The 55,482-nt window shown below is 74.1% G+C and carries 51 protein-coding genes (1 of these 51 only partly in view); 25 read left to right on the top strand and 26 right to left on the bottom strand.

What is annotated here, in order from left to right; genetic code table 11:
• Positions 1 to 712 carry the 3' portion of an FtsX-like permease family protein gene (locus ACFV0O_RS11710; RefSeq protein WP_380339651.1) on the top strand. Its footprint begins 629 nt before the window's first position, so the window shows 712 of its 1,341 coding nt (coding positions 630–1,341); its start codon lies off the left edge, out of view; it ends in the stop codon at positions 710 to 712.
• A gap of 52 nt (positions 713 to 764) precedes the next feature.
• Complete coding sequence (locus ACFV0O_RS11705) at positions 765 to 1,748, top strand: DUF4097 family beta strand repeat-containing protein (protein WP_380339648.1); 984 nt, start codon at positions 765 to 767, stop codon at positions 1,746 to 1,748.
• Positions 1,749 to 2,164: 416 nt separating this feature from the next.
• Here ACFV0O_RS11705 and ACFV0O_RS11700 read toward each other — a convergent pair whose 3' ends face one another.
• Positions 2,165 to 2,935, bottom strand: a complete 771-nt coding sequence (locus ACFV0O_RS11700; protein WP_380339647.1) for a class I SAM-dependent methyltransferase — start codon at positions 2,933 to 2,935, stop codon at positions 2,165 to 2,167.
• A gap of 7 nt (positions 2,936 to 2,942) precedes the next feature.
• Positions 2,943 to 3,455 carry a hypothetical protein gene (locus ACFV0O_RS11695; protein ID WP_380339644.1) on the bottom strand — a complete coding sequence of 171 codons (513 nt, stop codon included), beginning with the start codon at positions 3,453 to 3,455 and terminating at the stop codon, positions 2,943 to 2,945.
• A gap of 105 nt (positions 3,456 to 3,560) precedes the next feature.
• Here ACFV0O_RS11695 and ACFV0O_RS11690 point away from each other — a divergent pair, with 105 nt between their 5' ends.
• On the top strand, positions 3,561 to 4,358 hold the full coding sequence (locus ACFV0O_RS11690) for a class I SAM-dependent methyltransferase (RefSeq protein WP_380339641.1): 798 nt from the start codon (positions 3,561 to 3,563) through the stop codon (positions 4,356 to 4,358).
• A gap of 171 nt (positions 4,359 to 4,529) precedes the next feature.
• On the opposite strand, the gene ACFV0O_RS11685 is transcribed toward ACFV0O_RS11690, so the two are convergent.
• The 4 genes from ACFV0O_RS11685 to ACFV0O_RS11670 all read right to left on the bottom strand — a co-directional run bounded on the left by ACFV0O_RS11685 (position 4,530) and on the right by ACFV0O_RS11670 (position 8,233).
• Entirely contained in the window at positions 4,530 to 5,759 is a 1,230-nt protein-coding gene (locus ACFV0O_RS11685) for a glycosyltransferase (protein ID WP_380339638.1), read from the bottom strand.
• Positions 5,756 to 6,550 carry a MerR family transcriptional regulator gene (locus tag ACFV0O_RS11680; RefSeq protein WP_380339636.1) on the bottom strand — a complete coding sequence of 265 codons (795 nt, stop codon included), beginning with the start codon at positions 6,548 to 6,550 and terminating at the stop codon, positions 5,756 to 5,758. The genes ACFV0O_RS11685 and ACFV0O_RS11680 overlap by 4 nt, the downstream gene beginning before the upstream one ends.
• Positions 6,551 to 6,680: 130 nt before the next feature.
• Positions 6,681 to 7,787 (bottom strand): DUF6745 domain-containing protein, encoded by a 1,107-nt coding sequence (locus ACFV0O_RS11675; protein WP_380339633.1) that lies wholly within the window; start codon positions 7,785 to 7,787, stop codon positions 6,681 to 6,683.
• 119 nt (positions 7,788 to 7,906) lie between these two features.
• A complete protein-coding gene (locus ACFV0O_RS11670) occupies positions 7,907 to 8,233 on the bottom strand; it encodes a hypothetical protein (RefSeq protein WP_380339630.1) in 327 nt (108 codons plus the stop codon).
• A 200-nt stretch (positions 8,234 to 8,433) separates the two neighbouring features.
• On the opposite strand from ACFV0O_RS11670, the gene ACFV0O_RS11665 reads away from it, so the two are divergent.
• From ACFV0O_RS11665 to ACFV0O_RS11630, 8 genes are all read left to right on the top strand, one after another.
• Positions 8,434 to 9,411, top strand: a complete 978-nt coding sequence (locus tag ACFV0O_RS11665) for an STM4015 family protein (protein WP_380339627.1) — start codon at positions 8,434 to 8,436, stop codon at positions 9,409 to 9,411.
• Positions 9,412 to 9,474: 63 nt separating this feature from the next.
• The gene (locus ACFV0O_RS11660) at positions 9,475 to 10,410 is read left to right on the top strand and encodes an STM4015 family protein (RefSeq protein WP_380339624.1); all 936 of its coding nucleotides are present in this window, start codon (positions 9,475 to 9,477) and stop codon (positions 10,408 to 10,410) included.
• A 14-nt stretch (positions 10,411 to 10,424) separates the two neighbouring features.
• On the top strand, positions 10,425 to 11,549 hold the full coding sequence (locus ACFV0O_RS11655; protein ID WP_380339621.1) for an STM4014 family protein: 1,125 nt from the start codon (positions 10,425 to 10,427) through the stop codon (positions 11,547 to 11,549).
• 53 nt (positions 11,550 to 11,602) lie between these two features.
• Positions 11,603 to 12,484, top strand: coding sequence for an STM4013/SEN3800 family hydrolase (locus tag ACFV0O_RS11650; RefSeq protein ID WP_380339906.1), 882 nt, complete (start codon positions 11,603 to 11,605; stop codon positions 12,482 to 12,484).
• Entirely contained in the window at positions 12,481 to 13,815 is a 1,335-nt protein-coding gene (locus ACFV0O_RS11645) for an STM4012 family radical SAM protein (protein WP_380339618.1), read from the top strand. Before ACFV0O_RS11650 ends, ACFV0O_RS11645 begins: the two co-directional genes overlap by 4 nt.
• Positions 13,812 to 14,801, top strand: coding sequence for an STM4011 family radical SAM protein (locus tag ACFV0O_RS11640; RefSeq protein ID WP_380339615.1), 990 nt, complete (start codon positions 13,812 to 13,814; stop codon positions 14,799 to 14,801). Before ACFV0O_RS11645 ends, ACFV0O_RS11640 begins: the two co-directional genes overlap by 4 nt.
• Before the next feature lie 338 nt (positions 14,802 to 15,139).
• The gene (locus ACFV0O_RS11635; RefSeq protein WP_380339612.1) at positions 15,140 to 15,469 is read left to right on the top strand and encodes a hypothetical protein; all 330 of its coding nucleotides are present in this window, start codon (positions 15,140 to 15,142) and stop codon (positions 15,467 to 15,469) included.
• A gap of 440 nt (positions 15,470 to 15,909) precedes the next feature.
• The gene (locus ACFV0O_RS11630) at positions 15,910 to 16,290 is read left to right on the top strand and encodes a VOC family protein (RefSeq protein WP_380339609.1); all 381 of its coding nucleotides are present in this window, start codon (positions 15,910 to 15,912) and stop codon (positions 16,288 to 16,290) included.
• A 232-nt stretch (positions 16,291 to 16,522) separates the two neighbouring features.
• Here the strand turns inward: ACFV0O_RS11630 and ACFV0O_RS11625 are convergent, their stop codons facing one another.
• Together ACFV0O_RS11625 and ACFV0O_RS11620 are read right to left on the bottom strand one after the other, a co-directional pair.
• A complete protein-coding gene (locus ACFV0O_RS11625; RefSeq protein ID WP_380339904.1) occupies positions 16,523 to 19,192 on the bottom strand; it encodes a glycosyl hydrolase in 2,670 nt (889 codons plus the stop codon).
• A 327-nt stretch (positions 19,193 to 19,519) separates the two neighbouring features.
• Positions 19,520 to 20,239: a rhomboid-like protein gene (locus ACFV0O_RS11620; protein WP_380339607.1), complete on the bottom strand. Its 720-nt coding sequence runs from the start codon at positions 20,237 to 20,239 to the stop codon at positions 19,520 to 19,522.
• 286 nt (positions 20,240 to 20,525) lie between these two features.
• On the opposite strand from ACFV0O_RS11620, the gene ACFV0O_RS11615 reads away from it, so the two are divergent.
• Together ACFV0O_RS11615 and argG are read left to right on the top strand one after the other, a co-directional pair.
• A complete protein-coding gene (locus ACFV0O_RS11615) occupies positions 20,526 to 21,185 on the top strand; it encodes a rhomboid-like protein (protein WP_380339604.1) in 660 nt (219 codons plus the stop codon).
• A 491-nt stretch (positions 21,186 to 21,676) separates the two neighbouring features.
• On the top strand, positions 21,677 to 23,089 hold the full coding sequence (gene argG, locus ACFV0O_RS11610) for an argininosuccinate synthase (protein ID WP_360257360.1): 1,413 nt from the start codon (positions 21,677 to 21,679) through the stop codon (positions 23,087 to 23,089).
• Positions 23,090 to 24,084: 995 nt separating this feature from the next.
• On the opposite strand, the gene ACFV0O_RS11605 is transcribed toward argG, so the two are convergent.
• From ACFV0O_RS11605 to ACFV0O_RS11595, 3 genes are all read right to left on the bottom strand, one after another.
• Positions 24,085 to 24,513 (bottom strand): hypothetical protein, encoded by a 429-nt coding sequence (locus ACFV0O_RS11605; protein ID WP_380339601.1) that lies wholly within the window; start codon positions 24,511 to 24,513, stop codon positions 24,085 to 24,087.
• A 640-nt stretch (positions 24,514 to 25,153) separates the two neighbouring features.
• Positions 25,154 to 25,726: an RNA polymerase sigma factor gene (locus tag ACFV0O_RS11600; RefSeq protein WP_380339598.1), complete on the bottom strand. Its 573-nt coding sequence runs from the start codon at positions 25,724 to 25,726 to the stop codon at positions 25,154 to 25,156.
• 422 nt (positions 25,727 to 26,148) lie between these two features.
• A complete protein-coding gene (locus tag ACFV0O_RS11595; protein WP_380339596.1) occupies positions 26,149 to 26,622 on the bottom strand; it encodes a MarR family winged helix-turn-helix transcriptional regulator in 474 nt (157 codons plus the stop codon).
• 159 nt (positions 26,623 to 26,781) lie between these two features.
• Here ACFV0O_RS11595 and ACFV0O_RS11590 point away from each other — a divergent pair, with 159 nt between their 5' ends.
• Positions 26,782 to 27,192 carry an organic hydroperoxide resistance protein gene (locus tag ACFV0O_RS11590; protein WP_380339593.1) on the top strand — a complete coding sequence of 137 codons (411 nt, stop codon included), beginning with the start codon at positions 26,782 to 26,784 and terminating at the stop codon, positions 27,190 to 27,192.
• Positions 27,193 to 27,354: 162 nt separating this feature from the next.
• Here ACFV0O_RS11590 and ACFV0O_RS11585 read toward each other — a convergent pair whose 3' ends face one another.
• On the bottom strand, positions 27,355 to 27,774 hold the full coding sequence (locus ACFV0O_RS11585; protein WP_380339590.1) for an SHOCT domain-containing protein: 420 nt from the start codon (positions 27,772 to 27,774) through the stop codon (positions 27,355 to 27,357).
• A gap of 152 nt (positions 27,775 to 27,926) precedes the next feature.
• On the opposite strand from ACFV0O_RS11585, the gene ACFV0O_RS11580 reads away from it, so the two are divergent.
• Positions 27,927 to 28,316 carry a hypothetical protein gene (locus tag ACFV0O_RS11580; protein ID WP_380339588.1) on the top strand — a complete coding sequence of 130 codons (390 nt, stop codon included), beginning with the start codon at positions 27,927 to 27,929 and terminating at the stop codon, positions 28,314 to 28,316.
• A gap of 204 nt (positions 28,317 to 28,520) precedes the next feature.
• Here the strand turns inward: ACFV0O_RS11580 and ACFV0O_RS11575 are convergent, their stop codons facing one another.
• Positions 28,521 to 29,171 carry a beta-glucanase gene (locus ACFV0O_RS11575; RefSeq protein WP_380339585.1) on the bottom strand — a complete coding sequence of 217 codons (651 nt, stop codon included), beginning with the start codon at positions 29,169 to 29,171 and terminating at the stop codon, positions 28,521 to 28,523.
• Between the two features lie 263 nt (positions 29,172 to 29,434).
• A complete protein-coding gene (locus ACFV0O_RS11570) occupies positions 29,435 to 30,088 on the bottom strand; it encodes a CBS domain-containing protein (RefSeq protein ID WP_380339582.1) in 654 nt (217 codons plus the stop codon).
• Positions 30,089 to 31,890: 1,802 nt separating this feature from the next.
• Between ACFV0O_RS11570 and ACFV0O_RS11565 the strand changes: the two genes are divergently transcribed.
• Entirely contained in the window at positions 31,891 to 32,049 is a 159-nt protein-coding gene (locus ACFV0O_RS11565) for a hypothetical protein (protein WP_380339579.1), read from the top strand.
• Positions 32,050 to 32,121: 72 nt separating this feature from the next.
• Complete coding sequence (locus tag ACFV0O_RS11560) at positions 32,122 to 33,108, top strand: hypothetical protein (RefSeq protein WP_380339576.1); 987 nt, start codon at positions 32,122 to 32,124, stop codon at positions 33,106 to 33,108.
• Between the two features lie 160 nt (positions 33,109 to 33,268).
• Here ACFV0O_RS11560 and ACFV0O_RS11555 read toward each other — a convergent pair whose 3' ends face one another.
• The gene (locus ACFV0O_RS11555) at positions 33,269 to 34,486 is read right to left on the bottom strand and encodes an FAD-dependent monooxygenase (RefSeq protein WP_380339573.1); all 1,218 of its coding nucleotides are present in this window, start codon (positions 34,484 to 34,486) and stop codon (positions 33,269 to 33,271) included.
• A gap of 207 nt (positions 34,487 to 34,693) precedes the next feature.
• Here ACFV0O_RS11555 and ACFV0O_RS11550 point away from each other — a divergent pair, with 207 nt between their 5' ends.
• Together ACFV0O_RS11550 and ACFV0O_RS11545 are read left to right on the top strand one after the other, a co-directional pair.
• A complete protein-coding gene (locus ACFV0O_RS11550; protein WP_380339570.1) occupies positions 34,694 to 35,440 on the top strand; it encodes a TetR/AcrR family transcriptional regulator in 747 nt (248 codons plus the stop codon).
• Positions 35,441 to 35,554: 114 nt separating this feature from the next.
• Positions 35,555 to 36,355 (top strand): HEAT repeat domain-containing protein, encoded by an 801-nt coding sequence (locus tag ACFV0O_RS11545; RefSeq protein ID WP_380339567.1) that lies wholly within the window; start codon positions 35,555 to 35,557, stop codon positions 36,353 to 36,355.
• Positions 36,356 to 36,427: 72 nt separating this feature from the next.
• On the opposite strand, the gene ACFV0O_RS11540 is transcribed toward ACFV0O_RS11545, so the two are convergent.
• Positions 36,428 to 36,793, bottom strand: coding sequence for a hypothetical protein (locus tag ACFV0O_RS11540; RefSeq protein ID WP_380339564.1), 366 nt, complete (start codon positions 36,791 to 36,793; stop codon positions 36,428 to 36,430).
• 268 nt (positions 36,794 to 37,061) lie between these two features.
• Here ACFV0O_RS11540 and ACFV0O_RS11535 point away from each other — a divergent pair, with 268 nt between their 5' ends.
• The gene (locus ACFV0O_RS11535; RefSeq protein WP_360257397.1) at positions 37,062 to 37,331 is read left to right on the top strand and encodes a GlsB/YeaQ/YmgE family stress response membrane protein; all 270 of its coding nucleotides are present in this window, start codon (positions 37,062 to 37,064) and stop codon (positions 37,329 to 37,331) included.
• 143 nt (positions 37,332 to 37,474) lie between these two features.
• Here ACFV0O_RS11535 and ACFV0O_RS11530 read toward each other — a convergent pair whose 3' ends face one another.
• On the bottom strand, positions 37,475 to 39,376 hold the full coding sequence (locus ACFV0O_RS11530) for an amino acid transporter (RefSeq protein ID WP_380339561.1): 1,902 nt from the start codon (positions 39,374 to 39,376) through the stop codon (positions 37,475 to 37,477).
• A gap of 392 nt (positions 39,377 to 39,768) precedes the next feature.
• Here ACFV0O_RS11530 and ACFV0O_RS11525 point away from each other — a divergent pair, with 392 nt between their 5' ends.
• From ACFV0O_RS11525 to ACFV0O_RS11515, 3 genes are all read left to right on the top strand, one after another.
• Positions 39,769 to 41,346: a N,N-dimethylformamidase beta subunit family domain-containing protein gene (locus ACFV0O_RS11525; RefSeq protein WP_380339559.1), complete on the top strand. Its 1,578-nt coding sequence runs from the start codon at positions 39,769 to 39,771 to the stop codon at positions 41,344 to 41,346.
• A 241-nt stretch (positions 41,347 to 41,587) separates the two neighbouring features.
• Positions 41,588 to 42,322 (top strand): polyprenol monophosphomannose synthase, encoded by a 735-nt coding sequence (locus ACFV0O_RS11520; RefSeq protein WP_380339556.1) that lies wholly within the window; start codon positions 41,588 to 41,590, stop codon positions 42,320 to 42,322.
• 121 nt (positions 42,323 to 42,443) lie between these two features.
• Positions 42,444 to 43,718, top strand: a complete 1,275-nt coding sequence (locus ACFV0O_RS11515) for an aromatic acid exporter family protein (RefSeq protein WP_380339553.1) — start codon at positions 42,444 to 42,446, stop codon at positions 43,716 to 43,718.
• A gap of 163 nt (positions 43,719 to 43,881) precedes the next feature.
• Here ACFV0O_RS11515 and ACFV0O_RS11510 read toward each other — a convergent pair whose 3' ends face one another.
• The 6 genes from ACFV0O_RS11510 to ACFV0O_RS11485 form a co-directional block, all read right to left on the bottom strand.
• The gene (locus ACFV0O_RS11510; protein WP_380339550.1) at positions 43,882 to 44,331 is read right to left on the bottom strand and encodes an SRPBCC family protein; all 450 of its coding nucleotides are present in this window, start codon (positions 44,329 to 44,331) and stop codon (positions 43,882 to 43,884) included.
• A gap of 4 nt (positions 44,332 to 44,335) precedes the next feature.
• Positions 44,336 to 44,809 (bottom strand): VOC family protein, encoded by a 474-nt coding sequence (locus ACFV0O_RS11505; protein ID WP_380339547.1) that lies wholly within the window; start codon positions 44,807 to 44,809, stop codon positions 44,336 to 44,338.
• A gap of 89 nt (positions 44,810 to 44,898) precedes the next feature.
• Positions 44,899 to 46,896 (bottom strand): phosphocholine-specific phospholipase C, encoded by a 1,998-nt coding sequence (locus ACFV0O_RS11500; protein ID WP_380339545.1) that lies wholly within the window; start codon positions 46,894 to 46,896, stop codon positions 44,899 to 44,901.
• A gap of 29 nt (positions 46,897 to 46,925) precedes the next feature.
• Positions 46,926 to 48,362 (bottom strand): endonuclease/exonuclease/phosphatase family protein, encoded by a 1,437-nt coding sequence (locus ACFV0O_RS11495; protein ID WP_380339542.1) that lies wholly within the window; start codon positions 48,360 to 48,362, stop codon positions 46,926 to 46,928.
• Between the two features lie 421 nt (positions 48,363 to 48,783).
• Positions 48,784 to 49,050 carry a metal-sensitive transcriptional regulator gene (locus ACFV0O_RS11490; protein WP_360257415.1) on the bottom strand — a complete coding sequence of 89 codons (267 nt, stop codon included), beginning with the start codon at positions 49,048 to 49,050 and terminating at the stop codon, positions 48,784 to 48,786.
• Between the two features lie 105 nt (positions 49,051 to 49,155).
• Positions 49,156 to 49,512 carry a PRC-barrel domain-containing protein gene (locus ACFV0O_RS11485; RefSeq protein WP_380339538.1) on the bottom strand — a complete coding sequence of 119 codons (357 nt, stop codon included), beginning with the start codon at positions 49,510 to 49,512 and terminating at the stop codon, positions 49,156 to 49,158.
• Positions 49,513 to 49,888: 376 nt separating this feature from the next.
• Between ACFV0O_RS11485 and ACFV0O_RS11480 the strand changes: the two genes are divergently transcribed.
• On the top strand, positions 49,889 to 50,704 hold the full coding sequence (locus ACFV0O_RS11480; protein WP_380339901.1) for an SAM-dependent methyltransferase: 816 nt from the start codon (positions 49,889 to 49,891) through the stop codon (positions 50,702 to 50,704).
• Positions 50,705 to 50,994: 290 nt separating this feature from the next.
• A complete protein-coding gene (locus ACFV0O_RS11475; RefSeq protein ID WP_380339535.1) occupies positions 50,995 to 51,159 on the top strand; it encodes a hypothetical protein in 165 nt (54 codons plus the stop codon).
• Between the two features lie 1,155 nt (positions 51,160 to 52,314).
• Here the strand turns inward: ACFV0O_RS11475 and ACFV0O_RS11470 are convergent.
• From ACFV0O_RS11470 to ACFV0O_RS11460, 3 genes are all read right to left on the bottom strand, one after another.
• Positions 52,315 to 52,971 carry a hypothetical protein gene (locus ACFV0O_RS11470; protein WP_380339532.1) on the bottom strand — a complete coding sequence of 219 codons (657 nt, stop codon included), beginning with the start codon at positions 52,969 to 52,971 and terminating at the stop codon, positions 52,315 to 52,317.
• A gap of 215 nt (positions 52,972 to 53,186) precedes the next feature.
• The gene (locus ACFV0O_RS11465; protein WP_380339529.1) at positions 53,187 to 53,864 is read right to left on the bottom strand and encodes a response regulator; all 678 of its coding nucleotides are present in this window, start codon (positions 53,862 to 53,864) and stop codon (positions 53,187 to 53,189) included.
• A complete protein-coding gene (locus tag ACFV0O_RS11460) occupies positions 53,861 to 55,273 on the bottom strand; it encodes a sensor histidine kinase (RefSeq protein ID WP_380339526.1) in 1,413 nt (470 codons plus the stop codon). The genes ACFV0O_RS11465 and ACFV0O_RS11460 overlap by 4 nt, the downstream gene beginning before the upstream one ends.
• Positions 55,274 to 55,482: the final 209 nt, after the last annotated feature.

The following is a 55,482-nucleotide window of genomic DNA, read 5'->3' as shown; positions in this document are numbered from 1 at the left end:
CGGTGTGGTCGGGATGTGGGTCCCCGGCCTGGGCCTCGAACTCAAGGGCGGGCTCGCCCAGCGGACGGCCTTCGCGTTCGCCGGGAACCTCTTCCTCGTCTGCCTGCTGCTGCTGATGGGGCCGTGGGTGCTCACCCCGCTGATGAAGCTCTGGACGGCGCTGGTGCCCTCGCGCGGCGTCGCCTGGCACCTTGCCGTGCAGTCGTGCCGGGCCCGCGCGACGAGGAGCGTCACCACGGTGCTGCCCTTCGCGCTCTCCCTGTCGTTCGTCGGCCTCTTCATGGTGATGGGGAAGGTCATGCCCGGAGGCAGCGCCGGGCTGGACGACATCCTGGTCGTGCTGGGCTGGGTCTTCGTCGTGTCCTGGGTCGGGGGCCTCGCCGTGATCGCCCTCGTCGGGCGGGAGCGCGCCCGTGACTCCGCCGTCGTGACGGTGGCCGGTGCGCGGCCGGGCGTGGTCACCCGGTCGATGGTCTACGAGGGGGCGATCTACGCGGGGACGGCGATCGTCTTCGGCGTGCTGTTCGTCGCCGTGTCGAGTCTCACCATCGCCCTGGGAGCCCGGATCGACGTCGTCCGGGTCCTGGCGGGCCTCCCCTGGGCCACGCTCGGGGCGCTCGCCGCCGGGACGCTGGTCACCACCTGCCTCGCGCTGGTCCTGCAGGCGGCCCGGGTGTCGCGCACGGTCGCGGTCCGGGCGCTGCGCTCGTGAACCGGGGCGCGGGAATCCACACCACCATGTTCGTTGACGAAGGAAGAATTCGATGGAACCGACCACGCGCACGCTTCTCGCCTTCGGCGGAGCCGCGCTCCTCGGCCTCGCCGCCACGGCCTGCACCACGGACGGCGCATCGGCCGACGCGACCGTGGAATCGAAGTCCTTCGACTTCGCGGGTGGCAGCCTGACCGTCAAGTCCGGTTCCGCCGACCTCGCGCTGGTGGCCGCCGACATCGAGGGCGTTCAGGTGGAACGACGGGTCAGCGGCAGGAAGGTCGGCGGGGAGGTGGGGTCCGGCCGGCAGCTCGAAGGGGGCACGCTCACACTCCCGCTGGACTGCACGGGGATCTCGGTGGACTGCAGCGCGAAGTACACCGTGAAGGTGCCGCGCGCGGTCGCCGTCACCGCCGAGAGCGGCAAGGGGCGCATCGAGGCCACCGGCTTCACCGCCGACTTCTCGGCCAGGACCGCCGGCGGCGACGTCCGGTTGTCGGACCTCCACGGAGCCAAGCTGGCCCTGGAAGGCGGCGACGGAAGCATCGAGGGCGACGGTATCTCCGCCCGGTCCGTCAGCGTCACCTCGCGGAACGGCAACGTCGGCCTGGGCCTGGCCGCCGTGCCCGACCTGGTCGACGTGCAGAGCAGGGACGGCAACGTCGAGCTGGGCCTGCCGGAATCGAAGTACGCGGTCCGCACGGCCGCGAAGAAGGGCGACGTCACCGTGAACGTCGCGAAGGACGACGCGAGCGGCCAGTCCGTGGCCGTCCGGACCCGCAACGGCAGCATCGCCATCGGCAAGGGCGGGAGGTCCTGGCCGCCGCGCAGCAACCAGGCCGGAAGCGTTCGATCGAGCGCGAAAGTCGAACAGGAAAGAACGAATGTCAAGCAACTCCCTCTCCGGAATCAAGACACCTCGGGTACGGCGGCGTACAGCCCTGGCGCTCGCCGCTTCGATGACGGCTGCCGTGGCGATGACGGCGTGCTCCCCCAACTCCACGGACAACTCAGCCTCTCCGGCGACGGGCAGTGACCAGTAGCCCGCGAAGGGCCGCCAGCACCATCCACGCACGTCGGATACACGAACGCGACCCACGAGGAGGGAGGCGGCATTCATCTGACTGCTCGTCGGATAGGTCGGCAAAAGGTCAGCACGGGTACGAGCAGACCCTGCTCAACATGCACAGACGCGAGACTCGATCACTCTCGGCGCCCCACTCGGGTGGGGCCTCCAGCCGGACGCCAATGAGTCCTATTGTGCCGGCCGTAGTCGACCGCCCGGCAGCTGTCGGAGAGCTCCCGGCGTGGAACATCACTCCGGCTCAGAGTGCCTTTCGACCCGCCGCCCAGATGAATCGGTGCTCACAACAGCAGGGGCGACCGGCCGGACCTTCCAGGCTTCCCTCGGCTCCTCCACATCTGTACGGTGCGCGCACCGGATGAGTCGATCTACTTTCGTGCCTCGATCAGGAAGCGCGCCGAGTGGGCCACGAACGGGCCTTCGGCGCGGATCCGGGCGTCCAGTTCGCGCAGCCGGTCCCGGTGGGCGTCGACGGTGAAGCCCGGGACCATCCAGATCACCTTGCGCAGGAAGTAGACCACCGCGCCGATGTCGCGGAACTCCATCCTCAGCCGCTCGGACCGCAGGTCCACCACCTCCAGTCCGGCAGCCCGCGCCTCCTCGCTCTCGACCTCGGGCCGACGGCCCTCGCGCGCCTCCGGCTGCGGCCCGAGGAAGTACTCGACCAGCTCGAAGACGGACGCCGGACCCACGTGCTGGGCGAAGTAGCTGCCGCCGGGCCGCAGCACCCGGGCGATCTCCGCCCACCAGGCCCGCACCGGGTGCCGGCTGCTGACCAGGTCGAAGGCCCCGTCGGCGAAGGGCAGCGGAGGCTCGTCCTGGTCCGCGACCACCAGCGCGCCCAGCGGGTGCAGCAGCCGGGTGGCCCGGGCGAGGTTCGGCGGCCAGGACTCGGTCGCCGCGAGGACGGCCGGGATCCGGCCCTGCGGCCCGGCGAGCCGCAGGGCCCCGGCCAGCACCTCGCCACCGCCGGTCTGGATGTCCAGGGCCGCCGACGCCTCACCCAGGCGTCCGGACAACAGCCGCTGGTAGCCCCAGGACGGGCGTTCCTCGGTGGCCCGGCCGTCCAGCCAGGAGAAGTCCCAGCCGTCCACGGACACGGTCCCGGCCTCGGCGATCAGCTCTTCGAAGGTGCGCATGCCCGCATCATCCCGGTGGCGGTGCCGTCCGGCCACCGGATTCCTGACCGGGCGAGTGGCCGGCAAGGTCCGTGCGGCACGAGCCGGGCGGACGGCCGTCGGACTCCTGGCCGGGCCGACGGCCGTCAGGCTCCGCGCCGCGTCCGTAGCGCAGGACCAGCCCGACCCGTACCTCCAGACTCCCGGCGGCGATCAGCCCGGACACCGGCTCCGCGCCACCGCCGTCCGCCTCGAAGGCGACCAGCACACCCGGTGGTTCGCCGCACTGCCGCTCGACGAGCCGGCGTTCCTCGGGCGCGGGAGCGCGGAACACCGGGTCCTGGAAGCCTGCCGGGCAGCGCACGTGGAGCGGATCGGCGAAGACCAGCTCCAGCCCGTGGTGGTAGGAGAGGTCGTACCCGGCGGCCAGGCGCAACTCGCCCGGGCGCCAGGAGAAGACGTCCCAGTCCCACCAGGAACCCTCGGGCAGCACCACCGGCTGCTCCACCGGGCCGGCCGACCGGTCCTGCCCGGCTTCCATCCGTTCCTCCTCCTCGGCCCGTCCCCGCCCGCCCCCGGGTGGTCCCGGCGCCCGGCGCCTGCGAAAACCGCTGCACCGCGCTGACGGCCCCGCGAGGATGGTGCCATGACCACATCCCCCGTCGCCCGCTTTTACGACGACTTCGCGGCCGGCTACCACCTCATCTACGCCGACTGGGACGCCTCCGTCATCCGTCAGGGCACCGCGTTGGACGCCCTGCTCCGCGACCGGCTCGGGGACCGCGCCGCCGAGGTCCTGGACTGCGCCTGCGGCATCGGTACCCAGGCGCTCGGTCTCGCCGGCCGCGGGCACCGGGTCACCGGGACGGACCTCAGCCCGGTGGCCGCCGGCCGCGCCGCCGCGGAGGCCGTCCGGCGCGGGCTGGAACTCCCCACCGCCGCCGCCGACATGCGGCAGCTCCCCTTCCCCGACGGCAGCTTCGACGTCGTGGTCTGCGCGGACAACGCGCTGCCCCACCTGCTCACCCCGGCGGACGTCCTGGCCGCGCTCAGTGAGATGCGCCGCGTCCTGCGCCCCGGTGGTCTGCTGCTGCTCACCACCCGCCCGTACGACGAGCTGCGCCGCGGCCGGCCGTCCTCCACCGCGCCGCAGACCGCCGAGCGGGAGGGACAACGGTCCGTCGTCTTCCAGCTCTGGCAGTGGCACGAGGACGGCGAGCGGTACGACTCGGAGCTGTTCCAGTTGCTGTCCGACCACGCCGGACAGTGGCGTGTCGACGTCCACCGGTCCACCTACTGGGCCCTCACCCAGGCGCAGTCGAGTGCCTTCGCCACGGCGGCGGGCTTCATCGTGGCGGAATGGAAGGCACCCGCCGACACCGGGTTCTTCCAGCCCGTCCTGATCGCCCGTACGCCCGAACGCCCGGATGCCTTGACGGCCTGACGGCCATGCGCCCTTACGCCCTTACGCCCTGCTCGTACTCCGCCCCGACCTTCGGTCCCCAGCGTTGCCACTCACGCTCTCCGGCGCCATCACCTCCCTCGTGCCATCACCTCCCTCGTGCCGTCGCCTCCGCCGCGCACCGATTCCTCCCCGCTGCCGCAGGGCAGCGACCTACCGACCACCTCCCAACGCCGCCACCGCCTCCGCGACCCGCGCCGCACCGTCCTCCTCAGCCATCGCGCGCGCCGCCGCCCGCGCCCGCGTGCGCAGGGACCGGTCCTCCACCGCCTGCCGAACGGCCTCCGCCAGCCGGGCAGCGGTGAGATCGGCGAAGCGGAGCGGAGCGGTGGCGGCACCGATCCGGGCGAGCCGGTCGGCCCAGAAGGGCTGGTCCGCCATCACCGGGACCGGAACGCTCGGGACTCCGGCCCGGAGCGCCGCGGCCGCCGTACCGGCTCCGGCATGGTGCACGACAGCCGCCAGGCGCGGGAAGAGGTGGGCGTGGGACACCTCGCCGATGCTCAGCACGTCACTCCCCTCTCCGACCGTCCCCGCCCAACCCGCCTGCAGCACACCCCGCAGTCCCGCCTGCCGCAGCGCCTCCACGGCAAGGGCACCGAGCCGCGCGCCCTGCCCCTCCGCCATGCTGCCGAACCCGATGAACACCGGCGGCGGCCCGGCCCGCAGGAAGTCCTCGACCTCGGCCGGGAGCCGGTAGTCCGCCGCGACGTACGGCCACCAGTTGCCGACCACCCGCAGTCCCTCCCGCCAGTCCTCCGGTCGTGGCACGAGGGCGCGACTGAATCCGTGCAACACCGGCCAGCCCGCCCGCTCCACCGCTCGCCGACGCGCGCCCTGGGAGACCGCCGGAAGGCCCAGCCGGGACCGCAGCCGGCGCGCGGCCGCGGTGTGCAGGCGGTCGACGACCTGCTGGCCGAGCGCCCCCGCGGCACGGTTGCCCCAGCTCCCCAGCGAGCGACCGCCCCCGACGACCGGCGGGAACTCCCGGGTCGGCAGGGTGGGTTGGAGGTAGACCCCGAGACACGGCAGGTCCATCGCCTCGGCGAGGTGCCAGCCCAACGGCGCGGTGGTGACGCTCAGCAGCAGCACGTCGGCACCGGGCGCGGCGGCGTCGGCGAGCCCGTCACCGAGTCGGTCGATGAACTCGGCCGCCCGCGTGAGCAGTTCGGAGCGGCCGCCGCGCGAACCGGCGGGCGCGGAGGTCCCGCGAGGGTCGGCCGGGAGCGGCCGGAACTCCAGGCCACTGCCGGCCACCAGTTCGCGGAACGCCTCCGGCGCGGCGAGCGCGACGTGGTGCCCCTCGCCGCGCAGCCGCGCCCCGAGTCCGGTGTAGGGCGCGACGTCACCGTGGGAACCGGCGGTCATCAGGAGGATCCTCATCGGGTCGCCTCCCGGTCGCCCGTGCCGTGCCGCTCGGCGTTGCAGCCGATGGCGGTGCGGAGGTACCCGGCCAGCTCCGGGCGCTGCTCGGCTGCCGGTACGACGAGCGCGAAGGCACGGGCGTCCGCCTCGTAGTCGTCGGCGATCCGGCAGTGCATCTCGGGCGGGCAGGGCGTGAACCATCGGGTGATGTGCTGCCGGTGCTCCTCGGCGAGGTCCAGCACAGCCTCGTGGTCCGCCGGTAGACCCTCGTCGAAGGCCGCCAGCAGCCGGCCGCGCCAGGCGGCGGCCTCCGCCATCAACTGCCGCCAGTCCTCCTTCGAGTGGGCGGCGGCGCGGGCCAGGGCTTCCTGGTGGCTCTCCCGCTCGCCCCACTTGAGGTGGGCGTCGGCCGCGTAGCTGAGGTCGAAGACGACGTCGCCGAAGACCTCGAAGCGCTCCTCCGGGCCGAGTTCGAGCCCCGTGCGCTGGACCTCGATGGCCCGCTCGGCGACGTCGACGAGCTTCTGCAGCCGGGCGATCTGCTCGGTGAGGGCCTGCCGTCGGGCCAGCAGGTGGTCCAGGGCGTTGGCCTGCGGGTCGGCCAGGATCTCGGCGATCTCGTCGAGCGGGAACCCGAGCTCGCGGTAGAAGAGGATCTGCTGCAGCCTGGCGAGGTCCGCGCCGTTGTAGAGCCGGTAGCCGGCCGGACTGCGTTCGCTGGGCGACAGCAGCCCGGACCGGTCGTAGTGGTGCAGGGTCCGGATGGTGACCCCGGCGAATCCCGAGACCTGTCCCACCGACCAGCTCATGAGTCCCTCCCGTGTGTCCGTGTGTCCGTGCGTCCGGCCGTCCGCTGTGCTCACCGTGCGGCCTGACGTGGGGTGAGGGTCAACACGCGCAGCTCAGCGGCCTGCTCCGGGGACCGGGGACCGGGCCCGCTCAGGTCTCGCGCTGCGGGTGGTAGGCGCTCTCGGGTATGCCGAAGGTCCAGGCGACCCCGGCGCGGGCGGTGCGGGTGCTCGGAGGGACGCGCAGCCAGTAGGTGCGGTACGTGCCGTCCGGCTCGGGGGTGGAGTTGACCACCTCGACCATCACCACCGGCTCGTCGTCGGGCAGGACGATCCGCCAGAGCACACCGGTCTCGTCGCGGTGCAGGGGCTCGGCGCCGGAGTCCTCCAGGTAGCGGTCGTAGCCGTAGTGCTCCAGCAGGACGCGGCGCAGCTCGGCGTTCTCCTCGGTGCGGATCCGTTCGACGGTCACCTCGGCCAGCCCGGCCAGGAACTCCGGCGGGACGGGCATGCCGCGCCAGGCGTGCAGGGCGAAGCCGTCGGCGTACTCCAGGGCGGGCCCGTCCGCCCGGTCGAGGCGTCCGGCCTCGTCGCGGTGCAGCGCGGTGGGGCGCTCGCTGAGCAGGGCCACGTCCCGGTAGGGCCACCACCAGCCGGCCTCGCGGGCCTGTTCGGCGAGCGGCGCCACGGCGTCGGCGCCGGCCCCGGCGGCTTCCAGGGCGGCGAACCACGGCGCGTCGTGCTGACCCCGCACGGCGTCCAGCAGCGCGAGCCGGACCGTGGTGCGGCGGGAGCGGGCCTCGGCCGCGACGGCGACGTCGGCCTCGCGGTCGGCCTCGGGGGCGAGCCGGTCGAGCACGGCGTTGCGCACCCGGTCGGCGAGCGGCGTGGTGACCGGGCCGAGTTCGCCGCCGGTCAGCGCCCAGTGCGCCGCCCAACCGGTCGGGCCGACGTGCTCGACGGCCCGCCGCCGGGCCGTCTCCCAGGGCAGGGTGCGCACGGCCTCGCGCACGCTCTGCGCCCCGGCGGCCCGCAGCTCCAGCGCGGCTCCGGCCGCGGCGAGGGGCGAGTCGAACCAGCGGACCACCGCGGGCTCGGGCAGCCCGGCCGCCCGGTAGGCGGCCCGTACGGCACGTTCGGCCGCCGCCCGGTCGCCGGCCCCGGTGGCCGCGGCGGCGGCGCGCCAGCGGGCCGTCACCCCGGCGGTCCGGTCCGGCGTCCGCACGGCCGTCGGGTCGTTCTGGGTCACCGTCTCCATCGTCTGCTCCGTTCCCGGCCCGGGCTCCTCACCCGGCCGTCCGCTCTCGATCCGTTCCAGCGGCCCCCGCCCGCACCGTGCCACCGCTCCCCTGCCCGCCGGCTCCGGCGGAGCGGGCGTCAGTCCGCGACCATCCGCACCGCGCCGGGGACGTACTCGCGCTGACGGACCACCCGGTACCAGCCCTTCGGCAGCGGTATCGCCGCGTGTTCCTCGTGCACCACCCGCCCGCCCTCGGGCAGGTGGAGCCAGCCCGCGCCGAACGGCCCCGCCTCACGGCGCAGCTCACCCGGGCCGACCACGGCGTGCGCGTGCCCGGTGACCTCGCCCAGGGCGAGCACCATCCGGCCCCGCGCGTCCCGGGGCTGCACGGCCAGCTCCGCCGCCCGCGGCGGCACCGCCTCCTCCTCGACCGGCACGATCAGCACGTCACCCTGGCGGTACATCAGTCCTCCCTCGCCGTACGGCCGGGCCCGGCGGACGCCTGGGCCCACGGCTCCGCCGCGCCTCCCGCGGTCACTCTCCGGAGCCATGACCGGAACATAGGGCATGGGTCTGACAACGCGCCCCGGCTCCGACCCGGCCGCCGGTCTGTCGGTCCCTGCTGGTAGACAGTTGTTCGGCCCAGACCCCGGAGGAGCAGCGCATGACGGTCAACGAGCACATCGAGCGGTTCCACGGTCTGCCCGTCTTCGACTTCGTCGAGGCCATGGAGGAGGCCGCGGAGCGCGGCGGCGCCGACTCCCTCCGACTGCCCGACGCGGCTTCGGCCGCCTGGCGGATCAACCTCGACTACGAGTCGGAGGCGACGTTCGCGGAGCGCTGGCAGCAGTTCCTCGACACCGTCGACTCCGAGCGGGTCACCGCCGTCGTGATCGGCCAGTGGTCGCAGGAGGATCCGGACAGCTTCCGGGAGCCGATGGAGGCGGTGGTCGCCGGCGCCGACCGGCTGCCCGCCCTTCGCGCCCTCTTCGTCGGTGACATCACCTGTGAGCAGTGCGAGATCTCCTGGATCCAGCAGTGCGACATCACGCCGCTGCTGACGGCGTTCCCGGAGCTGGCCGAGCTGGTGGTGCGCGGTGCCTCGGAGGACTGGGACGGCAAGGGCGGTCTGGCGCTGCAGCCGCTGCGACACGAGGCGCTCAGGGCGCTGCGCTTCGAGTCCGGCGGCCTGCCGGGGTCGGTCGTGCGCTCGGTGGCCGGCTGCGACTTCCCCGCACTGGAGCGGCTGGAGTTCTGGCTCGGTGTCGACAACTACGGCGGCGACGCGACGATGGAGGACCTCACTCCGTTCCTGGACGGCACGCGCTTTCCGGCGCTGCGCCACCTCGGTCTGCAGAACAGCGCGTTCGAGGACGACATCGCGGCCGCCGTGGCGCACGCGCCCGTGGTCGCCCGGCTGGAGTCGCTCAGCCTCGCCATGGGGGTGCTGACGGACCAGGGCGCCACCGCCCTGCTGGAGGGCCAGCCGCTCACCCACCTGCGCTCGCTCGACCTGCACCACCACTACCTGAGCGACGAGATGCAGCAGCACCTGCGCCAGGCCCTGCCCGGGGTCGAGATCGACCTCTCCGAACCCGGCAAGCCCGACGACCGGTGGCGCTACGTCGCCGTGGCCGAGTAGCCGCCGGCCCCGCTCCCGTCCGACCACCGACCACCGACCACCGACCACCGACCAGGATCCGACATGACCGTCTCCCACCACATCGAACGCTTCCATGAGCTGCCGATCCACGAGTTCACGCCCGAGGACACCCGACCGCAGCCCGCGGCCGGCGCCGTGGCCTGGCGGCTGTCCGTCGACTACGGCTCCGAGCAGGGCTTCGGTCAGCTCTGGCAGTCCTTCCTCCGGGCCGTCGACCCCGCCGGCGTCCGCGCCGTGGTGATCGGCCCCTGGTGGCAGGACGGCTACACCTCCGTGCACGCCGTGGTCGAGGCCGTCACGGCCGAAGCCGGGCGCCTGCCCGCCCTGGAGGCGCTCTTCCTCGGCGAGGTGACCTTCGACGAGTGCGAGATCTCCTGGCTGCAGATGGACGACGTCACCCCACTGCTGACCGCCTTCCCGGAGCTGCGGTCGCTGACCGTGCGCGGCGGCATGGACCTCGCCCTGGAGCCGGTGCGGCACGACCGGCTGACCTGCCTGCGCTTCGAGTCCGGCGGCCTGCCGGCCGCCGTGGTGCGCGCGGTGGCCGGGTCCGAGCTTCCCGCGCTGGAGCGGCTGGACCTCTGGCTCGGCGTGGACGAGTACGGCGGCGACGCCACGGTCGACGACCTCGCGCCCTTCCTGGAGGGCACCCGCCTGCCGGGGCTGCGCCACCTCGGACTCGCCAACAGCGAACTCCAGGACGAGATCGCCGCCGCCCTCGCGCACGCGCCCGTGGTCGCCCGGCTGGAGTCGCTCAGCCTCGCCATGGGGGTGCTGTCCGACGAGGGTGCCACCGCCCTGCTGGAGGGCCAGCCGCTCACCCACCTGCGCTCGCTCGACCTGCACCACCACTACCTGAGCGACGAGATGCAGCAGCACCTGCGCCAGGCCCTGCCCGGGGTCGAGATCGACCTCTCCGAGCCCGAGGGCGACGACGCGGACGACGAGGACGACCGCTACGTCTCGGTCGCCGAGTAGGCGGTGGAACGACGATGACGCCGCAGCTGACCGTCCTCGGCAACCCGGGCCACCGGCGGGTGACGATGTTCGCCGCCGCCGCGCGGGCCGCCGGGCTGCCCGAACCCGCCGTCCTGCCCTGGCTGGACGTGCTGCGCGGCCGGTACCGGCTGCCCGAGGGCGCTCTGCTGCGCGTCGAGTCGCCCGGCGAGGAACCGGAGGTCGACCGGCTGCTGCGCGGCCCGGTGCTCGGCCCCGGCTACGCGCCGACCAGGGTCGAGGGCACCGCCGCCTGGTACACGGGGGTGACGGCCGCGCTGCGCAGGTTGGCGGCGCGGCCGGGCGTGCGGCTGCTGGGCGACCCGGAGGAGATCGCCGTGATGTTCGACAAGCGCCGGACACACGCGCTGCTCGCCGCAGCCGGGGTCCCGGTTCCCAGGGCGCTCGGCGGTGAGGTCACCGGCTGGGAGCAGTTGCGCGGACGCCTCTCCGAGACCGGTCTGCACCGCGTGTTCGTCAAGCCCGCACACGGTTCCTCCGCCTCCGGGGTGACGGCCCTGGAGTTCGGGCCGCGCGGGCAGCTGCAGGCGACCACCTCGGTCGAACTGGCCGACGGCCAGTTGCACAACTCGCTGCGGGTGCGCCGCTACCGCAGTGAGCGGGAGGTCGCCGCCATCGTCGACCGGCTGGCGCCGGACGGGCTGCACGTCGAGCAGTGGATCCCGAAGGCCTCGCAGTCCGGCCGCTCGGCCGACCTGCGGGTCGTGGTGGTGGCGGGCCGGGCCACCCACGCGGTGGTGCGCACCAGCACCCAGCCGATGACCAACCTGCACCTCGGCGGTGCCCGGGGCAGTGTCGAGCAGGCCCGGGAGGTCGCCGGCTCCGCCTGGCCGGCGTTGCTGGAGACGGCCGAGCGCGCCGCGGCCTGCTTCCCTGACTCACCGATGGTCGGCGTCGACGTCCTGCCCACCACCGGTTGGCGGCGTGCCCTGGTCGGCGAGGTGAACGCCTTCGGCGACCTGCTCCCCGGACTCACCGGCCTGCCGGGCGGCCCCGCCGAGGGCCTCGACACCTACGGCGCCCAGCTCGCCGCCCTCTCCACGCCCGCCCGATCGCCGCACAGGGCGACGGACCACCAGATCACGGAACCCGCTCGATGAACCACCGAACCACCACCCCCGCACCCGCACCCGCACCCGCACCCGCACCCGACATGAATACGATCGTGGGTACCCACGACCTGCTGCTCGTCACCCTCGACACGCTCCGCTTCGACGTCGCCGAGGAGTTGGCGGCCGCCGGCCGGATCCCGAACCTCGCAGCCCTGCTCCCGGACGGCCGGTGGGAGCGCCGGCACGCGCCCGGCAGCTTCACCTACGCCTCCCACCAGGCGATCCTCGCCGGCTTCCTGCCGACCCCGGCCTCCCCCGGCGGCCCGCACCCACGCCTGTTCGCCGCCCGCTTCGCCGGCTCCGAGAGCACCGCCCCGCGCACCTGGGTCTTCGACGCCCCGGACCTGCCGACCGCCCTGGGTGCCGCCGGGTACCGCACGGTGTGCATCGGCGGCGTCGGGTTCTTCAACAAGCATGGCCCACTGGGCTCGGTGCTGCCCGGCCTGTTCCAGGAGAGCCACTGGTCGGCCGGGATGGGCGTGGCGTCCCCGACCTCCTTCGAGGAGCAGGTCGCCCGGGCCGAACGGGTCGCCGCCGAACAGCCCGCCGAGCAGCCGCTGTTCGTCTTCCTGAACGTGTCGGCGCTGCACCAGCCCAACTGGTTCCACCTGCCCGGCGCGACCCGCGAGCACGGCGACTCCCGGGCCAGCCACGCCGCCGCCCTGGAGTACGTGGACGCCCACATCGGCCGGCTGTTCGCGGCGATGAGCGCCCGCCGCCCCTGCTTCGCGATCGTCTGCTCCGACCACGGCACCGCGTACGGCGAGGACGGCTACACCGGTCACCGGATCGGCCACGAGGTCGTCTGGACGGTCCCGTACGCCCACTTCACCCTCCCCGCCGGAGCGGCGGATACGGCCGCCCCCACCATCTCGGCCCCCGCCACCGCCCCCGCCCCCGCCACCACCGAGGAGCGCGCATGACGACCGCACCCCCGCGCCCCGACTCCCCGTACCAGTCGTACGTCTACGCCTACCCGCACAAGACGGCGTACCGGCCGCTGCCCGACCGCCCGCCGCTGCGCGAGCTGTGGGCCGGGGAGCCCCAGCACGCGCTCTCGCTCTACCTGCACGTCCCGTTCTGCGAGGTGCGCTGCGGCTTCTGCAACCTGTTCACCCGGATCGGCAGCCCCGCGGGCCTGACCACGGCCTACCTGGACGCCCTGGAGCGCCAGGCCGGGGCCGTCCGCGAGGCCCTGGACGCCGGTGCCCGGTTCGCGCTGGCCGCCTTCGGCGGCGGCACGCCCACCTACCTGACGGCCGGCGAACTGGAACGGCTGTGCGACATCGCCGAGCGACGGATGGGCGCCGACCTGCGGGCGGTGCCGCTCTCGGTGGAGGCCTCGCCCGCCACCTCCACCGCCGACCGGCTGGAGGTGCTGGCCGCCCGGGGCACCACCCGGCTGAGCCTGGGCGTGCAGTCCTTCGACGACACCGAGGCCCGCTCGGCCGTCCGGCCGCAGAAGCGGGCCGAGGTGGAGGCCGCCCTCGGCCGGATCCGCGCCGCCGGGTTCCCGGTGCTCAACATCGACCTCATCTACGGCATCGACGGCCAGACGGAGGCGAGCTGGCTCCGCTCCCTCGACGCCGCCCTCGCCTGGCAGCCCGAGGAGTTGTACCTCTATCCGCTGTACGTCCGCCCGCTGACCGGCCTCGCCCGGCGCGGCGAGCAGGAGGGCCCGGCCGCCTGGGACGCCCGCCGGCTCGCGCTCTACCGCTCCGGCCGCGACCACCTGCTCGCCCACGGCTACCAGCAGGTGTCGATGCGGATGTTCCGCCGCGCCGCATCCCCGCAGGCCGGGGCGAGCGAGTACGCCTGCCAGACCGACGGCATGGTCGGCCTGGGCTGCGGCGCCCGCTCCTACACCTCGCGGCTGCACTACTCCTTCGACTACGCGGTGAACGCCACCGAGGTGCGCGGCATCATCGACGACTACGTCGGCACCGCGGACTTCCACCGGGCCGAGGTGGGCCACTGGATGCGGGACGACGAGCCGCGCCGGCGCCACCTCGTGCAGTCCCTGCTGCAGGCCGAGGGCATGCCGCTGGCCGACTACCGCGCCCGGTTCGGCCGTTCGCCCGCCGAGGACTTCCCGGCCGAGCTCGCCGACCTCGCCGAGCGAGGCTGGCTCGCGACGGACGATCCGGAGCACCTGCGGCTCTCCCCGGAGGGGCTGGCGCACTCGGACGCGGCCGGCCCGATGCTGTTCTCGCCCGGGGTGCGGGCCCTGATGACGGCGTACGAGGCGAAATGACCTTCCTCGGCCTGCCGGGCGTCGCACCCCGCACCGCGCCCGCCCCCGGCACCGCGACATGCCCCGCGGCCGGGGCCGTCGACGAGGACGGCGCACGGGACCTCACCCTGCTCTACCGCGGTCCGCTGGCGTCCTGCGACTACGACTGCCCCTACTGCCCGTTCGCCAAGCGCCGCGACACCCCGGAGCAACTGCGCGCCGACCGGGCCGCGTTGGCCCGCTTCACCGGCTGGGCCGCCGGGCGCGCCGGCACCGGTGACACGCTGTCGCTGCTGTTCACCCCCTGGGGCGAGGGCCTGGTCCGCTCCTGGTACCGCCGCGCACTGGTCGAACTGAGCCGCCTGCCGCACGTCCGCCGGGTCGCGATCCAGACCAACCTCAGCTGCCGCACCGGCTGGATCGCCGGGGCGGACCTCGACGTGCTGGCCCTCTGGGTCACCTACCACCCGGGTCAGGTCACCCGCGAGCGCTTCCTCGCCAAGTGCCGCGAACTGGACGCGCTCGGGGTCCGCTACAGCGTCGGCGTGGTCGGCCGGCCCGAGCACCTCGACGAGGCCCGCCGCCTGCGCGCCGACCTGGCCGAGGACGTCTACCTGTGGGTCAACGCCGCCGAGGGGCTGGACTACACCGACGCCGAGGCCGCCCGCTGGACCGACCTCGACCCGCATTTCGGCTACAGCCGGCACGCCCACCCCAGCGCCGGACTGCCCTGCCGCACCGGCGAGTCCGTGCTGTCGGTGGACGGCGGGGGCACCGTTCGCCGCTGCCACTTCGTCCGGGACGTCCTCGGCAACCTCTACGACGGCAGCTACCGCGCCCGGCTGGGGCCGCGACCTTGCCCGTTGCCGGTCTGCGACTGCCACATCGGCTACGTCCACCTGGAGACCCTGCCGCTGTATCCGCTGTTCGGCGCGGGGGTCCTGGAGCGCGTCCCGGCCGACTGGCCGCCGGGCCGTGACGGATCACCGGCGACGAAGCGGCGGTGACGGGTCCCCCCGTGAAAACTCGCCGGTGACGAAGCCACCGATAAATCGGTTGCGAACCGACCACGTTGCGTGAAAGTGTACGAACGACCGTACCGGACCAGCAGGTTCAGGAAGGAGGCCCGCCATGATCAGCGGTATACGACCGGCAGCTGCGCCGGGCCTCGCGCTCGGTGACACCCCGGCCCGCGCTTCGACACGCAAGCCGCACCCGGCCTGACGCCTGCACCCGCCGCCACCGGGTCGGCGCCGCTCGGCGCACCAGCTGCCGCGCCTCCTCCTCGAAGTGTCCTTCGTGCCCCCTGGCACGTTCGACACGAGGAGCCAGCCAGCCCGCCCCGGTGTCCGACACCCACCGGCCCACCAACGTCGCCCTGCCCACCCTCTCCGTCCTGCTCTTCTCCGAACCGTCCGCGAGCCGGCACAGCGAGAACGACGCGTCTCCACCGCGCCGCCCGTTCGCCGCCGATGACTCCCTACGCGCCGAGGCCGCCCACCGGCTCGCCTGCGAGGGCACCGCCCTGCTTCGGCAGGGCGCCTGCCCCGGCGCGCTCCGACTCCTGTACGCCATGCGCCGCCGCGCCGAGCGGCACCGACCCCGATTCGCCTCCGATTCCACATCCGACGCCCCGGCCGAGGCCTTCCTCGCGGCCGGACCGACCGCTCCTTGACAACAGAATCGTGTCCCTGCACGAACTCCTCGGGGCGGCGAACTCCTCGGAGTGATCGGCGCCCACCGGTGCCGCACCCGGGGCGTCGAGGTCCCGGGGCGTCGAGGTCCCCGCACCCGGCGCCCGCATCCACCCGCACGACGGGCCCTCGCGCCGGCCGCGGCAAGCACGTCCGCCTCGTCGCCAGGGCGCCGCTGCCACCGGCCGCCCTCGACCACCCCACCGCCCGGGACCCGGGCACCGACACCGGGGGTGCTCGCCGCCGTCCTCGCCTGGCGCGTGGCCGGGCCCTGGTCACCGACGCCAAACCGGCGGGCGCTCGGCCGCGCGCACGCGTGACTCCAGGCGACCGCGCGCGCACGCCCCGAAGCGAGCCCTCGCTCACCGGGCGGCCCGGCCCCCGCGTCCCTAGCCTGGTAACAGGGAGGAGGCAAAACACCATGCTTGGAGACGCACCACTGCAAGCAGTCATCCCCGCCGCCGATCTCGCACGCGCCAAGTCCTTCTACACCGACACCCTCGGCCTCAAGCTCACCGATGAGAACGAGGAGGAGTTCGTCTGCGACTGCGGCGGCACCCAGTTCAGCGTCTACCGCACACCGAGCGGCGGACAGGCCGCCCACACGCTCGCCAGCTTCAAGGTCGCCGACCTCGACGGCGAGATGGCCGGTCTCCGCGACCGCGGCATCACCTTCGAGGAGTACGACTTCCCCGGTCTGAAGACCGTCAACGGCATCGCCGAGGGCGAGGGCATGCGCGCTGCCTGGTTCAAGGACAGCGAGGGCAACATCATCTGCGTGTCCCAGCGCGTCGGCCCGTAGGCCGTCCCCATCACCCACCCAGCCGGTGGACGGTTCCCCCGGGCCCGCCCACCGGCCCGTCATACCCGCCGGCCCACAGGCCCGCACCCGCCGGAACCGGCCCGGCGGCCCTCGCGCCTGCCGCCAGGGCCCTGTCGGACGACGCCGCGGCCCGGCCCGCTCGTGCGGAGCGGGCCGGGCAGCAGGGGCAACGGTCGGCCGACCGCGGCTTGGCGACGAACCGGTACGCCGGTCAGTCGTCCGTCTCGTCGTACCGGCCGTGGCCGAGGCGGCGCAGGTCGAAGGACCAGATGCCGCGGCCGAAGGTGGCGGCGTAGAGCTTGCCGTCAGGGCCGATCTTCAGCTGCTGCACCGCGGTGGTGGGCAGGTTGCGGCCGAGGGTCCGCCAGTCGGTGGTGTCCGGCGCTCGGTAGAAGGCGGCGAGGTCGGTGCCGAGGGCCAGGCCGCCGTTGGGGAGGATCTTCACCGAGGTGACCGGGACGTCGGGCAGGTTGGCCGAGACGTCGGTCCAGGTGGTGCCGCCGTCGTGGGTCTCGAAGACATGGCCGATGCCCGCTCCGGGGCCCTCGGTCCAGGTCCGCGAGAAGCCGTTGAACGCGACCAGGACGTGCTGGGCGTCCTTCTCGTCCACCGCGAAGGAGGAGATGTAGCGGTTGGGCAGGGTGCCGTCGACGGGCAGGCTCAGCTGGTGCCAGCCGGTGCCGTCGGTCTTGCCGACCGCGATGCCACGACTGAAGCCGACGTTGTTGCACGGGCCGCACCAACCCGCGTACACGGTGCCGTCGACGGTCGCGACCGCGGTGGCGACGTGTCCGGCACCGAGGTCGTAGGCGGAGGTCCACTCGCTGCCGCTGCGGATCGCGTAGCCCTTGTGCTGGACCCAGACGTGTTGCCCGCCGGCGATCCAGGTGTTGACGTCCTTCGGGTCGCTGGTGATCGGCGCGATGAAGCGGGCCGCGCTGGTGTCCTTGTCCGGCGGGGCGACCTCGTAGGAGGTGGCCTTGCTCGGGTCCTTCGTCCAGCTGCCGTCGTTGACGGCGCAGTTCTGGGTGACCCACATGTCGAGGTAGACGTACTCCTCGGCGATGTTGCAGCCGTTGTTCGGGTCGACGAGGGTGTCGGCGCCGTCGCCGCCGAAGTTGGAGCCCATCACCTTGTCGTGGGCGCGCAGGATCGACTGTCCGTTGTCCTGCAGTCCGCCGCTGACGATGACGCCCCGGCCCGAGCGGTCCGCCGGGTCCTTGCCGATGCCGACCGAGTAGTACTGCAGGGTGTCGATGGTGCCGTCGTTGAGCGGCGTCCAGTCCTTGGCGTGGCCGTACGCGTCCAGCTGCCCGTTGGTCGGGCGCCGGTAGATGCCGCCGTCGTTGCCGACGTAGACGGTGGGCTTGCCCTGGTAGCTGCCGAAGGCGACGGCGTGCTGGTCGGAGTGGGTGGTCGGCGAGCAGTCACCGGTCTGCTTGGCCGGGTCGATGCTCCAGCACGGGAAGCCGTTGTTCCAGTAGGGCCCGACGGTGGCCCAGGTGCTGCCGCTGTCGGTGGTCTCGAAGACCTCCTCCAGACCGGCGTAGACGTGGTCCGGGTTGGCCGGGTCGACCTGGAGGAACTGGTTGTACCAGGCCTGGATGCCGGGCTGGTAACCCGCGTCCTGCAGCGCTGAGCCGGAGTTCTTCAGCTTGTCCTTGTCCGCGATCTGGGTCCACGGCCCGAACGGCGAACCGGACTTGGACACGTAGATGCCCTTGAGGCCGGTGTCCGGGTCGCTCGCCATGACTGCCGGGGACTGGTCGATCGCGTAGTAGCGGGAGCCGTCCGCGGAGGCGGCGAAGGTCACGTTGCCGACGTTCGCCGCGTCGCTCGGCAGATCGCCGAGCGAGGCGACGCGCTGCCACGTGCCGTCCGCGGCCTTGCTGTAGAAGCCGTTGTAGGTGTCGCCGCCGCGCCAGCCCACCGCCAGGACCACCTTGGTGGGGTCCTTGGGGTCGATCGCGATGTCGTTGGCGATGTTCTTGTACGGCGCGGCCGGGTCCCCGGCCTTCGAACCACCCGGCAGGTACTCCGGGTTGGGCGCGAACTCCAGCGTCCACGGGCCCGACAGGGTGGTGGCCGAGTGGCTCCAGACACCCCGGCTGGTGGCCGCCCACACCTTGCCGCCGCCGAAGCGCAGCGCGTGGATGATGGTCGATTCGAGCTCCGCGCCACCGACCCGGTTGCCCGGCTGGAACTCCCCGTGCTTGGGGTCGGAGAGCACGTACACGCCGGTGCCGACGTACGAGGTCGCGCCGGTGTTGGACTCACCGGTGGCGTACCAGAGCCGGCCGCCGCCGTCGAGGTTCAGGGTGCCGGTGGACAGCGTGGGCAGCTTGTCGGCGATCGGCTCCCAGTGGCCGCCGCCGGTGCGGGAGCGGAACACCCCGCCGTTGGCACCGCCCGCGTAGACGTAACCGTCCTTGTCGGCCGCGACGCCGGTGATCCGGCCCGTCACCAGCCCGGAGCCGCCGCTGGAGTTGGAGTTGACGTCGCGGTAGCGCGGGTCGTCGGAGTTGTACGGCTTGTCGGTGACGTGGTCCCAGCTGCCGCCGGTGTGCGGCATCGACTGCAGCTGGGCCCAGGCCGCGCCGTAGGCACCGGGCGCGACGACACCGGGCGCGGTGCGGGCCTCGGTGTACTGCGCGGTGCCCTCGGCGGAGTTCTCCGCCTCGTCGCCGCCGTCCCCGGCCTCCGCCTCGGCCCGCGGGGTGAGGTTCGGCGCTGCGGTCGACGAACCGGTGGTGCTCCGCACCTTCTGGGCGTGCGTCTTCCCGATGTCCGCCTGGTGCCGGACCTGCCACGGTTGCGGCTCCGGGGTCACGGGCGGCGCGGCGAACGCCTGGGTGGTGGTCAGTCCGATCACGGTGAGCATGACGGCGCTCAGCAGCAGCCGTCGTCGTTGCCTGGTGGGCACGGTCGCGGTCCTCCCCTGCGGCCGGTCGCGCGGTCGTGCGACTCGGCGGAAACAGGGGGCAAGCCTGGTCGGCCGCTCCGGCCGGGGGTAGGGGTCTACGGTAAGAACCCGGTAAAAGCCTTACAGTTTCGAACAGTTGACTTTCACCGAATACCGAACGTCCGTCACGTCCGTCACTCCTGTCGCGCCCGCCCCTGCCGTCATCACCATCACGGCCGTCACGACCATGCCGGCCGTAGCAGCCGGAGGGTGCCCGCGGGAACCAGACCCGCGAGCACCCTCCGGTCACCGCCCGCGCGCCCGACGCACCCGGCTCAGGACCACGCGCACCGAGACGACCGGGTCGAAGGCGCCCGGGCGGTCGCGGGTCAGCGGGTAGCAGGCGAACCCGATCAGCGCCGCGCTGAGGTGGCCGATGCTGGTGTAGTCCCGGTTCTGCTGCACACCCAGGACGTAGACGGCCAGCACACCGGCCGCGTACAGGTACCGCCAGGGCCGCACGATCAGGTAGGTGAGCACCGCGACCACCCCGGCGAGCGCGTAGCTGACGCCGTAGTCGAGGGTGTAGACGGCTCGCGGCGGGGCCAGCCCGTTGTGGATCGCCCAGCCGAGCACGCCCTCGCTGAGGTAGGTCGCGCCGACGTGCGCGAGCATCGCCACCGAGATCCAGCGCAGCGTGCCGAGCCAGCGCTCGGCGGGCACGTGGAAGAGGTTGTAGAGCAGGAAGTAGGAGAACCAGCCGCCGCCCGCGATCCACAGCGCGCTGGTCACCAGGACGCGGACCGGCGAGACCTGCAGGTGGTGCAGGTTGGTGGAACGCCGCTGCAGGATGCGGTCGGCGGTCAGCGGGTCGACGTGCCGGATCACCTCGGTGGTGACCAGCAGGATCGCCAGCCACGCGTAGGTGCCCGGGGCGCGCCGGACGTAGGCCCACACCGCGCGGGCGGCGCGCGCCCACCAGGGCCGCCGGTGCGCCTCTGGGCCCCGGACGGTGCTGCCGGCCATCGGCGCCTCCTCGACAGTCCTCCCCCACCCTCCCCCCGTCCCGCCACCGCCCGCCGCCGTGGCGGCCCGTCCGGGTGACCTGCCTCCCCCCGCCCCGCCCGCTACTCCGCCACGCCCCGGCATCGGGCGGCCGCGCCCTGCGGTGGCCGTCAACCGTCCGATGACGGCGCCCGGCCGTCGCCCTCCACTGTCGTACGCTGGCGCTCCGACCCTCCCGGCCACGACCTCCTCGGCCACGCACCGGGCGTGCCGACACCGGGAACAGCAGACAAGGGCACCAGGCACGATGAGCGATCGCCTCGGGACGAGGACACCGACCGACACCGCCGCGCCCCCACGATCCGCGTCCGGAACGGCCGCCCGCCCGCGGCTCACCGCCGCGTACGTCCTGCTGCTGACCATCACCGCGTCCTGGCTCGCCAGTCAGGGCCACGCCGAGCGGGCCCGGTTCGTCCGGCACAACAGCAGCAACGTCCACCACATGGAGGTCGGCAAGTGGTGGACCCTGTTCACCAGCGGCCTGGTGGTCGACGGGGTACCGGCCTGGGCCGGCATCGCGGCGGTCGCCGTCGTGCTGGGCCTGGCCGAGTGGCGCTGGGGCCCCGCCCGGGCCGCCGCCGTCTTCGTCTTCGGGCACCTGGGCGCCACCCTGCTCACCGAGGGCGCCATGTGGGTGATGCTGAGCACCCACATCCCCGGCGCACTCTCCCGGGCCCGGGACGTGGGCATCAGCTACGGGCTGGTCGCCACCGGCGCCTGCCTGCTCGCCCTGGGCCCGGCCCCGCTGCGCCGCTACGGGCTTCCGGCGCTCGCGCTGGCCCTGGCCACCGCCTGGACGTTGAACCAGCAGCTGGCCGACGCCGGGCACCTGGTCGCGCTCGGCCTCGGCGTGCTCGCCTCCCGGACGGCCTGGGTGCGCACCCGCGCGGCCACCCTCCCCCGCTGACCCCGCATCAGCACGAACCATCACGAACACGCATGAACCATCACGGACGCGCATGGACGCGCATGGACGCGCACGTTCGGGCCGGACTCCCCCCCCCCGGGGAGCCCGGCCCGTCCCGGATCCCCGCCCGTCCCGGATCCCCGCCCGTCTCGGCCTCCGCACTCCACGGCCACCCTCCGGCCCGCAGGTCCGACGCCCTCGACCGCCCCGACCGCCCGACGCCCTCGACCACCCGACAGCCCGACCGCTGCAGCCGCCGCCGGACCAGAAGCCGTTCACCGGTCCCCAACCGTCCGGCGGGTCAGCCGAGTTGACACCTCCGGCACATGGCGGAGGGCGGCCTCGGGGCTCGTCGCCACCATCGACCCGATCGCATGCTCTTGCATTACTCTGCAAATCTATGCCAGAGTTCGGGCATCGGATCGAATACGCCGAATTCCGTTACACATCGCTGATTCAGGAGCCCGCCAGCGCGGGTCAAGGGTGCATCCATGTCAAAGGTCTTGAGCAAGCTGCCGGTCGGTGAACGGATCGGCATCGCATTCTCCGGTGGGTTGGACACCTCCGTCGCCGTCGCGTGGATGCGCGAGCACGGTGCCTTCCCCTACGCCTACACGGCCGACATCGGCCAGTACGACGAGCCGAACCTCGCCGACGTCCCGGCCCGGGGCCGCGCGTACGGCGCCGAGCAGGCCCGGCTGGTCGACTGCCGGGCCGCGCTGGTCGAGGAGGGCCTGGCCGCACTCGCCTGCGGTGCGTTCCACATCCGCTCCGCCGGCCAGACGTACTTCAACACCACCCCGCTCGGCCGCGCCGTGACCGGCACGCTGCTGGTCCGCGCCATGCAGGAGGACGAGGTCTCCATCTGGGGCGACGGATCCACCTACAAGGGCAACGACATCGAGCGGTTCTACCGCTACGGCCTGCTCGCCAACCCCAGCCTGCGGATCTACAAGCCGTGGCTGGACCAGGCGTTCGTCGACCAGCTCGGCGGCCGCAAGGAGATGTCCGAGTGGCTCGCCGAGCGCGACCTGCCGTACCGGGACTCCGCCGAGAAGGCCTACTCCACCGACGCCAACATCTGGGGCGCCACCCACGAGGCCAAGCGGCTGGAGTACCTGGACGCCTCGATGGAGATCGTCAGCCCGATCATGGGCGTGGCCTTCTGGGACCCGGAGGTGGAGATCCGGACCGAGGACATCACCGTCGAGTTCGAGTTCGGCCGCCCGGTCCGGATCAACGGCCAGGAGTTCGCCAACGCCGTCGACCTGGTCCACGAGGCCAACAGCATCGGCGGGCGCCACGGCCTGGGCATGTCGGACCAGATCGAGAACCGGATCATCGAGGCCAAGAGCCGCGGCATCTACGAGGCCCCCGGCATGGCGCTGCTCCACATCGCCTACGAGCGGCTGCTCAACGCCATCCACAACGAGGACACCCTCGCCACCTACCACACCCAGGGCCGGCGCCTCGGCCGGCTGCTCTACGAGGGTCGGTGGTTCGACCCGCAGGCGCTGATGCTCCGGGACAGCATGCAGCGCTGGATCGGCCACCCGGTCACGGGCAGTGTGACGCTGCGGCTGCGGCGGGGCCAGGACTACTCGGTCATCGACACCCAGGGCTCCAACTTCAGCTACCACCCCGAGAAGCTGTCCATGGAGCGCAGCGTCGACGCCGCGTTCGTCCCGGACGACCGCATCGGCCAGCTGACCATGCGCAACCTCGACATCGCCGACTCGCGCAGCAAGCTGGAGCAGTACGCGGTGCACGGCCAGCTGGCGCCGTGGAGCGGCCTGATCGGCGAGCTCGCTCCGGGCGGGGCCGCGCCCATCGCCGCGGGCACCGGCGACGCGGAGGAGTCCACCGCGCTCGACCACGCGGCGATCGAGTCCGGCACCGACTGACCGGCTCGCCCCGGCCGACGGAGCCGACGCGTCCGGGGAGGCCGTCGCACCACACCGTGCGACGGCCTCCGCCGTACCGACCATCCGACGCGCCCACAGGCCCACCCGCGGACCGGCCCGCCACCGCGCCCACGGGCCCGGCTACCGACCCACCCGCCGACGCCACCCGCCGCGCCCGCCCGGCCCTGCCGTAGCCGAATGGCGGACGTGCGCCCGGCCACGGGAAGGCAGGCCCGGGAAGGGGTGAAGCAGTCGGTTCGATGCCGGCCTCGGCGGTGGCGGTCGCGCTCTGCCCGCTGCCGGTCATCACCGTCATCCACATCCTGGGCACCCCGCGCGGCCGCACCAACGGCCTCGCCCTCACGGCCGGCCGGTGGTCGGCCTCGCCGCGCCGGTGTCCGTCACCCCGGTGTCCGTCACCCCGGCGACTGGCGGCGCACCGACCCACGTCCGGACCACGCCCTCTGGTCGTCCTGGCTCAAGCTCGCCCTCGGCGCGCTGCTCCTGCCATCCACCGCACACCCCCCGGCAGTGGCACGACCGGCCGCGCGCGGGTCACGTCACAGCGCCGCCCGCCTGGCTGCGGCCCTCGACCGCTACCCGCCCGCCAGATCCGCGGGCCTCGCCCGGCACTGGCCGTGGGCAGTCCGACCGCACCCCTCCCGTCCATCGGAGGCACCGCCTCGATCGCCGCCACCGCCACGGTCACCGCCGCCGCCAAACCGCGACCCGCTCCGGAGCCGAGGCTGCGGCGCCTCTGGTGATGATCGGCTCGCTCGGCACGCGACTGCCGCGCGCGGTCCGGCTGGGCGCTCGTCCCGCCGCGCGGGCCGGGTCCTCGGCAAGTGGCGGGCCCGGACGGCTGCCCCTCAAGCCGCGGTCCTGACCACGGCCCCGGCCGTGCTCGGCGCCGGCTACCTGGGCGACGCCCGCTCGGGGCTCGTGTGACCCGGCCTCGACCGACCCACGCGATCGGCGGTTCTCCCGGGGCCGCCTCAGCGGATCCGCACCACCCCCCTGCCCCGCACGGCCCGGACACCCAGCCGCGCGGGGTCCGGCCGCGGGCGTGCCGCCACCGCCTCCCGCAGCGTCAGCAGGATTTCCCCGTCGTAGCGCTCCGACAGCACGCGGACCAGCTCGGCCGCTCCCCCCGGCCGCACCTCCTGTGCCAGGTCCGGCAACCGGCCCGGGGCGCTGAGGTCCTGGGCCTGGGCGGCCCAGCGCGCCGCGTCCCGCCGTTCCCCTTCGGCGGTGTAGTGCACGGCCAGGCAGTGCACCGCCAGCTGGTCCCCGTACTGGGCCGCTATCCGCCACCAGAAGACGCCGTCGGCCGTGCGCCCCATCCCGTACAGCAGACAGCCGAGGGTACGGAAGGCGGTCTTCTCGGCGAGTTCGAGGTCGAGGGCCAGTTCCCCCGGCGTCACGGCGCCCGCGACGCCCGCGCACAGGTGCCGCAGGTCCCGCCGGAGTTCCGCCCTGCCCCCGGCCCAGGGGGACTGCCCCGCACCCGACAGCGAACCCGCACCCGGTAGGCCGCCCGGCGCCGAACCCCAGCCCGGCCACGGCCCCGGACCGGGCCCCGCACCCGGCCCCAATCCCACGCCCGGGCTCGACCCCGACGCCGGAGCGTGCGGCGGTCGGGCCCCCGCCGCCGGACGGGCCGGACGTTCCCGCACGGTGGGGGCGGGCCGTCGGACGGCGGCGAGCCGCTCGGCCAACCGTCGGGTGAAGGCCACCGGGTCGTGATCGCCGAACTCCCGTTCCAGCTCGGCGGAGTGTGCCCGCAGCAGGTCACCGACCCTCGTCTCCCCGACGTCCGCGCGTCCACCGCTCCTGTCCCCGACGTCCCCGTATCCGTCCCTCGTGTCCCCGACATCCCCGCATGCGCCCCGCGTGTCCCCGACCCTCGCGTCCCCGATCCGCGCGTCCCCGATCCGCGTGTCCCCGATCCGCGCGTCCCCGACGCTCACGTCGCCACCCTCATGCGTCCACCCTCATGCATCCGCCTTCATGTCCGCGTCCTCATGCCTGCGTCCTCACGTCACGACCCCCACGTCACGGCGCTCACGGCTCCGCGTCCTCCTCGTCCGGGTGCTCCAGCAGGTACTCCAGGTGGCGGCGCCCGAGGCTGTAGTAGGTGCGGGCGGTGGTGTGCGCGATCCCGAGCGACCGGCCGATGTCGTGGTAGGACAGGCCCGCCTGGCGCAGCCGGACCACGTCGGCCTGGACCGGGGCGGCCCGCGCAAGCTCGTCCATCGCCCAGTCCAGGGCGTCCAGTTCGGCGAGTTCGTCCAGCTCGTCCTGGCTGGTGTCGGGACGGCGCTGGGCGATCACTCGCAGCCGTTTGCGTTCGGTGCGCCGGCGGTCGCGCAGGACGTCCACCACCGCGTCCTTCACGACCTTGAAGGCGAAGGCCTGCGGATCGGCGCTGGCCAGGGCGCGGCGCCAGTTCTTGTAGAGCGTGGCACCGGCGTTCTGCACCGCGTCCTGGGCGTCCTCGCGGTGACGCAGCCGCTGTTGGGCGTAGCGGAGGTAGCCGAGGTTCTCGCGGGTGAAGAAGGCCTCGAAGTCGTTCGGCAGGTCGCCGAGCGGGTCCGCCCGCAGGCCCCGCTCCTCGCCCGGCCCGGGAGTGTTCACGCACGCCCCCCTTTTCGTGGGTCAGCTGGCCGGCTCACCGGGTGGCGCGCCGACGGCCCTTTGGGGGCTCGTCGTGTAACCGTCCGGGAGGCCGGGGATGTTGACCGGATCGGGCGGACAATTGGCGAACGTTTCCGTTCACTTTCGAACAACCCCACTGACCTGCCGATTCGAGCCCGCCGACCCCACCGGAACACCCACCGAGTGACCCAGATCACACTGCCCGCGACGCCGGCTTGACAAGCCCTCCGCACCACCACGCAGCCACGCCCGACCCGCGCCGTCGACACCCCGGCCCGGCCGCTTCACCGACAGCCCGACCGCGGCCAGGCAGTCACCCGCGCACGCACGGGGGTGCCGCGCCGCGACGCCGGAGGCCACACCGCCTCGGCGAAACCCGCGGCCACCGCCCGGGCCGGGACCTACGGGGCGGGCTCCACCGCCGCCGAGTCCAGCGCGGCGGTGACCCGCTCCAGCAGCCCGCGCAGCTCCGCGAGGTCCTGGACCGGCAGCCCGGTCGCGGCGAGCAGCCGCCGCGGGACCTGTCCGGCCCGCTCGCGCAGCGCCGTCCCCTCGGCGGTGAGCGCGACGGTGACCGACCGCTCGTCCTGCGGGCTGCGTTCACGACGGACCAGTCCGGCCGCCTCCAGCCGCTTGAGCAGGGGGGAGAGTGTGCCGGAGTCGAGCCGCAGGCGTTCGCCGATCCGCTTGACGGGCAGTTCGCCGTCCTCCCAGAGCACCAGCATGACCAGGTACTGCGGGTAGGTCAGCCCGAGGTCCCGAAGGAGCACCCGGTAGACGCCGCCGAAGGCGCGGGAGGCCGCGTTGAGCGAGAAGCAGATCTGCTGGTCGAGGCGGAGCAGTTCCTCGTCCGCCATGCCGGGAAGCGTGGTCATGGACCCATCGTACCGATGACGCGCACGCCATTGAGTTGTGCGCAATTGAATTGCGTGCTCTACTTGTGGCACGGCAGGGCACGGACGGACCGCAAGAACGACGGCGGCCCCCGGCCCGTCCGCCACCGAGCACTCGAAGCACCACGAAGGGGACCGACCATGGACGCGCTCTACACCGCAGCCGCCACCGCCAACGGCCGGGAGGGCCGCGCCGTCAGCTCCGACGGCCAGCTGGACCTCGCGCTGGCGATGCCGCCGGCGCTCGGCGGCAACGGCCAGGGCACCAACCCCGAGCAGCTGTTCGCGGCCGGCTACGCCGCCTGCTTCGCCAGTGCGCTCGGCCTGGTCGGCCGGCAGGCCCGGGTGGACACCAGCGAGGTCTCGGTGACCGCCGAGGTGTCCATCGGCAAGGACGGCGCCGGCTTCGGCCTCGCCGTCGTGCTGCGCGTCGAGCTGCCCGACACTCTCGCGGGCGAGACCGGCGAGCTGCTGGTCAAGCAGGCGCACGAGGTCTGCCCGTACTCCCGCGCCACCCGGGGCAACATCCCGGTCGAGCTGGTCGTCGAGTAACCGGTCCGCCGACCGGCCGGGCAACCGGCCGGGCAACCGGCCGGGCAGCCGATCGGGCAGCCGTCGCCCTCGGGACGAAATTCGGCCCCGGGGCTCCGCAGACGCACCGGGCCCGCCGCACTGGACGTGCGGCGGGCCCGTCCCGCACCATGCTCCGGGCTCCTACTCCCCCGTACCGGGGCCGCCGGGGCCGGGCGAACCGCCGGCGGGAGCACCACTCCCCGGGGCACCACCCACAGGGCCACCGCCACCCGGCCCGTTCGCCGAGCGCAGCGTCTCCAGTCTGTGCCGGTACTCCTCGGCGTCGATCTCGCCCCGGGCGAACCGCTCCGCGAGCACCTGCTCCGGGGCCGGGCCGGTCGCCCAGCCGCTCGGGCCGCCCGCGCCGTGCCCGCCGCCACCGGAGACGCCCGGTGCCGCAGTCGCCGGCGGGACCGGCTGCCGCGAGCGCGAAACGTAGCGGAACAGAGCGATGGCAGCGAGCACCAGGAGCGCCAGGACCAGCAGCGTCCCGATCACCATCAACCCGATGCCCCAGCCGCCCATGCCGTGGCCGTGCCCGTACCCATGCCAGTGCCTCATCAGGACCTCCTCCTCCGGCCCCGTCCGGGCCCGCCGAGGTGATCAGCGCCTTACCACCATCGTGCGCCCGGCACCGGTGAAAGTGCTGTGAAGAAAGCCTGAGAAAACGTTTCGGCGGCCGGGCCCGAAGTCCACGGGGTAGCGTGCCGCTCGTGAACCGGCACGCACGCACGACCCACCACCCGCCCCACGACGGCCGCTCCCCCGAGCAGCTCGTCGCCGCCGGGGTGCTGCGGCGCCACGCCGACCCCAGCCCCCACCCGACCCTCGGCCACTCCCCGATCGCCTACGTCGACACCGCGCTCTGGGCCGAACTCACCGCCCTCGCCATCGCGCCGACCGCCGCCGAGGCCACCGCGACGGCCCTGCTGCACGCACTCGCCGACCACGCCGTGGACGCGGCGCTCGCGCCGGGCAACGAGCGCGCCCCGCACGACGACCTGTACGTGACCGACCCCGCCCACATCGGCCCGGACCGCCGCACGGTCTGGTTCCAGCGCTCCGGCCCGCACGGCCCGATCACCGCCGCCTTCGCACCCTGAACCGTGGGCCGCACCGGCCGCACCGGGGCCTGGCCCGCCGGGCCGGGCGGGCCGGGCGGGGCGTACCGGCCGCGACCGCCGAACCCCGGACCCGAACGACCGGACCCGAACGGCCTGGACCCGATCCCGGCCCGCCCCGCCCCGGCCCGCCCCGGCCCGCCCCGGCCCGGCCCGCCCCCGAACCGGGACCCCCTCAGCCCCGGTTCAGCGCTCCACCTGCAGGCTGTGGCAGACCCAGCTGAGCCGGTCCGGCCCGCCGCTCGCCGGCCGGTCGTGGTACGTCCCGTCCGCCACCGACAGGTTGACGATCAGGTAGGCGTGCCAGCCGGCACCCACCCCGTGCAGGTCCGCGTAGACCAGTTCGTCCTCGACGTACCAGTCCACCGAGTTCGCGCCGAGCACCACCCGCAGGCCGAAGGTCGCCCCGGGGCCGATCCCCGCGCCGCCGCCGTGCCAGTACCGGAAGCCGCCCCGGACGTGGTTGGAGATCTCCAGCAGGTCGGGGTTGTCGGGGTGGTACTCGAAGACGTCGACCTCGTTGCCGCCGTCCCGCCAGGTCCAGATCGCCGGCCAGGCCCCCAGCTGCACGGGCAGCGTCACGCGCGCCGACAGCACGTCCCCGGCGCGGACCTGGAAGCCGTCCGGACTGCCCTCGGTGGTCAGCAGGTTGCAGTTCCACAGGCCACCGGTGTGCCGCCGGGTGGCGGTGAACACCCCGCCGGGACAGTAGCCGCGGACGAGGTAGTCGAGTTTGTGGTCGCTCCGGTTGGTCGGCCCCATCCGGGGATAGGCGCTGCTGCGCCCGGTGGTCCACTGCCTGGTCGAAGTGAAGTCCGCGTCGAACACGACTGTCACGGCCGCCTCCCCGGTGCCCGGGTGCCCCGGCAGTCCGATCGGCCGGGCACACAGAGTGAGTTACCCGGTACGGTCCGCTGTATGCGAAGCGGACCACCCGGGTCCGAGACGGACCGGCAGCCACCGGCTCCACCTGCCGGACCGCTGCAGCCCGACCGGCCGGACCCACCCGGCGAGCCCGATCAGCCCGATCGACGCCACCAGCCGGACCCGTCCGACCAACCGGATCAGCCCGATCAGCCCCGCCCGGCCGGCTCGGCCCGTCAGCCGACCGTCGCCGCGCCCCCGGCGCCGAGCCGGTCGGTCACGGAGACCACGCCGTCCACCGAGCGGCACAGGTTGAGCACGATCGGCACCAGATGCGGCTCGGGCACGGTGCCGCTGAGCACCACCCGGCCCTGGCTGACCTCCACCCCGATCTCCGCCGGGCTGACGCCCTCGATCCGGCCGAGCACCTCCTCGACGATCTCCCGCCGGATCACCGTGTCCTCGCGCAGGAACACCCGCAGCAGGTCGCCCCGGCTGACCATGCCGACGACCCGCCCTTCCTCGTCCAGCACCGGCAGCCGCTTCAGCCCGTGCCGGCTCATCGTGCGGGCCGCCGCGACCACGCTCACCCCTGGTGTGGTGCAGACGGGCTGGGCCGTCATCAGGTCGGCGGCAGTGACCTCGCCGTCCGGGCCCACCTGCGCCGACTCGGGGGCCGGCAGCAGGCTGCCCGGGTCGTCCTGCGCGGCCAGGGTGCGCAGCAGGTCGGCCTCCGAGACGACGCCGAGCGGCCGCCCTTCCGGGTCCACCACCGGTACCCCGGTGATGTCGTACTCGCTCAGCAGCGTCACGATCTCCCGGAACCCGGTCTCGGGCGAGACCAGGACCACGGGGCTGGTCATCACGGATTCGACGGTGGCATGCCGCACGCCGGTTCACCTCGTCCAACGGTGCTGGTCCGACCGGGCGCGGATCGTCCCGGCCGGTTACCGGCAGCATGGCGTGTGGCGGCGCGGACCGCCAGGGGCCAAGGGGCCGAACGGGTGGGACCTTGGGCCTCGCACCTCGAACACGGACCCGACACGGACCGACGTGGCCCGGCGTGGCCCGGCGTGGCCCGACACGGACCCGTCCGCCGGTCACGGCCCCACCCGTCCGGGGCCCGCACAAGGGCCTCACCCGTCCGGGGCCCCTCCCCTCAGGGGTCAGTCGTGCGAAACCGCCCCGCAGCCGACGGCGAGTGGTCGCGGATGGCCGTGGCTGTTCCGACGCGTGGGGTCGGGGCCTCGGCCGGCGGGCGGCTCGCCCACAGACGCGGGGTGTCCGGCCCGGCGTGGGCCCGGGCGTCGAGCAGGGTGCGGTTGAAGCCGCTCGACCGTGCCGTCGGTCCGCGGCCGGTCGGGCCGGGTCCGTTCGCGTGCGACGCCGTCGACTGCGACGACGCCGCGCCAGGAGTGCGATCGGTGGCCGGCCCCGTTGTCGCTCCGCACCCGTTGGACGGTGACGACGGCCCGGGCGGGGAACGCGCGTGCCCGGGCCGGAACGCGGCGGCCCGTTCGGCGGCGGAGGGCGTGGTGGCCACCGCCGGCGGGGACGTCGCCGAGCTTCCTGATGGTCCACATGGACCAGGTCGCCCGGCACGGCGTGGTCGCCGCGCCGCACCGGGCGGCCGGTGGCGCGGGTCGAACGAGGCGGCAACGGCGCGGTCCCCGGCCGTCGGCGGACCGCTGCCAGGGCCATCGGGCGCCCGGACCGGGCCGGGCGCCGGTCGAGCCGACGGGCGCCCGCCACCGCCGGTCAGTGCCCGTCACGGGGGCGCCGCTCCCCGGACGTTCCTCCAGCGGTGGCCCGCGGGTGGAGCGCCGCTCCCCCTTCAGCCGCCCTTCGCTCCCCCCGGACGGCGCAACCATCACATGATCGACTTGTTGGACCGTCCACCACAACAGCACGCACGACCGCACGCACGACCGCACACACGACCGCACACACACCAACGCCACGACACAGCACCAAGGCTCCCGGGAGGCCCCTTTGCCAGCACGGACGGTGGGCGCGACACCGCCGCACCAGGGGGTCGCGGCGCGCCCGGTCGCGCAGGCCGAGGCCGCGCTGGTGCGCCACTACCGCAGGCTGGTCCGGCTCGCCTACCTGGCCCTGCCGGCCGACCGGGACCGGCACAGCCGGGTGCTCGCCGCCCACGCCGCCGTCCAGCGCGCCCTGCCCTTCCGCTGGACCCGCCGTACCGAACCGGACGCCACCGAGGCGGACCCGGTGTACGCCGCCCTACGCCTGCGGGTCCTGCGCGCCGCGCTCCGCCCGCGCCCGGCGGCCCGCCTGACGGCGCCCCGGGTGTGGGGGTTGCGGCTGTTCACCCCGCACGGCGGCGAGGAGGACGCGGGCCTCGACCGCGTGCTCGCCACGCTGGACGCCCCGGCCCGGGCCGCCTTCGCGCTGCGAACGGTCGACGAACTGGGCCCGCAGCAGGCCGCCGAGGTACTGCGGCGGGCCGGAGTGGCAGCGCCGGACGAAACGGTCGCCGCGGCGGCAGCTGTCCCATCGGCTCCGGACCCGACGGGACCCGCCTTCGACCCGTGCGCGGTCCGGGTGCAGCCGACGGACCTGCTGCGCCGCCGCCGGACGCTGACGGCCACGCTCGCGGTCGGCATGCTCGGGTTCTCCACCACGGCCGCCGTACTGGGGGGTTCCGGCCCCGTGGCGACGGCCCGGTGCGGTGTCCGCGCCGGGCCCACGCCCCGGCGACCCGGCCCGGCTGGTCCGGGTGGCGCCCGCCGCGTGGCAGCACACCGCGCGGGTCGACTTCTCCGCCTGGCCCGCCCGGGGCGACCGCCGCGAGGACGGCGCACTGCTCGGCCGGGCCGTGACCGCCTGATCGCGGCCCGGCCCGCAGACCCGTGCCGAACCGGGTACGGACATCGCCCCGCCGGTCGAGACGCCGCAGCTGTTGTTCGCCGGGACGGTGGACGGCACCGGCGTGGTGGTGCTGTACGACGGCCGGCGGGTCGCCCGCTACACCGACGGTCACCCCACCGACGGTCACCCCACCGATGGTCACCCCACCGACGGCGGTGACGCCGGGCTGGACCTCGCCCGGGCCGACGACTCGGACGTGACCACGGCGGGCGCGGTGGCTCTGCGCCGCCGGGGCACGGCCGTCCGCTACCTGCCGGCACCCTGGGTGGACTCCGCCGAGACCCGCCGGATCGACCGACCCGACACACCGGCCCGCCCGTTGGAGCACCCCGACGGGATCACCGCGTCGGCACCCGCCGGCGGACTCGCCGACTGCCGGGGCTCCACCGTGCTCCAGCTGCGCTCCTCGCCCGTGGTCGCCGAGAAGCACGCCTTCCTGCTGGCCGACCTGGGCGGCCTCGTCCCCGCGCACCTCACCTACACCCCACCGCCGGACCGCGGCCAGTCCCCGCAGCCGGCCCGGGAGCCGCGCGAGGCGACGGCCCAGGAAGCGCTGCAGGCCTGGGCCCGGGCGGGCTGTGCCGTCCCGGACGGGAAGCCGGGCGTCAAGCAGCTCAACCTGTGGGCCTTCGCCGTCCAGCCGTTGCCGCAGAACGCGGGCTCGGCCGCCTGGGTCTGTCTGCGCGCCGACCGCTGGAACGGCGAGGGCAGCGCGGCCACCGCCGTCGTCCTGCCCGCGGGCCGCGGCCCGCAGCGCACCGGGGGCGGCCCGGGCCGGGCGTGCAGCCGGTTCGAGCAGGACACGGCGGCCTGGACGTGGTGGCGTTCGCCGCAGGGCACGGAGTTCCTGCTGGCGGCGGGCAGCCGCCGCGTCACCCGGCTCACCGTCAAGGGGCCGGACTGGTCCACCGACCGGCCCGCACCGGACCGGACGCTCGCCGTCGAGCGCCCCGCGCGCTCGGCCGTCCAGGTGGAGGCGCTCCTGGACAACGGCGCCAGGATCACCCCGCCGCACTGAACCCGCCCCTGCCGCAGCGACCGCCCGGCCCGTGCACACCCCGCCACCCGCTCGCCCCACTCCGCCCCGCTCGACCCACGCATCGCGCTCACCCTGCCGAACCTGCCCGCCCCACCGAGTCCGCCCACCTCACCGAGTCCGCTCACCCCGCTGAACCCGCTCACCCCGCTGAACCCGATCGACCCGCAGGGCCGGCCGCACCCGACCACTCCGCCTCGTAGTCCGGCAGTTCGACGCTGCTGACCTGCTTCCCGAGTTCCAGCATCTTCTCCAGCGCCCACCGACGGTTCAGCACCGCGTTGCGGAACCGCAGCCCGGTCGTGGTGCGCGGTGCCAGGAACGGTCCGGTGCGGTCGCCGCCCTTCTGGCAGCCCTGCGCGTAGCCGCGCAGCAGCTTCTCGTAGCGCTCGAAGGCGGTTCGGTGGTCGCCGCGCGCCCGGGCCAGCTCGCCCGCCAGGACGTACGCGGCGACCACGGCCGTGCCGGTGCCCATGCCGCCGATGGTGGCACCGCAGGCGGCGTCGCCGATCAGGGCGATCCGGCCGCTCGACCAGGCGGGCACGTCGGCCCGGCTGATCGAGTCGAAATACACCTCGGGGGCGGCGTCCAGGCGCTCCAGCAGGTACGGCACCCGCCAGCCGAGGCCCGCGAAGGCGGCCCGGACGAGTGCCTTGTGCTGTGCCGGGTCGTGGCGGTCGTAGCGCAGTTCGGGCGAGGCGAACAGGCAGAAGGCGCCCGCCCGGCTCGGGTCGCGGTGGGCGGCGCCGACGGACATCAGTCGGCCGGGGACGTTCAGGCCCACGGATCCGACGGGCAGCCCGGATTCGTTCGGCAGCTGCCAGGTGGCCGCGTAGTAGCCGAGGTGGCGGACGTAGCGCTCCTCCGGGCCGAAGGCGAGCCGTCGGACGGTGGAGTGCAGCCCGTCGGCGCCGATCACCAGGTCGAACTCGCGGGGCGCGCCGTGCCGGAAGGCGACCCGGACCCCGCTCGGCGTCTCCTCCAGCGCGGTGATCGAGTCTCCGAAGACGTACTCGGCGCGGGCACTGCTGTGCCGGTGCAGCAGCCGGGAGAGTTCCCCGCGCGGGATTTCGAGGTCGCCGCCCGCGAACTCGGCGGGCAGGTGCAGCAGTCGGCGCCCGTCGGCGTCCACGAAGGTCATCGGGCTGCCGCCGGTGCCGAGTGCCCGCAGTTCGTCGAGCACGCCCATCCGTTCCAGCACGGTCAGGTGGGTGCGGCCGCGGAAGTCGACGTCCTGGCCGCCGTCGCGCAGCGCGGGAGCCAGCTCGACGACGGTGACCTCGAAGCCGTACCGGACCAGCCAGTGGGCGAGTGCGGGGCCGGCGATGCTCGCGCCCGAGATCAGGATCCTGGTGTTCACGGGTACCACTCCGTCCGGAGATCAGAAACTGTGTCCGACAGACACTGTTTGTTGCTGTGTACGGTAGACACAGTTGAGGTGGATGGGCAACCCCCGAGGCCGAACGGGCGGAACACCCGCCCCGGGCCCGGAAAGGCCCGGGACGGAGCCGTGCCCGGACCGGTACGGAGCACCCCGGCACGGAACACCCCAGGACGGGAGCGGACGATGAGCGGAACGGCGAACGAGACGGCGAACGAGACGGCGGACGACACGGCGAACGACACGGTGCGGCTGCTCTGGGGCCCGCCGGCCAAGCCCACCCGGGGGCCGAAGCCGGCCCTCACCCCGGAGCGCATCGCGGCGGCGGGCGTCGAGGTCGCCGACGCGGAGGGCCTGGGGGCGGTGTCGATGCAGAAGGTGGCCGGCCTGCTCGACTTCACCAAGATGTCGCTCTACCGCTACGTCCCCGGGAAGGCCGAACTGGTCGCCCTCATGGTCGAATCGGCTGTCGGTGAGCCCGGGGCACCTGCGGACGCGGCCGACTGGCGAGAGCAACTCACCGCCTGGGCAGCCCAGTTGACCGATTCGTTCGCCCGGCACCCGTGGCTGCTGGACGCCACCGTCGGCCCCCGGGTGATGGGCCCGAAGGAACTCATGTGGCTGGAGCGGGTGGTGGCCGCGCTCGACGGCCACGGCCTGACCGGGCCCGAGCGGATGGACGCCGCCGTCCTGCTCGCCGGGCACGTGCGCGGGATCGCCGAACAGTCCCGCACCGCCGGCCCCGCCGGCTCCCCCGAGGCCGAACTCCTCGCCGTCCTCGGCACGGTGGTGCGGCAGCACGCCGACCGCTACCCCGCCGTCGCGGCCGCCATGGCCGAGCCGGGCGGACGCGACCAGGCCCTCGACTTCGGCCTGGAACGCATCCTGGACGGCCTGGCCGCCCTGATCGAGCGCCGCACCGGGCAGGCCTGACCACACACGGCCGGCCCGATCGCCCACCACAGCCCCGACCACGCCGACCGTCCCCGGCCGGGCGCCCGGAAAATCCCTCGGACCGCGCCCGGCCACCCACTACCATCGCGCCCCATGGCGATGTTCGTGCACCTCACCTCCGCGGCCAACGCACCGCGCATCCGCCGCGCCGGGATCCGGGCGGACAGCCGGGGCCAGGACGGCGCGCGCGGGCTGTACTGCTTCCCCGTGCTGCCCTCCTACACGCTGACCCACCAGTGGCTGCGCGAGTTGGCCCGGTTCGGGCCCAAGGGCTCGCTGGTCGCGGTGCACGTCCGGCTGGACGACGCGCAGGAGGTCCTGGCCGGGCACTACCGCGACCGGGCCAGGAGCGCACAACAGTCGGTGTCCGCGGCGGAGGCGGTCCGGCGGATCAACGCACTGGCCGACCCGCGCGGCTGGGAGGTCTTCCTGCCGCGCGCGGTGGGCGCCCGCGAGGTGCACCGGATCCGCGCCGTGCCGCAGGTCGCCGGCTGGCGCTACCTGCCGAACGCCCACGGCACCCGGCCGTGCACCTGCTTCGGCTGCCGGATCCGCGGCGAGTACGGCGGCCGCCGGCTGCGCGAGCGCCACCCGCACCCGCTGGACGGACCGCCGCCGCCGGTGCCCGTACTGCTGGCCCGGATCGGGGCGGCCGGCGATCCCGGCGACCCGGCCGAACTGCGGGCCGCTCTGCACTGGTTCGGGATGCGCCGCCGGGGCCCGGTGGACGCCCTGACCCGCCTGGCCGGCCACCCCGATCCCGGCGTGCGCGAGGAACTGGTCTGGGCCGTCGGTTCCTGGTCCACCCCGGGCACCGCCGAACTGCTGGACGGCCTCGCGGACGATCCGCACCCGGATGTCCGCGAGGCCGTCGAAGCGGTGCGGGACCGCTGACGGCGGTGCTGGACCGCCGACAGCGGTGCGGGACCGCCGAGGCCCCGCACCGCCACAGGTCGTGCGCGGCCGTCAGGACACGCGCTTCAGCTGCCAGGAGTTCTTGTCGAAGCTCGGCACCGCGGAGTACTGACAGCCGGCGCTGTAGAAGCTGCTGACGATGGTCCAGCCGGCGGGCGGCCAGGTCGAGGCGCAGGCGTTGACCACGGTGCCGACCGGGTAGCCGGTGAGCTGCATGATCTTCTTGGTGTTCGGGTTGAACCCGGAGCCGCAGCCGCCGCTGTTCCACCACTGCACGTCCACGTAACCGCCGGGCGTGAGCGAGGAGGAGCACATGGTGCTGGTGTCGCCGGGTGCGGCCTGGGCCGTTCCCATGGTGAGGGTGAGCGCGGCGGCGGCAGCGCCGAGGGTCAGCGCGGCGGCACGGAGACGTATCACGGGGCGGGCTCCTCTCGATGACGCGGGACCTCCGCGTCACCGCCCATTCCTATCCGTGTCAGTGGGTGGACGGACAGCGACTTTCCGGCCCGACCAGCGGCGCGTTCTCGCCCCTCCGTACCCGACTCACCCCGGCCCCGCGTCCGTGACCTGCGGCGCTCTCCTCCGACATGCCCGTTCGGCCGATCCGGGTGATCATGGGACGAGCCGCGTCTTCGGCGATTCGGCGCGCCGGTCGGCTCCGGTCGCGCCCGGAAGGTGGACCGCGATGTTCCAGCTCCTGTGGATTCTGCTCATCGGCTTCGTGCTGGGCGTCCTCGCCAAGCTGATCCTGCGGGGGCCGCAGTCGATCCCCTGGTGGCTGACCATGCTGCTCGGCGCCGCCGGGGCCTGGCTCGGCAACGCGGTCTCCGGCTGGGTCGGTGTCCGTCACACCTCGGGCATCGACTGGATCCGCCACATCCTGCAGCTGGCCTTCGCCGTCGGCCTGGTGGCCCTCGTCGCCCCCGCCTGGAGCAGGTCTCACCCGAACCGCTGACACCGCGACGGCCGGATCCCCCGCGCCACCTCCACGGCGCCGACCCGCCGCGCCGCGCCGCGCCCACGGCGCCGACCCGCCGCGCCACGCCCACAGCGCGGCCCCCGGCCCGCCGGGCGGCCGCCGCCCGGCGGGGCCGCCGGTCAGCCCACGTGCACGGACGGACGCCGCAGGCGGTCCGGTTCGGCCTCGCGCAGCACCTCGCGCGTCACCGGTGCGATCTCACCCTGGCCGAACAGGAAGAACCGCAGGAACTGGGCGAAGGGGTTGCCCTCGGTCCACTCGAAGTAGATGTGCGGCTGCTGCCCGGTCAGGTCGCGCACCTGCAGCAGCAGGGCGGCCAGCGCGTTGGGCACGCTGGAGCTCTCCAGCGACAGCACCCGGTAGCGATCGTGCAGCACCTCGCCGCGCACGGTCAGTTCGGCCTCGAAGTCCGACGGGTCGAGCACGGTGACCTCGACGAAGACCAGGTCGTCCTCGGGCGGGATGTCGTTGTCGGTGCGGATCTGGCGGATCTTGTCGCGGTACTCGGCGAGGTCCCGGCTGTTCGGCTCGTTGGCGATCAGCCGCAGCGGGCGGTGCATGTAGTCCCGGACGAACCGTTCCGCGACGTCGTCCAGCACCACGTCGGTGACGCGTAGTTCGAAGGCCCGCTTCAGCCGGGAGAGGAAGGAGAGCAGCATGATGCCCGCGATGAAGCAGGCACCGATCTTGACGCCGTCCGGCCGCTCGGCGATGTTGACCGCCGTGGTGTAGAGGAACACCGCGGCGATCACGGCGAAGCCGGCCCGCCAGCGGCGCTGTCCGGCCTTGTGGGCGGCGATGGTGACGGCGATCGCGGCGGAGCTGATCAGGACCAGGACACCGGTGGCGTAGGCGCCGCCCTGGGCGTCCACGTTGGCGTCGAAGAGCCAGGTGACCAGGAAGGCGATCAGGGTGAGCACGATGACGGTGGGCCGCACGGCGCGCGCCCAGTGCGGGGCCATGCCGTAGCGGGGCAGGTAGCGCGGCATCAGGTTGAGCAGCCCGGCCATCGCGGAGGCGCCGGCGAACCAGAGGATGGCGATCGTGGACAGGTCGTAGACGCTGCCGAAGGCGCTGCCGAGGTACTCGTGGGCGAGGTAGGCGAGCGCGCGCCCGTTGGCCGCACCGCCCGGCTCGAAAGCGGCGGGCGGGATGAGCAGCGTGGTGATGAAACTGGTCGCGATCAGGAAGCAGCTCATGATCGCGGCGGCGGTGGTGAGCAGCTTGCGGGCACCCCGGATCCGGCCGGTCGGCTTCTCCTCGGTGTCGTCGGGGTCGCCCTCGATGTGCGGCATCACGGCGACGCCGGTCTCGAAGCCGGAGAGGCCGAGCGCGAGCTTGGGGAAGACGATCAGCGCGACGCCGACGACGGCGAGCGCGTTGCCGTGTTCCGCGAGGAGTGCCGAGGTCCAGTCGCTGAACAGGTGCGGGGCCTTGAGCACGTTGTAGAGCCCGTCGACCACCACGACGACGTTGAGCGCGAGGTAGACCGCGACCAGCACCACGGCCAGGCCGATGGCCTCGCCGAAGCCCTTGAGGAAGACCGCGCCGAGCAGGGCGATCATGATCAGGGTCAGCAGGACCTGCTTGCCGGTCAGCGCGCTGTGCAGGTGCGGGTTCTCCACCAGATGCGCGCTGGCGTCGGCGGCGGACAGAGTGATGGTGATCATGAAGTCGGTGGCCGCGAAGCCCAGCAGGGTGAGCACGAAGAGCTTGCCCTGCCAGAACGACAGCAGCCGCTCCAGCATCGCGATCGAGCCCTCGCCGTGGGGGCTCTCCTTGGCGACCCGCCGGTAGACCGGGAGCGCGCCGAGCAGGGTGACGATCACCAGCACGACGGTGGCGATCGGCGAGACCAGGCCGGCCGCGAGGGCGGCGATGCCCGGCTGGTAACCGAGCGTGGAGAAGTAGTCGAGGCCGGTCAGGCACATCACCCGCCACCAGCGCTGGCCCTTCACGTGCGGGGCCTGCGCGTGCGGGCCGGGGTGCTGCTTGGCCATGTCCGCCAGGCCTTCGAGCATCCACGCCCGGAACCACCCGCGCCTGGTCCGGGAGGGCACCCCCGGTTCGGCCGAACCCGACGAGACCACGTGCACCCCTGTCCACGAATCGGCCGGCCGCGCGCCGGCCCGGGCCCTCTGCGGCCGCCGGACGGCGGGCCCGGTCAGGCTAGGTGACCCGGTCTCCGCGGCCCGGGACCGCGCGGCGCAACACGCCGCGGTGCGCCCGTACGGCCCCCCGGACGGCGGGCTGCGGGCGGCCGTGTGCGGCGGCCCGGCGCGTTGGCCCGGACGCGGCCGCCGGACGGGGTAAGGATGTCCGCGCGCGTTGACGCTCCGGGTTGACACTCCGGGTCGACGCCCCGGATCGGCACGGGCCGGCCGGCACGACTGGGAACCACAGGGAGGCCGCGGTGACGGTACCGAGCCGGCGGGGGATTCTGGGCCTGGGTCTGATGGCGGCCGCCGCCGCCTCCTGCGGTGCCCGCCAGCCGGAGGCGGCACCGGTCCCGCACCCCTCCGACGGCCGGCCCACCGGCCCCGCCACGGGCGACGGCGGCGCGCAGCGCCCCGGGCCTGCGGACGACCTGAAGGACGAACGGGCCCGGCCCGGCACTCCCGGCTGGGAGATCACCGACCCCGGCCCGGACTCCGCGATCGAGGGCTTCGCCGACCGGGTCAGCGTGCTGCCCGGCGAGCCCTTCGGCCTGCACGTCTCCACCCCCGCCGGCGCCTTCACCGTCTCCGCCTACCGGATGGGCTGGTACGGCGGCGCCCGCGCCCGCCTGGTCTGGCGCCGCGAGCACGTCCCCGGCACCGGGCAGCCCGCGCCGCACGTCGAGCCGACGACGCGCACCGTGCTGACCGGCTGGCAGCGCACCCTCACCGTGGACACCGCCGGCTGGCCCGCGGGCGCCTACCTGCTGCGCCTGGACACCGAGGACGGCTCCGGCCACCGCTACGTCCCGCTCACCGTGCGCTCCGCCACCACCACCGGCCGGACCGTGGTCATGAGCGCCCCGGCGACCTGGCAGGCCTACAACGAGTGGGGCGGGCACAGCCTCTACAACGGCCCCACCGGCGGCCTGGCCACCCGTTCGCTGAAGGTCGTCTTCGACCGGCCGTACGACTACGACCACGGCGCCGGGCTGTTCCTGGTCTACGAGGCGCCGCTGATCGCCCTCGCCGAGCGGCTGGGCCTGCCGCTCGCCTACACCACCGGCATCGACGTGGCCCGCGCGCCGGGTCTGCTGGCCGGCGCCACCACCGTCGTGTCCCTGGGCCACGACGAGTACTGGTCCCCCGAGCAGCGCGCCGGGGTGGTCGCGGCCCGCGACGCCGGGACCAACCTGGCGATCCTGGGCGCCAACTGCTGCTTCCGGCGGGTGCGCTTCGAGCCCACCGACCTCGGCCCGGACCGCACCGTGGTCTGCTACAAGGACGCCTGGGCGCAGGACCCGGGCCACCAGGCGGGCGCCCCGGCGACCACCGACTTCCGCGCGGGCCCGGGCGCCGACCCGGAGAGCTCGATGCTCGGCGTGATCTACGACGGCTACCCGGTGGACGCCCCGTACGTGGTCTCCTCCCCCGGGCACTGGGCCTTCGAGGGGACGGGCGTCGCGGCCGGGGACTCCTTCCCGCACCTGGTCGGCGTCGAGTACGACCGGGTGGACACCGGCTTCCCCACCCCGCGCCCGATCGAGGTGATCGCCCACTCCCCCGTGGTCTGCGAGGGCCGCCCCTCCCACGCCGACACCGCCTACCACACCGTGCCGAGCGGCGCCGGGGTCTTCGCCTCGGGCACGATGCGCTGGGTCGAGACCCTCGACGCCCGGGGCCCGGGCGGCCCGGCCGACCACGGCATCGACGCCCGGGCCGGGGACCTGGTCCGCCGGGTCACCGAGAACGTGCTGCGCACCTTCGCCGCCGGCCCGGCCGCCCTCACCCACCCGGCCCGGGACAACCTGGGCTCCGTCTACGGCCCGGCCTGACCGCCCCGGCGCGGCCGCCCCCGACGGAACGCCGCGGGCATTCTCCGGGCCGGCCGACCGGACCGGGGCGGGCCGCCACCGCGGTCCATCGTGATCGAACGGACTTCCGGCCCACCGTCCGCGGCCGGAGCAGGCCCGCAGCCCCGATACACTCGCACGGTCCAACCAGCGCAGGTCGTCCAGGCAGAACGGACCGGTGCGGCACGGGTGCCGACCGGCGAGGGCACGAGGGAAACAGAACATGGTCGAGGCCTCCCCCAAGGTCGTTGTGGTCGTCCCCACGTACAACGAGCGGGAGAACCTCCCGGTCCTCGCGGGCCTGCTCGCCGAGCTCCCGCTGCCGGACCTGCACCTGCTGGTGGTCGACGACAACTCGCCCGACGGCACCGGCGAGATCGCCGACAAGCTCGCCGCGGACTCCGGCGGCACCGTCGGCGTGCTGCACCGCACCGAGAAGAACGGCCTCGGCCGCGCCTACCTGGCCGGGATGGACCGGGCCCTCGCCGAGGGCGCCGACGTCGTGGTCCAGATGGACGCCGACCTCTCGCACCCGGCCTCCGCGATACCCGAGATGGTGCGGACCCTGCTCACCGACGACACCGGCGTGGTGATCGGCTCCCGCTACGTCACCGGCGGCTCCACCGCCGCCGAGTGGCCCTGGCACCGCAAGGCCCTGTCCGCCTGGGCCAACCTCTACGTCAACACCATCCTCGGTCTGGGCGTCAAGGACGCCACCGCCGGGTTCAAGGCCTGGCGGGCGAGCACCCTGCGCGCCATCGACCTGCCGACCGTGCAGAGCAACGGCTACTCGTTCCAGGTCGAGATGAACTACCGGGCCGTCAAGCGGGGACTGACGATCCGCGAGGTGCCGATCCGCTTCGAGGAGCGGATCGAGGGCGCCTCGAAGATGAGCGTCGGCGTGCAGGTCGAGTCCGCCCTCGCCCCCTGGAAGCTCCGCTTCAACCGCGGCGACTAGGGCTCGGCCGGACAGCGCCTGGCGAGCCGTGTCCGCCCTTCCCACCGGGCGCACGGGTTCATACGGGTGCCGGGCGGGCCGCGGGGCGGTGTGAAGGGCGGTGACGGGGAAGAAGGGCGACATGGCCCTTCTCCCGGAGTCCCTCACGGCCCTGATCCGCCGCAGCGCGCGGGAACCCTTCGTGGTCCAGACCGTACGGGCCACGGTCGCGGCCACCATCGCCTTCGCGGTGGCCACGCAGCTCAGCAGCGAGCCCGCCCCCCTGACGGCGCCGCTGACCGCGCTGCTGGTCGTCCAGGTCACCGTCTACTCGACCCTCAAGACCAGCGTGCGCCGGGTCAACTCGGTGGTCGTCGGGGTGCTGATCGCCATCGGCTTCAGCGCCGTGGTCGGGCTCTCCTGGTGGAGCCTCGGACTGATCATCCTGGCCTCGCTGGTCGTCGGCCGGTTCGTCCGGGTCGAGGAGTTCGTCCAGGAGGTCGCGATCAGCGCGATGCTGATCCTGGGCGTCACCAAACTGGCCTCGCAAGCCTGGGACCGGGTGCTGGAGACGCTCATCGGCGCCGCCGTCGGCCTGCTGTTCAACCTGCTCTTCGCACCGCCGGTCTGGGTGGACACCGCCGGGGAGTCCATCGAGGACCTCGCCCGGCGGGCCCGCCAGCTGCTGCTCGACATCGCCGACGAACTGGGCCGCCCCACCCCGGTCGCCCGGGCCGCCGAGCGGCTGCACGAGGCCCGCCGGCTGGACCAGGCCATCGCCGAGGTGGACGCCGCGCTCCGGCAGGCCGAGGACAGTCTGCGGCTCAACCCGCGGATCAGCGAGGGGCTGCTGTCCCGGCTGGTGCTGCGCACCGGTCTGGACACCCTGGAGATCTGCGTCGTGGTGATCCGGGTGCTGGCCCGCTCGCTGACCGACCTGGCCAAGCGGCGCACGCCCGGCGAACGGCTCTTCCCGCCGGACGTCGCGGTGGGCCTGGAGGAACTGCTGGACCACGTCGGCGGGGCGCTGGTGAGCTTCGCGGTGCTGGTGACCACCCAGGTGAGCAGCAGCGCGGAGGAGGCGGAGACCCGGCTCGCCTCCGAGCTGGCGGCGGCCTGGGTCTGCCGGGAGAACGTCGCCCAGGTGCTGCTGCGCAAGGTGCAGGAGCACCCGGAGGCCTGGCAGTTGCACGGCGCGATGCTGGCCGAGGTGGACCGGATCCTGGACGAGCTGGACCTGGAGCACCGCGGCCGCCGGCTGATGGAGGAGCTGGACCGGGCGTCGGTGGCGAACCGGGAACGCTTCGCGCGGTTCGCCGGGCTGCGCCGCTTCCTCCGCGGCGAGCGGTGGCGGGAGCGGCGCGGGCGGAAGCGGCGGGAGACGACGGGGCGCCCGGCGGCGGAGGCCGGGCGCTGATCCGCGGCGGGGGCCGCCGGCGCGGCGGGGCCGGGGTGGTGTGCTGCGGCGCGGTGTCGAGACTGCGGGGGCGTCGAGGCTGCGGAGGCTTCGCGGTTCAGGGACCTCGGGGTTCAGGGACCTCGGGGTTCAGGGGGCTTGGCGGTTCAGGGGGCTTGGCGGTTCACGGCATCAGCCAGGGCGGCTGCGGGAGCGGGTGGCCGGTCTCCAGGTAGGTCTTGAGGTTGGAGAGCACCGCCGCCCAGCCCCGTTCCGCGTCGGCCCGTTCGGCCTCGTCGGCCAGGTCCTCGTGGGTGACGGTGAGCCGGGTGAGGTCCTGCCAGCCGTCGAGGTCGAAGGTGACCCGGGAGGGCCCGCCGGGGCGCCGCTCGTCGGGGCCGGCCCAGGTGGTGACCAGCCGGTGCGGACGGTCGACCGTCTCGACGGTGCCGGCGACGTCGGCGGTCCCGGAGCCGTCCGTGCGCCGGTGCTCCCAGGGCGCGCCGGGCAGCCAGGTCGAGACGTTGCGGTGGCCCCAGTAGAGGCCGGACTCGTCGGCGTTGGTGAGCGCGTGCCAGACCCGTTCGGGGGTGGCCCGCAGGTAGACGACGGCGCGGTGGGTGGGGGCGGTCACGGCGTCAGTCCCCGGCCGCGTCGAGCAGGGGCTGGATGTCGAGCTTCTGCATCCGCAGCATGGTCGCCACCACGCGGTCGGCCTTGGCCCGGTCCTCACCGCCGATCAGGTCGAGCAGGACGCGCGGCGTGATCTGCCAGGACAGGCCGAAGCGGTCCTTGAGCCAGCCGCACGGGCCGGGCTCGCCGCCGTCGGCGGTGAGCTTGGCCCAGAGTTCGTCGATCTCCCGCTGGTCGTCGCACTCCACCTGGAGCGAGACGGCTTCGGTGAAGGTGAACTGGGGGCCGCCGTTGAGGGCCACGTAGGGCCGGCCGGCGAGTTCGAACTCGACGGTCAGGACCGTGCCGGCCGCGCCGGGGCCGGCCTCGCCGTTGCGGGTGACGCGCGTGATGCGGGAGTCGGGGAGCAGCGAGGTGTAGAGGGCGGCGGCCTCTTCGGCCCGGTCGTCGTACCAGAGGAAGGTGCTGATCTTCTGCATGCGCCCGACGGTAGCGGCGGGGTCCGACGGTCGGGCCGAGCCACGGCCGGGGGTCACCGGTTCGGCGCCCCCGGCCGCGGGGAGGTGGGTCAGTGCACCCAGCCCGCGTAGCGCTGGGTGAAGCGCCGGCCGGTGTGGGCGGTCACGACGACGTCGTAGCGGCCCTGCTTGTCCAGCGGCCAGGCCAGGTCGACCTGCTTGCCCGGCTTGACCCGGACGGTCTGCGCGGTGCCCGCGAAGTCGTTGGGCGCGGCGGTGAAGTCCACATCGGTCATGCCGTCGTTGGCCAGCTGGAGGGTGAACCGGCCGTTACCGCGCAGGTCGGCGGTGACGATCGGTACGCCGACGTCGTTCTGGCCGTCCTGCCCGTCGCGGACGACGGTGCCGGAGAAGCGGCGGACGAAGCCGTCCGGGCCGTGGACGGTGAAGTCGTAGCGGCCGTTGGTGGCGGCCGCGTCCCAGACGTACCGGGCGGTGGCGCCGGGGGCGACGGTGTACGGCGTGCCCGCGAAGGGGAGCAGGATGTTCGGGTAGACGGTGTAGGGGAAGGCCACCGACCCGTCGTTGGTCATGGTGCAGGTGACCTTGCCGGTCTTCCGGTCCACCTCCGCGTCGGCCCACGGCTGGTACGGCAGCGGGCGGTGCGGGCGCTCGCCGCGCTCCTGGACGGGCATCGACTGGGCGCCGACCGCCGGCAGGACGACGCCGGGCAGCTTGACGCCCGCGTCGGCCTTGGCCATCAGGGCCTTGGTGTCGGGCAGTTTCGGGATCGAGTACTCGGGGGCGGCGAAGTCGAAGCAGCTGGTGAGGTCGCCGCAGACGGCCCGGCGCCAGGCCGAGATGTTGGGCTCGGCCACACCGGTGACGACCTCCATGAAGCGCAGCACCGAGGTGTGGTCGAAGACCTGGGAGTTGACCCAACCGCCGCGCGACCAGGGTGAGATGACCCAGAGCGGGACGCGGTTGCCGAGACCGATGGCGCGCCCGTGGGTGAACTCCTCCGGGGTGTCGGGCTCGGGGGTCGGCGGGACCATGTGGTCGAAGTAGCCGTCGTTCTCGTCGTACATGACCAGGAAGACGGTGTGCCGCCAGACGTCCGGGTTGGACATCAGCGACTGCAGCGCCTGGTCGACCCAGTGCGCGCCGTAGGCCGGGCCGGCCTCCGGGTGCTCGGAGAACAGGTAGGGCGCGACGAGCCAGGAGACGGTCGGCAGGGTGCCGTCCTTGCAGTGGCGGTCGAAGTCGGCCGGGTCGAACTTGGTCATCGCGTTGACGTAGCGCGGGTCGTCGGGCCCGAACGCGTGGAACTGCTTGAAGTAGGAGAGCGCGTTGTCGTCGTAGTCGCCGGTGCGGTCGTCCTTGCTGGGGTTGTGGTAGACGCGCCAGGTGACGCCGGCCGCCTGCAGGCGCTCGGCGTAGGTGGTCCAGTCGGCGACGGGGTTGTCGGTGACCGGGGTGTTGTCGATCCACGGGCCGGTGGTGCCGTCGCGGCCGGGGCCGGAGGTACCGGTCCACAGGTAGAGGCGGTTGGGGTCGGTGGGGCCGGCCAGGGAGGTGAAGTAGGCGTCGCAGACGGTGAACGCGTCGGCGAGGGCGAACTGGTAGGGGATGTCGTCCCGGGTGAAGTAGCCCATGGTGCGCTCGCCCTTGGCGGCGACCCACTTGTTCATCGCGCCGTTGTTGATGGCCTGGTGGCCGGTCGCCCAGTCGTGCGGGAGGCCGCCGGCGTTCTGCGCGTTGTACTTGTCGGTGTCCATCCGGTACGGCAGCATCGCGCCACCGTCGCTGCGCCGGCTGTCGGGCTGGCGGAACACGTCGGTGCCGTCCGGGAACTGCAGCGCCTGCTTGTCGCCGAAGCCGCGGACGCCGGCGAGGGTGCCGAAGTAGTGGTCGAAGGAACGGTTCTCCTGCATCAGGACGACGACGTGCTTGACGTCCTTGACGGTGCCGGTGAGCGGGGCGGCTGCGGTGGTGCCGGGCGCGGGGGCCGGGGCGGCCTCGGCCGGCGCGCCGGCCAGACCGGTCAGGGCGGTGGCGCCGGCCGCGGCGGTGGCGCCGACGAAGGTACGGCGGGAGAGCTCGGGCATGACGAACTGGCCTCTCGGGGCTGTGGGTCTCAGAGCTGGAAGGTGGCGACGGCGGCGGCGGTGTCGGACGGCCACTCGTTGCCGGCCGCGTTCGGCTCGGGCTGCGGCCAGTCGGCGACCAGGGTGTGCGCCTCCACCAGCTTCAGCGGGCCGGCGTACTGCACGTAGTCGATCCGGTCCTGCGGCTCCGGCCGGTCGCCGCGCCGCTTGCGGGTGGGCGACCAGGTGGCGCCCGGGGCCTTGGCCGGGTCGCGGTTCTCCTCGCGGAAGGTGTCGGTCAGTCCGGCGGCCTGCAGCGCCACGGTGACCGGCCAGTCGAGCGGGCCGACCCCACCGTGCGCGGCGGCGGTGGCGGCCGTCCAGTCCAGGTGGGAGGGCGAGGCGAGCGCGCCGGCCAGGACGACCGGGACGCCCCGGGCGGCGTCCGCGCGCACGGCGGCGGCGAGCGCCTTGGCCTGCTTCAGCCGCAGCGAGCCGTTCTCGGCGGCCACGGCCTGGGCGGCGGTGCCGCCGTCCTGCACCGTGTACGGGCCGTAGCCCGCCTCGTCCAGGTGGGCGGCCCAGAAGCGGACGGCACGGCCGCCGGGCAGCTGGAGGGTGGCCGCGGCGGCGGGCAGGTCGGCGGTCGGCGGGGTGACGTCGGCGAGCGGGTGGCGGCTGAGGATGCCGACGCTGCCGGGGCTCTGGTAGGCGTACCAGCCGAGGGCGTCGGCCAGAGTCCTGGCGCGCTCCCCCGCTGTCTCCTGGAGGGCCAGCACGTCCAGGCCCTGGGCGAGGACCACGCGCAGCTGCTTCTCCAGCGCGTCGGTGTAGGCCGCGCCCGCGTTGTGCAGGTTCCAACTGGCGGCCTTGAGGCGGGGCTTGGCCGCCGGGTCGACGACGGGTACCAGCACGGTGACGGTGTCCACGGCGCCCGCGCCGTCCTTGACTCCGACGACGACCACCTCGGGGTTCCTGCCCGTGGTGGCGGGCGCGGTGCCGGTGAGCGTGCCGTCGGCGCTGACGGACGCCCAGGCCGGGCCGCTGACCTTGCGGAAGGTCGCGGAGCCGGGCACGTTGCCGGCCGGGCGGGACCAGAGGCCGCCGAGCTTGACCTGCACGGCGGCGCCCGGGGCAACCGGCGTGGCGGTGAGGGCGTCGACGGCGGCGTGCGGGCGGACGACCGCGGGCTTGGGGCGGAAACTGAACGGGGCGGTCCGGGCGAGGATGCCGTAGCCGTCCTTGGCGAGCAGGTAGGCGGTGTACGGGCCGCCGGTCAGCGCGGAGGTGTCGAGCTGGACGTCACCGGCGGCGTCCGGGGTGTACTTCCACAACAGCGAGGAGCCGGTACCGGGCTGACGGCTGCCGTCGTAGATGCCGACCCAGTTCTTGGCGTCGGGGGCGTCGGTGCTCCAGTGGAAGGTGAGCCGGTCGCCTTCGGTGGGGTCGGAGGATGAGGTGAGGGTCAGGGCGCTGCCTGCGGCCACGATTGTCCTGTCCGCCGCACCCGGGGCCCGGTCCGCCGGGGGACGGTTCACGGGGTCGGGTACGGCTGGTCACGGAGTCAGGGAGGGAGGGTTCACCGCGGTCGGCTGTACGGGCAGTTGCGGGCTGTCCGCACAGTTGGCTGTACAACTGCGGGCGGCCTCATTCACCCGGAAGCCAGCGACCGGGACATGAACGATGCGTGACGGGTCATCGGGCGGCACGGGAACTTCAGCGGGCATGCGAAGAGGGCCGCGACGGATGAACCGTCGCGACCCTCCGGTACGTACAACCAGGCTCGTTCGCGCCCCTCGGAGGACTCACCGAGCCAGGCCGCCAGGCCAGGGCAGAGCAGGCCAGGGCGTCAGGGCGGGGCAGGGCCTCAGGCCAGGGGTGAAGGCCAGGGCAGAGCAGGCCAGGGCGTCAGGCCAGGGCGAGGAACAGCTTCTCCAGCTCGGCCTCGCTCATCGGCGGGGCCTCCTCGTCGGCGACGGCCATGCACTGGCGCATGCCGCTGGCGACGATCTTGAACCCGGCCCGGTCAAGGGCGCGCGAGACGGCGGCGAGCTGGGTGACCACGTCCTTGCAGTCCCGGCCCGCCTCGATCATCGCGATCACTCCGGCCAACTGGCCCTGGGCACGACGCAGCCGGTTCAGGACCGCGCCGACCGCTTCCTCGTCCACCTGCATGTCGGGGCCGCCTTTCACATCGACTGTCGATGGACAAGTGTACCCGGTGGGGTATTCATTCCCCGGTGGACCGAGGCCGTGGCGACCGCACCACCCCGCGCCCCCTCAGCGACGGGCGAGGCGGCGCTCGCCACCGGCGCCGGTCGCGTACGGAAGCTCGTAGTGCGCGAACACCGCGGGCTCGTCCTCGGCGGGCAGGACGTCGTCGGTGCCGATCGCCGGCGCCTGCTTGACCCGGTTCCGCCCGTACGCCACCCGGACGTAGTCCGGCCCGACCACGGCCCCCTCCAGCGGGACGAACACCAGGCGGCGGCGCCCGGCCCAGCCGACCGTCACGGTGGCGAAGAACGCCTCGTCGCTGACCGTCTCGACGTAGACGGACTCCAGCGAGCCGATGCGGCGGCTCTTCTGGTCGACCACGGAGTGGCCGCGCCACTCGCGGATGTCTGCCATTGCGATCACCACGGCCCGGACCTCCCGTCGCCCGATGTGTCACTGCCCCGAGGCTCCCATCCTCCGCCGGGACGGGCAGGGCCGCGCGGTGGGACGCGGGTGTGCGCGGCGACGGCGACGCGCGACGGCGGCGAGCGGCGGGTGCGAGCGGCGCCCGGGGCCTCGTGACGTCGGCGGTGCGCCCGTCCGGTGCCGCCCGCATGCCCCCCGAGGCCGGGTGGGGCGCACGGGGCGACGAAAAGGACATACGGGGGCGACCCGACCTACCGGCACCGGCGCCTTGACCCGGCCTTTAGGCTGTCCGCCAGCAAGGCCGTGAGTAGATCATCAGACTTTTGCGGGCAGAGTGTCCGGGCGAAGGGCGGCAGCCGTGGGATACGAGGACATGTGGGCACCCGGCGGGGCCGGAGCCGCGGCCGACCTGCGGCCCGACATCCCGCACCCGGCCCGGATGTACGACTACTACCTCGGCGGGAAGGACAACTTCCCCGCAGACCGCGCCGCCGCCGAGAAGGCCCTCGCCGCCAACCCCGAGTTCCGGTCCACCGCCCGCGCCAACCGGGGCTTCCTCACCCGTGCCGTACGCTGCGTCGCCGACCTCGGCACCGACCAGTTCCTCGACATCGGCACCGGCATCCCGACGGCCGGCAACACCCACGAGATCGCCCAGGCCGCCGACCCGGACGCCCGCGTCGTCTACGTCGACAACGACCCGATCGTGCTCAGCCACGCCCGCGCCCTGATGGCCGGCGCGGGCCACGGCCGCACCACCGTCATCCAGGCCGACCTGCGACAGCCCGAGCCCCTGCTGGACGCCGTCCGCGCCGCGGACCTCCTCGACTTCTCGCGCCCCGTCGGCCTCGTCCTCGCCGCCGTCCTCCACTTCCTGCGCGACGAGGACGAGCCGTACCGGGCCGTCGCCACCCTGCTGGACGCCCTGCCCTCCGGCAGCCACCTCGTCCTCTCCCACGGCACCGCCGACTTCATCCCGGCCGCGGTCCGCGACCGCGTCACCGGTGTCTACGACAAGGCCACCGCCCCGCTGGTCGGCCGCAGCCGGGCCGAGGTGCACGCCTTCTTCGACGGCCTCGACCTCCTCGACCCGGGCGTGGTCACCGTCCCGCTCTGGCGCCCCGACACTCCCCCGACCGCGGGCGCCGAGCGCGTGAGCATGTACGGAGCGGTGGCCCGCAAGCCCTGAGCCGTGACCCATGAGGCGTGTGGCCTGCCCGGCCACCGGCGGCAGTCTCGGCCTCGGACACCCCGCATCGGCCCCCACCCGGGGCACCGAACACCCCGGGTGGCTGCGCGGGAAGTCGAACCTGCCGACTTCCTGCGCGACCACCGACACGATCGTGAGTGGCAGAAGCTACCGGAGCTCGTGCGCCGCGAGAGCATCGACTCGATACGTTTGCGGCACCACCGCACCGCAAGGTCGTTGGACGATGCTTCAGCCGTCTCTGCAGGACCATCAGATCTCAAGGAGCAGCGATGAAGCGCACGTTGATCGGCCGTCTCGTCATCACCACGGTCGCGACCGCTGCCCTCGCCGCCGCGGGCCTGGCGATCACCTCGGCCGCCGCGGTCCGGGGCACCGCGTCGTCGCAGGTCGTGGCCGGCGACCACTTCATCCTCACCGTCGCGAACGCGAAGTGAGTCGCGTCGGCCGCACGCACCGACCGTAGGGTCGACCGAGCCCCGCCCGCACCGACGACGGCCCTCCGGGTCGCCCTCCCGCGGGCGGGGCTCCGCGTACCGGCGGCCCGGCGAACCCGCATCCTGGTGCCCCAGGCGTTCCGGCGTCCGCCCGAAGCACTCGACCGGCGAAGAGGCGGCGCAGCACCGGCCCGAGGAGGTCCGCGTGCGGGCCGGGGAGGGCGGCGGCCTCGGTCTGCGAGCCGATCAGGGCGATCCGGTCGAACTCGGGCTCCGCGCCGAGTGACCGATGGGCGGCGCACAACTCCGTGTGGCGCGCGGCCGGTTCCCGGCCGGCACGGGCGGGGCGAGGTGGAGCACGCCGACGCTGCCGTGCTCGCTGCGGACGAGCGGCCAGCGGGTGAGGGGTTCCCGGGGCGTGGACACGCCCGTCTCCTCGACGAGTTCCCGGGCGGCGTGGCGGCGCAGCGCGGGCGGGTCGAGGGGTTCGCCGAGCGGGGCGGTTCGACGCAGCCGCCGGGCAGGCCCCAGCAGCCGGGGCAGGCGGTCGGACCTGCCATCCGGCCACCCGGCCAGTCCGGCCAATCCGGCCAATCCGGCCGACCAGGATCCGGCCGTCGTCGGCGAGTTGGACGACGGCGACGTACAGCGAGCCCACCCGGCTGGTGGCGCCCGGGACGAGGCGCGCGGCGAAGCGGCGGTAGCCGATCCGCGCCCAGTGCCCGGCGAGCGTGTCGGGCCGTCCTGCACGAGACCGGTGCAGGCGGCGACCGGGCCGCCGAAGAGCCCGGTGCCGGCCCGGACGACCTGCCGCCCGGGCACGGTCCATCGCGGCCCGCTCGGTCTCGGGGAGGGGCGGTGCGGGGGTTTCGAGCGGACGGATGCCGGCGGTTTCGAGGAGTTGGACGTCGACGGCCTCGGTCGTCCTGGCCGCGGGCTTCAGGTCTTCGGCCGTCCCGCCATGACGGCAGGGCCCCGGGTTCGTCGACGGTCGACCGGAATTGTCATGACCGGACGGCGAGTTCACGAATCGGGGCGGAGAAATCCGGTTGGCGCGCGATTCGCCGAATCGTGGGCGAATTGATCGGCCGGGCGGGAAATGCCGCTCCGGGTGCACGCGTCGACGTGTGCACCCGGAGCGTGGACGTCCTGCGGTCAGAGGCCGACCTGGATCTCGGCGCGGTGCCGGATGTACTCGTCGGGGTGCGAGCGGGCGATCGCGACCGCCGCCTCGACCAGGCCGTGCAGCTCCGCCGGGTAGGCGCGGAGCACGAGCGGGAGGCCGGGGAGGATGCAGCGGCGGACGTCCAGGTCCTGGTTGGCCACGAACTCCCGCAGCGCGGTCTCGTACCAGGTGTCCCGCACGCTCGCGCCTTCGTCGGCGGCGGCGCCGTTGCTGCCGTCCCCGACCGACAGGGCCGTCCAGTACCAGGCCCGCGCGGCTCCCGCCCGCTCCGGGTTGGTGCCGGTACGGAGGTAACCCAGCAGGGCGAGGCGGACCCGGCGCTGCCCGAAGGCGAGCAGGGCGGGCTCGACGAAGCGCCGGTTGAAGCTCGGGTTGGGGTCGTGGACCGCCGCCTCCAGCAGTGCCTCGAAGTACTCCTCTGGCAGCTGGGACCGTCCGGCTACCGCCTTGTGGACCTCCCATCGAGCCGAACTCTGGTAGTCGGGTCCAGGTGCGACCTCGGCCCCGAGCAGGCGGAGCAGACGCGCGAGCCGAGTGTCGAACGCCTGCGATTCGTCCGCCGTACGCCCGGGCAACGGCTGGAGAATCCGCACCTCGCCTGCCGTGTCCTTGGTTTCCACGAACATCCTCCTCATTCTGAGTCATCGGCAGACTACTCGCCGATACACCAGTTCGGAGGCGGTTTTCGGCCAGGCCAGGAACTTGATCGCTTTCCAGCGCGGAAATATGACGAACCCTCAGTCCACAATCGGCCCAAATGGCGCGAGTCGGCCGGTCCTGCCCGACCTCGGGTACACCCCCGTACGGTCCGGGTCGCCCCGGTACCGGCCGCCCGTCGCGGTCAGGACGGGCGGCCGGGCGGGACCAGGCCGGACTGGTAGGCGATCGCGACGAGTTGGGCGCGGTCCCGGGCGTCGAGCTTGGACATCGCCCGGTGCACGTGGGTGCGGACGGTGAAGGGGCTGACGAACATCCGCTCCGCGATCTCCTCGTTGGTGAGGCCGGTGGCGGCCATCGACATCACCTCGCGCTCGCGGGCGGTGAGGACGGCCAGCCGCTCGCTCGCCGCACCGTCGGCGCCGCGGTCGGGCTGGGCCAGGAGCCGGTCGATCACGGCCCGGGTCGCGGCGGGCGAGAGCAAGGCGTCGCCGGCCGCCACGGTGCGCACGGCGGCGAGCAGTTCCTTCGGGTCGGCGCCCTTGCCGAGGAAGCCGCCGGCGCCCGCGCGCAGCGCCTGGGCGACGTACTCGTCGATCTCGAAGGTGGTGAGGATGAGCACCCGGGTGCCGGAGAGCTCCTCGTCCCCGCAGATCGCGGCGGTGGCGCCGAGGCCGTCGGCACCGGGCATCCGGATGTCCATCAGCACGACGTCGGGCCTGGTGGCCCGGGCGAGCTCGACGGCCTCGCGCCCGTCGGCGGCCTCGCCGACCACCTCCATGTCCTCCTCCGCGTCGATCAGCATCCGGAAGGCTCCGCGCAGCAGTGCCTGGTCGTCGGCGAGCAGTACCCGGATGGTCATGCGTGGTCCCTGTCCTCTCGGGCGGCGCGGGCCGGCCGGGTGGCGCGGTCCGGTCCTTCGGCTTCGTGCGTACGGGCGGCGCGCGCCGTGCGGGGGCCACCCAGGGAGGGGAGGCCGGTGCCCCGAACGGCGTGATCTTGTCCCCCGGCCCCGGCCCGGTGCTCGGTCCCGGGCCCGTCGACCGCGCCCGAGCGGGCGGGGCCGTCGTCACGGGCGCCGGTGCGCAGCGGCAGCTCGGCGGTGACCAGGTAGCCGCCGTCGGACCGCGGGTCGGCGCTGAGCCGGCCGCCGACCGCGCCGGCCCGCTCGCGCATGCCGATCAGGCCGAAGCCGCTCTCGCCCGGGACGGGCTGGGGCAGCGGCGCGGCGCGGGGGCGCCCGGTCGCGGTCGGACAGCCGTTGGCGACGCTGACCGAGACCCGGCTGCCGCTGTAGGCGAGGGTGATCTCGGCGTCGGCGCCGTGCGCGTGCTTGGCGATGTTGGTCAGCGACTCCTGGACGATCCGGAAGGCGGTGAGGTCGACCCCGGGCGACAGCGGCCGGGCCTCGCCCCGGACGGTGAGCCGGACCGGCAGTCCGGCCCGCTCGAAGGAGCCGATCAGTTCGGGCAGCCGGTCGAGGCCCGGGGTGGGTTCGAGCGGGGCGGGCTCCTCCGCGCGGCGCAGCAGGCCGACGGTGGCGCGCAGCTCCTGCAGGGCCGAGCCGGTCGCGTCGGTGATGTGGCTGAGTACCTCGCGGGCCTGGACGGGGTGGTTGTCCATGAGGTGCACGGCGATGCCGGCCTGGGCGTTGGCGAGGGCGATGTGGTGGGCGACCACGTCGTGCAGGTCGCGGGCGATCCGGATCCGCTCGTCGGCGACCCGGCGCAGGGCCTCCTCCTCCCGGGTGCGTTCGGCGCGTTCGGCGCGTTCCTCGATGGCCGCGAGGTGGGCGCGGCGGTTGCGGACGGAGTCGCCGATGGCGCCGGGCAGCAGGGCCCAGGCGAGGACGCCGAGGCGTTCGCCGATCGGGCCGCCGGAGCCGAACAGCAGCGATATCCCGGTGAGCAGGACGGCGGTGGCGATCGAGGCGCGGAGCGCGGTGGCGCGGTCGGTGCGCATGGCGAGGAAGTAGAGGGCGAGCAGCAGCGGGGTGGCCAGCGTGGGGGTGAGCCGGGGGCTGGCCCAGGCGAGCGTCATCGTGCAGAGCAGCGTGACCGCGACCACCGCGCGCGGGTGGCGGCGGTGGGCGAACACGGCGGCGGCGGAGACCATCGCGATGACGCCGGTGGTCGGGTCGAACGGGGTGAGGTGGCCGCCGGTCTGGTCGATGGTGGCGCCGAGCGCGGTGACCGTGATCATCGCCGCTCCGCCGACGGCGTCGAGCAGCCGGGGGTGGTCGCGGCGCAGGCGCTGCCAGGTGGTGGTCATGCTCGTGCTCTCCGGGTCGGGGCCCCGGGGGTCGGGGGCCCTGGGGCGGGGTGCCCTGAGGGTCGGGGTGCCCTGGCCGCACCCTCGCCGGGCTCCGCCAGTTCGTGCCGCGCCGCCGCCGGGGGGGCGGCGGGCCGGGGGGGGGGGGGGCGCCCACGGGGCGGGCCCCCCCCCCACCCCACACACGCCGGGGCGGGCACCCGGGGCGC

This window comes from Kitasatospora sp. NPDC059577 (genome assembly GCF_042735475.1).
Taxonomy (GTDB): domain Bacteria; phylum Actinomycetota; class Actinomycetes; order Streptomycetales; family Streptomycetaceae; genus Kitasatospora.
Note: the sequence above shows the minus strand (reverse complement) of the source record. Positions and strands in the feature narration are given on the sequence as shown.

What these genes read in the sequence shown, in the direction of transcription:
- ACFV0O_RS11470 (WP_380339532.1), bottom strand. Translation starts at nt 52,971, where the DNA reads ATGTTCGTGGAAACCAAGGACACGGCAGGCGAGGTGCGGATTCTCCAG.
- ACFV0O_RS11595 (WP_380339596.1), bottom strand. Translation starts at nt 26,622, where the DNA reads ATGACCACGCTTCCCGGCATGGCGGACGAGGAACTGCTCCGCCTCGAC.
- ACFV0O_RS11620 (WP_380339607.1), bottom strand. Translation starts at nt 20,239, where the DNA reads ATGGCCGGCAGCACCGTCCGGGGCCCAGAGGCGCACCGGCGGCCCTGG.
- ACFV0O_RS11675 (WP_380339633.1), bottom strand. Translation starts at nt 7,787, where the DNA reads ATGGAGACGGTGACCCAGAACGACCCGACGGCCGTGCGGACGCCGGAC.
- ACFV0O_RS11590 (WP_380339593.1), top strand. Translation starts at nt 26,782, where the DNA reads ATGGACGCGCTCTACACCGCAGCCGCCACCGCCAACGGCCGGGAGGGC.
- ACFV0O_RS11700 (WP_380339647.1), bottom strand. Translation starts at nt 2,935, where the DNA reads ATGCGCACCTTCGAAGAGCTGATCGCCGAGGCCGGGACCGTGTCCGTG.
- ACFV0O_RS11615 (WP_380339604.1), top strand. Translation starts at nt 20,526, where the DNA reads ATGAGCGATCGCCTCGGGACGAGGACACCGACCGACACCGCCGCGCCC.
- ACFV0O_RS11550 (WP_380339570.1), top strand. Translation starts at nt 34,694, where the DNA reads ATGAGCGGAACGGCGAACGAGACGGCGAACGAGACGGCGGACGACACG.
- ACFV0O_RS11480 (WP_380339901.1), top strand. Translation starts at nt 49,889, where the DNA reads ATGTGGGCACCCGGCGGGGCCGGAGCCGCGGCCGACCTGCGGCCCGAC.
- ACFV0O_RS11705 (WP_380339648.1), top strand. Translation starts at nt 765, where the DNA reads ATGGAACCGACCACGCGCACGCTTCTCGCCTTCGGCGGAGCCGCGCTC.
- ACFV0O_RS11585 (WP_380339590.1), bottom strand. Translation starts at nt 27,774, where the DNA reads ATGAGGCACTGGCATGGGTACGGGCACGGCCACGGCATGGGCGGCTGG.
- ACFV0O_RS11545 (WP_380339567.1), top strand. Translation starts at nt 35,555, where the DNA reads ATGGCGATGTTCGTGCACCTCACCTCCGCGGCCAACGCACCGCGCATC.
- ACFV0O_RS11505 (WP_380339547.1), bottom strand. Translation starts at nt 44,809, where the DNA reads ATGCAGAAGATCAGCACCTTCCTCTGGTACGACGACCGGGCCGAAGAG.
- ACFV0O_RS11475 (WP_380339535.1), top strand. Translation starts at nt 50,995, where the DNA reads ATGAAGCGCACGTTGATCGGCCGTCTCGTCATCACCACGGTCGCGACC.
- ACFV0O_RS11630 (WP_380339609.1), top strand. Translation starts at nt 15,910, where the DNA reads ATGCTTGGAGACGCACCACTGCAAGCAGTCATCCCCGCCGCCGATCTC.
- ACFV0O_RS11530 (WP_380339561.1), bottom strand. Translation starts at nt 39,376, where the DNA reads ATGCTCGAAGGCCTGGCGGACATGGCCAAGCAGCACCCCGGCCCGCAC.
- ACFV0O_RS11665 (WP_380339627.1), top strand. Translation starts at nt 8,434, where the DNA reads ATGACGGTCAACGAGCACATCGAGCGGTTCCACGGTCTGCCCGTCTTC.
- ACFV0O_RS11650 (WP_380339906.1), top strand. Translation starts at nt 11,603, where the DNA reads ATGAATACGATCGTGGGTACCCACGACCTGCTGCTCGTCACCCTCGAC.
- ACFV0O_RS11515 (WP_380339553.1), top strand. Translation starts at nt 42,444, where the DNA reads ATGGCCCTTCTCCCGGAGTCCCTCACGGCCCTGATCCGCCGCAGCGCG.
- ACFV0O_RS11460 (WP_380339526.1), bottom strand. Translation starts at nt 55,273, where the DNA reads ATGACCACCACCTGGCAGCGCCTGCGCCGCGACCACCCCCGGCTGCTC.
- ACFV0O_RS11690 (WP_380339641.1), top strand. Translation starts at nt 3,561, where the DNA reads ATGACCACATCCCCCGTCGCCCGCTTTTACGACGACTTCGCGGCCGGC.
- argG (WP_360257360.1), top strand. Translation starts at nt 21,677, where the DNA reads ATGTCAAAGGTCTTGAGCAAGCTGCCGGTCGGTGAACGGATCGGCATC.
- ACFV0O_RS11645 (WP_380339618.1), top strand. Translation starts at nt 12,481, where the DNA reads ATGACGACCGCACCCCCGCGCCCCGACTCCCCGTACCAGTCGTACGTC.
- ACFV0O_RS11500 (WP_380339545.1), bottom strand. Translation starts at nt 46,896, where the DNA reads ATGCCCGAGCTCTCCCGCCGTACCTTCGTCGGCGCCACCGCCGCGGCC.
- ACFV0O_RS11655 (WP_380339621.1), top strand. Translation starts at nt 10,425, where the DNA reads ATGACGCCGCAGCTGACCGTCCTCGGCAACCCGGGCCACCGGCGGGTG.
- ACFV0O_RS11490 (WP_360257415.1), bottom strand. Translation starts at nt 49,050, where the DNA reads ATGCAGGTGGACGAGGAAGCGGTCGGCGCGGTCCTGAACCGGCTGCGT.
- ACFV0O_RS11685 (WP_380339638.1), bottom strand. Translation starts at nt 5,759, where the DNA reads ATGAGGATCCTCCTGATGACCGCCGGTTCCCACGGTGACGTCGCGCCC.
- ACFV0O_RS11520 (WP_380339556.1), top strand. Translation starts at nt 41,588, where the DNA reads ATGGTCGAGGCCTCCCCCAAGGTCGTTGTGGTCGTCCCCACGTACAAC.
- ACFV0O_RS11660 (WP_380339624.1), top strand. Translation starts at nt 9,475, where the DNA reads ATGACCGTCTCCCACCACATCGAACGCTTCCATGAGCTGCCGATCCAC.
- ACFV0O_RS11640 (WP_380339615.1), top strand. Translation starts at nt 13,812, where the DNA reads ATGACCTTCCTCGGCCTGCCGGGCGTCGCACCCCGCACCGCGCCCGCC.
- ACFV0O_RS11695 (WP_380339644.1), bottom strand. Translation starts at nt 3,455, where the DNA reads ATGGAAGCCGGGCAGGACCGGTCGGCCGGCCCGGTGGAGCAGCCGGTG.
- ACFV0O_RS11465 (WP_380339529.1), bottom strand. Translation starts at nt 53,864, where the DNA reads ATGACCATCCGGGTACTGCTCGCCGACGACCAGGCACTGCTGCGCGGA.
- ACFV0O_RS11535 (WP_360257397.1), top strand. Translation starts at nt 37,062, where the DNA reads ATGTTCCAGCTCCTGTGGATTCTGCTCATCGGCTTCGTGCTGGGCGTC.
- ACFV0O_RS11625 (WP_380339904.1), bottom strand. Translation starts at nt 19,192, where the DNA reads ATGCTCACCGTGATCGGACTGACCACCACCCAGGCGTTCGCCGCGCCG.
- ACFV0O_RS11680 (WP_380339636.1), bottom strand. Translation starts at nt 6,550, where the DNA reads ATGAGCTGGTCGGTGGGACAGGTCTCGGGATTCGCCGGGGTCACCATC.
- ACFV0O_RS11670 (WP_380339630.1), bottom strand. Translation starts at nt 8,233, where the DNA reads ATGTACCGCCAGGGTGACGTGCTGATCGTGCCGGTCGAGGAGGAGGCG.